The organism is Priestia sp. HNGD-A6 (assembly GCF_045784335.1).
Lineage (GTDB): Bacteria > Bacillota > Bacilli > Bacillales > Bacillaceae_H > Priestia > Priestia zanthoxyli.
Genome location: NZ_CP138621.1, coordinates 865072 through 922742, shown reverse-complemented (window position 1 = coordinate 922742; position 57671 = coordinate 865072). Strand labels below are relative to the sequence as shown.

Annotated in this window: 62 protein-coding genes and 1 riboswitch (2 of these 63 only partly in view); of the genes, 48 read left to right on the top strand and 14 right to left on the bottom strand. The window is 38.7% G+C overall.

Going from position 1 to position 57671, the window contains the following annotated elements; all coding sequences use genetic code 11:
- From SCI76_RS04780 to SCI76_RS04745, 8 genes are all read left to right on the top strand, one after another.
- On the top strand, positions 1-501 hold the end of the coding sequence (locus SCI76_RS04780; RefSeq protein WP_243494538.1) for a CoA transferase. 996 nt of this gene lie to the left of the window's left edge; the window shows 501 of its 1497 coding nt (coding positions 997-1497); its start codon lies off the left edge, out of view; the stop codon is at positions 499-501.
- A gap of 344 nt (positions 502-845) precedes the next feature.
- On the top strand, positions 846-1043 hold the full coding sequence (locus SCI76_RS04775) for an IDEAL domain-containing protein (protein WP_013082792.1): 198 nt from the start codon (positions 846-848) through the stop codon (positions 1041-1043).
- A 226-nt stretch (positions 1044-1269) separates the two neighbouring features.
- Positions 1270-1689: a universal stress protein gene (locus tag SCI76_RS04770; protein ID WP_063247249.1), complete on the top strand. Its 420-nt coding sequence runs from the start codon at positions 1270-1272 to the stop codon at positions 1687-1689.
- A 483-nt stretch (positions 1690-2172) separates the two neighbouring features.
- Complete coding sequence (locus tag SCI76_RS04765; RefSeq protein WP_407545069.1) at positions 2173-3549, top strand: ATP-binding protein; 1377 nt, start codon at positions 2173-2175, stop codon at positions 3547-3549.
- Position 3550: 1 nt separating this feature from the next.
- Complete coding sequence (locus tag SCI76_RS04760; RefSeq protein WP_047751141.1) at positions 3551-4231, top strand: response regulator transcription factor; 681 nt, start codon at positions 3551-3553, stop codon at positions 4229-4231.
- A gap of 119 nt (positions 4232-4350) precedes the next feature.
- Positions 4351-4683 (top strand): metal-sensitive transcriptional regulator, encoded by a 333-nt coding sequence (locus SCI76_RS04755; protein ID WP_014460516.1) that lies wholly within the window; start codon positions 4351-4353, stop codon positions 4681-4683.
- 14 nt (positions 4684-4697) lie between these two features.
- Positions 4698-4904, top strand: a complete 207-nt coding sequence (gene copZ, locus SCI76_RS04750; protein ID WP_033578734.1) for a copper chaperone CopZ — start codon at positions 4698-4700, stop codon at positions 4902-4904.
- Between the two features lie 85 nt (positions 4905-4989).
- A complete protein-coding gene (locus SCI76_RS04745) occupies positions 4990-7407 on the top strand; it encodes a heavy metal translocating P-type ATPase (protein WP_221833496.1) in 2418 nt (805 codons plus the stop codon).
- 137 nt (positions 7408-7544) lie between these two features.
- Here SCI76_RS04745 and SCI76_RS04740 read toward each other — a convergent pair whose 3' ends face one another.
- Positions 7545-7973 (bottom strand): hypothetical protein, encoded by a 429-nt coding sequence (locus SCI76_RS04740; protein WP_033578736.1) that lies wholly within the window; start codon positions 7971-7973, stop codon positions 7545-7547.
- Between the two features lie 225 nt (positions 7974-8198).
- On the opposite strand from SCI76_RS04740, the gene SCI76_RS04735 reads away from it, so the two are divergent.
- From SCI76_RS04735 to SCI76_RS04725, 3 genes are all read left to right on the top strand, one after another.
- Positions 8199-8756, top strand: a complete 558-nt coding sequence (locus SCI76_RS04735; protein WP_033578737.1) for a YdhK family protein — start codon at positions 8199-8201, stop codon at positions 8754-8756.
- Positions 8757-8968: 212 nt separating this feature from the next.
- Entirely contained in the window at positions 8969-10276 is a 1308-nt protein-coding gene (locus SCI76_RS04730) for an MFS transporter (RefSeq protein ID WP_034264501.1), read from the top strand.
- A gap of 596 nt (positions 10277-10872) precedes the next feature.
- Positions 10873-11193, top strand: a complete 321-nt coding sequence (locus tag SCI76_RS04725) for a 2Fe-2S iron-sulfur cluster-binding protein (RefSeq protein ID WP_048021341.1) — start codon at positions 10873-10875, stop codon at positions 11191-11193.
- Between the two features lie 224 nt (positions 11194-11417).
- Here SCI76_RS04725 and SCI76_RS04720 read toward each other — a convergent pair whose 3' ends face one another.
- The gene (locus tag SCI76_RS04720) at positions 11418-11984 is read right to left on the bottom strand and encodes a peptidoglycan-binding protein (protein WP_033578741.1); all 567 of its coding nucleotides are present in this window, start codon (positions 11982-11984) and stop codon (positions 11418-11420) included.
- A 551-nt stretch (positions 11985-12535) separates the two neighbouring features.
- Between SCI76_RS04720 and SCI76_RS04715 the strand changes: the two genes are divergently transcribed.
- Positions 12536-13528, top strand: a complete 993-nt coding sequence (locus tag SCI76_RS04715) for a YibE/F family protein (protein WP_034264529.1) — start codon at positions 12536-12538, stop codon at positions 13526-13528.
- Positions 13525-14307, top strand: a complete 783-nt coding sequence (locus tag SCI76_RS04710; protein WP_048021337.1) for a YibE/F family protein — start codon at positions 13525-13527, stop codon at positions 14305-14307. Before SCI76_RS04715 ends, SCI76_RS04710 begins: the two co-directional genes overlap by 4 nt.
- A gap of 168 nt (positions 14308-14475) precedes the next feature.
- Here SCI76_RS04710 and SCI76_RS04705 read toward each other — a convergent pair whose 3' ends face one another.
- Both SCI76_RS04705 and SCI76_RS04700 read right to left on the bottom strand, forming a co-directional pair.
- Entirely contained in the window at positions 14476-15177 is a 702-nt protein-coding gene (locus SCI76_RS04705) for a hypothetical protein (RefSeq protein WP_063247254.1), read from the bottom strand.
- A 72-nt stretch (positions 15178-15249) separates the two neighbouring features.
- On the bottom strand, positions 15250-15936 hold the full coding sequence (locus SCI76_RS04700; RefSeq protein WP_223546544.1) for a hypothetical protein: 687 nt from the start codon (positions 15934-15936) through the stop codon (positions 15250-15252).
- A 291-nt stretch (positions 15937-16227) separates the two neighbouring features.
- Here SCI76_RS04700 and SCI76_RS04695 point away from each other — a divergent pair, with 291 nt between their 5' ends.
- From SCI76_RS04695 to SCI76_RS04680, 4 genes are all read left to right on the top strand, one after another.
- Positions 16228-16578, top strand: coding sequence for a metalloregulator ArsR/SmtB family transcription factor (locus SCI76_RS04695; protein WP_013056623.1), 351 nt, complete (start codon positions 16228-16230; stop codon positions 16576-16578).
- 15 nt (positions 16579-16593) lie between these two features.
- Complete coding sequence (locus tag SCI76_RS04690) at positions 16594-17892, top strand: arsenical efflux pump membrane protein ArsB (RefSeq protein WP_063247255.1); 1299 nt, start codon at positions 16594-16596, stop codon at positions 17890-17892.
- 265 nt (positions 17893-18157) lie between these two features.
- Positions 18158-20311: a DNA topoisomerase III gene (locus SCI76_RS04685; protein WP_048021333.1), complete on the top strand. Its 2154-nt coding sequence runs from the start codon at positions 18158-18160 to the stop codon at positions 20309-20311.
- A 117-nt stretch (positions 20312-20428) separates the two neighbouring features.
- Positions 20429-20827, top strand: a complete 399-nt coding sequence (locus tag SCI76_RS04680) for a PaaI family thioesterase (RefSeq protein ID WP_048021331.1) — start codon at positions 20429-20431, stop codon at positions 20825-20827.
- Between the two features lie 4 nt (positions 20828-20831).
- Here the strand turns inward: SCI76_RS04680 and SCI76_RS04675 are convergent, their stop codons facing one another.
- Positions 20832-21458, bottom strand: coding sequence for an NUDIX hydrolase (locus SCI76_RS04675; protein WP_048021329.1), 627 nt, complete (start codon positions 21456-21458; stop codon positions 20832-20834).
- 139 nt (positions 21459-21597) lie between these two features.
- Here SCI76_RS04675 and SCI76_RS04670 point away from each other — a divergent pair, with 139 nt between their 5' ends.
- Together SCI76_RS04670 and SCI76_RS04665 are read left to right on the top strand one after the other, a co-directional pair.
- Entirely contained in the window at positions 21598-22287 is a 690-nt protein-coding gene (locus SCI76_RS04670) for a DUF421 domain-containing protein (RefSeq protein WP_228123063.1), read from the top strand.
- Between the two features lie 119 nt (positions 22288-22406).
- Positions 22407-22586 (top strand): hypothetical protein, encoded by a 180-nt coding sequence (locus SCI76_RS04665; RefSeq protein ID WP_080968667.1) that lies wholly within the window; start codon positions 22407-22409, stop codon positions 22584-22586.
- Positions 22587-22609: 23 nt separating this feature from the next.
- Here the strand turns inward: SCI76_RS04665 and SCI76_RS04660 are convergent, their stop codons facing one another.
- Positions 22610-24127: a peptide chain release factor 2 gene (locus tag SCI76_RS04660; protein ID WP_048021325.1), complete on the bottom strand. Its 1518-nt coding sequence runs from the start codon at positions 24125-24127 to the stop codon at positions 22610-22612.
- 256 nt (positions 24128-24383) lie between these two features.
- Here SCI76_RS04660 and SCI76_RS04655 point away from each other — a divergent pair, with 256 nt between their 5' ends.
- From SCI76_RS04655 to SCI76_RS04640, 4 genes are all read left to right on the top strand, one after another.
- A complete protein-coding gene (locus tag SCI76_RS04655; RefSeq protein WP_014460496.1) occupies positions 24384-25295 on the top strand; it encodes an AEC family transporter in 912 nt (303 codons plus the stop codon).
- A gap of 125 nt (positions 25296-25420) precedes the next feature.
- Entirely contained in the window at positions 25421-26920 is a 1500-nt protein-coding gene (zwf, locus tag SCI76_RS04650; RefSeq protein WP_063247256.1) for a glucose-6-phosphate dehydrogenase, read from the top strand.
- A 149-nt stretch (positions 26921-27069) separates the two neighbouring features.
- A complete protein-coding gene (locus tag SCI76_RS04645; protein ID WP_221833490.1) occupies positions 27070-28125 on the top strand; it encodes a tartrate dehydrogenase in 1056 nt (351 codons plus the stop codon).
- A 273-nt stretch (positions 28126-28398) separates the two neighbouring features.
- Entirely contained in the window at positions 28399-29610 is a 1212-nt protein-coding gene (locus SCI76_RS04640) for an MFS transporter (protein ID WP_048021319.1), read from the top strand.
- Between the two features lie 124 nt (positions 29611-29734).
- On the opposite strand, the gene SCI76_RS04635 is transcribed toward SCI76_RS04640, so the two are convergent.
- Positions 29735-30058 carry a helix-turn-helix domain-containing protein gene (locus tag SCI76_RS04635; RefSeq protein WP_014460492.1) on the bottom strand — a complete coding sequence of 108 codons (324 nt, stop codon included), beginning with the start codon at positions 30056-30058 and terminating at the stop codon, positions 29735-29737.
- 362 nt (positions 30059-30420) lie between these two features.
- Between SCI76_RS04635 and SCI76_RS04630 the strand changes: the two genes are divergently transcribed.
- The 3 genes from SCI76_RS04630 (at position 30421) to SCI76_RS04620 (ending at position 33377) form a co-directional block, all read left to right on the top strand.
- Positions 30421-31164, top strand: a complete 744-nt coding sequence (locus SCI76_RS04630) for a GTP cyclohydrolase II (RefSeq protein WP_013056667.1) — start codon at positions 30421-30423, stop codon at positions 31162-31164.
- Positions 31161-32252 (top strand): bifunctional diaminohydroxyphosphoribosylaminopyrimidine deaminase/5-amino-6-(5-phosphoribosylamino)uracil reductase RibD, encoded by a 1092-nt coding sequence (ribD, locus tag SCI76_RS04625; protein ID WP_063247257.1) that lies wholly within the window; start codon positions 31161-31163, stop codon positions 32250-32252. The genes SCI76_RS04630 and ribD overlap by 4 nt, the downstream gene beginning before the upstream one ends.
- Positions 32253-32501: 249 nt before the next feature.
- Positions 32502-33377 (top strand): helix-turn-helix domain-containing protein, encoded by an 876-nt coding sequence (locus SCI76_RS04620; protein ID WP_014460489.1) that lies wholly within the window; start codon positions 32502-32504, stop codon positions 33375-33377.
- Between the two features lie 303 nt (positions 33378-33680).
- Here SCI76_RS04620 and SCI76_RS04615 read toward each other — a convergent pair whose 3' ends face one another.
- Together SCI76_RS04615 and SCI76_RS04610 are read right to left on the bottom strand one after the other, a co-directional pair.
- The gene (locus SCI76_RS04615) at positions 33681-33827 is read right to left on the bottom strand and encodes a hypothetical protein (RefSeq protein ID WP_013056671.1); all 147 of its coding nucleotides are present in this window, start codon (positions 33825-33827) and stop codon (positions 33681-33683) included.
- A 12-nt stretch (positions 33828-33839) separates the two neighbouring features.
- Positions 33840-34064, bottom strand: a complete 225-nt coding sequence (locus tag SCI76_RS04610) for a DUF3892 domain-containing protein (protein ID WP_013056672.1) — start codon at positions 34062-34064, stop codon at positions 33840-33842.
- Positions 34065-34168: 104 nt separating this feature from the next.
- Here SCI76_RS04610 and SCI76_RS04605 point away from each other — a divergent pair, with 104 nt between their 5' ends.
- The 4 genes from SCI76_RS04605 (at position 34169) to SCI76_RS04590 (ending at position 36468) form a co-directional block, all read left to right on the top strand.
- Positions 34169-34849 (top strand): class I SAM-dependent methyltransferase, encoded by a 681-nt coding sequence (locus SCI76_RS04605; protein WP_028413664.1) that lies wholly within the window; start codon positions 34169-34171, stop codon positions 34847-34849.
- Between the two features lie 65 nt (positions 34850-34914).
- The gene (locus SCI76_RS04600; RefSeq protein WP_013056674.1) at positions 34915-35043 is read left to right on the top strand and encodes a YuzL family protein; all 129 of its coding nucleotides are present in this window, start codon (positions 34915-34917) and stop codon (positions 35041-35043) included.
- 366 nt (positions 35044-35409) lie between these two features.
- Positions 35410-35688 carry a CD3324 family protein gene (locus SCI76_RS04595; protein WP_285852074.1) on the top strand — a complete coding sequence of 93 codons (279 nt, stop codon included), beginning with the start codon at positions 35410-35412 and terminating at the stop codon, positions 35686-35688.
- A 135-nt stretch (positions 35689-35823) separates the two neighbouring features.
- Entirely contained in the window at positions 35824-36468 is a 645-nt protein-coding gene (locus tag SCI76_RS04590) for a FusB/FusC family EF-G-binding protein (RefSeq protein WP_048021315.1), read from the top strand.
- 75 nt (positions 36469-36543) lie between these two features.
- Here SCI76_RS04590 and SCI76_RS04585 read toward each other — a convergent pair whose 3' ends face one another.
- Positions 36544-37386: a sulfurtransferase gene (locus SCI76_RS04585; protein ID WP_063247259.1), complete on the bottom strand. Its 843-nt coding sequence runs from the start codon at positions 37384-37386 to the stop codon at positions 36544-36546.
- A gap of 245 nt (positions 37387-37631) precedes the next feature.
- On the opposite strand from SCI76_RS04585, the gene SCI76_RS04580 reads away from it, so the two are divergent.
- Positions 37632-38381: a Cof-type HAD-IIB family hydrolase gene (locus SCI76_RS04580; RefSeq protein WP_048021311.1), complete on the top strand. Its 750-nt coding sequence runs from the start codon at positions 37632-37634 to the stop codon at positions 38379-38381.
- A 135-nt stretch (positions 38382-38516) separates the two neighbouring features.
- Entirely contained in the window at positions 38517-39212 is a 696-nt protein-coding gene (locus SCI76_RS04575; RefSeq protein ID WP_063247261.1) for a peptidoglycan-binding protein, read from the top strand.
- Positions 39213-39335: 123 nt separating this feature from the next.
- Here SCI76_RS04575 and SCI76_RS04570 read toward each other — a convergent pair whose 3' ends face one another.
- Complete coding sequence (locus SCI76_RS04570; protein WP_013056680.1) at positions 39336-39500, bottom strand: hypothetical protein; 165 nt, start codon at positions 39498-39500, stop codon at positions 39336-39338.
- 464 nt (positions 39501-39964) lie between these two features.
- Positions 39965-40696, bottom strand: a complete 732-nt coding sequence (locus tag SCI76_RS04565) for a polysaccharide deacetylase family protein (RefSeq protein WP_063247262.1) — start codon at positions 40694-40696, stop codon at positions 39965-39967.
- 160 nt (positions 40697-40856) lie between these two features.
- Between SCI76_RS04565 and SCI76_RS04560 the strand changes: the two genes are divergently transcribed.
- Together SCI76_RS04560 and SCI76_RS04555 are read left to right on the top strand one after the other, a co-directional pair.
- On the top strand, positions 40857-41267 hold the full coding sequence (locus tag SCI76_RS04560) for a hypothetical protein (RefSeq protein ID WP_048021305.1): 411 nt from the start codon (positions 40857-40859) through the stop codon (positions 41265-41267).
- A gap of 84 nt (positions 41268-41351) precedes the next feature.
- A complete protein-coding gene (locus SCI76_RS04555) occupies positions 41352-41540 on the top strand; it encodes a hypothetical protein (protein WP_014460480.1) in 189 nt (62 codons plus the stop codon).
- Between the two features lie 172 nt (positions 41541-41712).
- Here the strand turns inward: SCI76_RS04555 and metA are convergent, their stop codons facing one another.
- Positions 41713-42624 carry a homoserine O-succinyltransferase gene (gene metA, locus SCI76_RS04550; RefSeq protein ID WP_025752026.1) on the bottom strand — a complete coding sequence of 304 codons (912 nt, stop codon included), beginning with the start codon at positions 42622-42624 and terminating at the stop codon, positions 41713-41715.
- A gap of 351 nt (positions 42625-42975) precedes the next feature.
- Here metA and SCI76_RS04545 point away from each other — a divergent pair, with 351 nt between their 5' ends.
- From SCI76_RS04545 to SCI76_RS04520, 6 genes are all read left to right on the top strand, one after another.
- On the top strand, positions 42976-44664 hold the full coding sequence (locus tag SCI76_RS04545; protein WP_048021304.1) for a formate--tetrahydrofolate ligase: 1689 nt from the start codon (positions 42976-42978) through the stop codon (positions 44662-44664).
- Between the two features lie 130 nt (positions 44665-44794).
- Positions 44795-45313, top strand: a complete 519-nt coding sequence (locus SCI76_RS04540; protein WP_063247264.1) for a hypothetical protein — start codon at positions 44795-44797, stop codon at positions 45311-45313.
- A gap of 61 nt (positions 45314-45374) precedes the next feature.
- A complete protein-coding gene (locus SCI76_RS04535; RefSeq protein ID WP_243494557.1) occupies positions 45375-45851 on the top strand; it encodes a glutathione peroxidase in 477 nt (158 codons plus the stop codon).
- Positions 45852-45975: 124 nt separating this feature from the next.
- A complete protein-coding gene (locus SCI76_RS04530; protein ID WP_033578763.1) occupies positions 45976-46629 on the top strand; it encodes an HD domain-containing protein in 654 nt (217 codons plus the stop codon).
- Positions 46610-48508 carry an ABC-F family ATP-binding cassette domain-containing protein gene (locus tag SCI76_RS04525; RefSeq protein WP_048021299.1) on the top strand — a complete coding sequence of 633 codons (1899 nt, stop codon included), beginning with the start codon at positions 46610-46612 and terminating at the stop codon, positions 48506-48508. Before SCI76_RS04530 ends, SCI76_RS04525 begins: the two co-directional genes overlap by 20 nt.
- A 63-nt stretch (positions 48509-48571) precedes the next feature.
- On the top strand, positions 48572-49696 hold the full coding sequence (locus tag SCI76_RS04520; RefSeq protein WP_034269350.1) for a conserved virulence factor C family protein: 1125 nt from the start codon (positions 48572-48574) through the stop codon (positions 49694-49696).
- Between the two features lie 30 nt (positions 49697-49726).
- Here the strand turns inward: SCI76_RS04520 and SCI76_RS04515 are convergent, their stop codons facing one another.
- Complete coding sequence (locus SCI76_RS04515; RefSeq protein ID WP_028413647.1) at positions 49727-50611, bottom strand: polysaccharide deacetylase family protein; 885 nt, start codon at positions 50609-50611, stop codon at positions 49727-49729.
- A gap of 241 nt (positions 50612-50852) precedes the next feature.
- On the opposite strand from SCI76_RS04515, the gene SCI76_RS04510 reads away from it, so the two are divergent.
- The 8 genes from SCI76_RS04510 to cobD all read left to right on the top strand — a co-directional run.
- Entirely contained in the window at positions 50853-51290 is a 438-nt protein-coding gene (locus SCI76_RS04510) for a BrxA/BrxB family bacilliredoxin (RefSeq protein ID WP_013056693.1), read from the top strand.
- Between the two features lie 128 nt (positions 51291-51418).
- Positions 51419-52204, top strand: a complete 786-nt coding sequence (locus SCI76_RS04505) for a class I SAM-dependent methyltransferase (RefSeq protein WP_221833481.1) — start codon at positions 51419-51421, stop codon at positions 52202-52204.
- Positions 52205-52584: 380 nt separating this feature from the next.
- The gene (locus SCI76_RS04500) at positions 52585-53187 is read left to right on the top strand and encodes a YpjP family protein (protein ID WP_028413645.1); all 603 of its coding nucleotides are present in this window, start codon (positions 52585-52587) and stop codon (positions 53185-53187) included.
- A 188-nt stretch (positions 53188-53375) separates the two neighbouring features.
- Complete coding sequence (locus tag SCI76_RS04495; protein WP_013056696.1) at positions 53376-53690, top strand: thioredoxin family protein; 315 nt, start codon at positions 53376-53378, stop codon at positions 53688-53690.
- Between the two features lie 90 nt (positions 53691-53780).
- Positions 53781-53914, top strand: a riboswitch (cobalamin riboswitch).
- 258 nt (positions 53915-54172) lie between these two features.
- A complete protein-coding gene (locus SCI76_RS04490) occupies positions 54173-55132 on the top strand; it encodes an ABC transporter substrate-binding protein (protein ID WP_028413644.1) in 960 nt (319 codons plus the stop codon).
- Positions 55133-55220: 88 nt separating this feature from the next.
- Positions 55221-55829: an adenosylcobinamide amidohydrolase gene (locus SCI76_RS04485; RefSeq protein ID WP_048021298.1), complete on the top strand. Its 609-nt coding sequence runs from the start codon at positions 55221-55223 to the stop codon at positions 55827-55829.
- Positions 55830-55833: 4 nt separating this feature from the next.
- Complete coding sequence (gene cbiB / locus SCI76_RS04480) at positions 55834-56820, top strand: adenosylcobinamide-phosphate synthase CbiB (protein ID WP_033578767.1); 987 nt, start codon at positions 55834-55836, stop codon at positions 56818-56820.
- A protein-coding gene (cobD, locus tag SCI76_RS04475; protein WP_028413641.1) for a threonine-phosphate decarboxylase CobD crosses the window boundary here: on the top strand, positions 56795-57671 show its 5' portion. Its footprint extends 203 nt past the window's final position; 877 of the gene's 1080 nt are visible here — the first part of the coding sequence; the start codon lies at positions 56795-56797; its stop codon lies beyond the right edge, outside the window. The genes cbiB and cobD overlap by 26 nt, the downstream gene beginning before the upstream one ends.

Sequence of the window (57671 nt, the reverse complement as noted above, 5' to 3'; positions counted from 1 at the left end):
GAGTGTGCAAAATTAAAACCTGGAATCATCCACTGCACCGTTAACCTGCACGGAACGCAAGGAGAGTGGGCAAAAAGAAATGGATTTGACCAAACAGCGGGAAGCGTAACGGGAGTCATGGCGTTAGAAGGATCGCCAGAAAATCCTAAGCTGCCTCCTATTGTAGTGGTAAATGATTATGCGGTTTCTTGGCTGCTTGAAGTTGGTGCTTTAATGGCACTAGAAAGAAGAGCAAAAGAAGGAGGCAGCTACCGCGTGCGTGTATCATTAGATCGCGTATCTTTATGGATCTTATCAATGGGCATCTATGATAAAACATATGCTCATCAAACAGCTGGTTCGTCAGAGAAGCATGAGTACATTGCACCGGATCTCTTTACAGCCCAAACACCTTTAGGATTGTACCAAGGGCTTACAGAACAAATTGAAATGTCGGAAACTCCAGGGGAATATAAGACGGTTCTCGTTCCTCGAGGTTCTTCACGCCCAGAGTGGTTGTGATAACAAGAGGCTGAGACAAAATTATTTTAGTGGAAAGAAAATCCGAACGATGAATCGAGATTCTTGATAAAGGATCCAACTCGTTCGGATTTTTTTGTTATTGTGATGAACGTAGGTTTCGTTTATGTGGGTAGATGCTTCTAGCGCTTGCACGGAAATCAACAGCGGTGTCACAAGCGGTTCAGCTCATGTATCCAATTTGTTTGTCTTTAGATTGAATTGATTTCGCTATGTCTTAATCTCGGTTTTTGGGGGTCAAATTTAAAATGAAAAATAAGAAAAAATATTTGAATAATTATATGATTTCTTATATAATAGCGAAAAGGATGAGGAGTTGACTTGTAATGGAAAACTATACGTCCCGCAAAATGACACGAGAAGAAGTAAAAGTATCAGACGCGACAGCAGCTCAACTAGTGCTAAACAAATCTCTTCGTGACTTTAAAAAAGCACAGCTTTTACTGCAAATCGATCAGTCTTTAGAAAAAAGAGATAAAGAAACTTTTTTACGTTTAACTGAAGAGTTAAAAGAAGTTTGTTAAATAACCTACCAACATAAACAATCAGCCTTTGCTTCTAGTGAGCAAAGGCTTTTCATATGGGAAAAAACGGATAAATGTTTTGTTTTTTCTGAAAGCGGTAAAAGTATAGTATGGATGATAAAGCAAAAATCAAGAAGTCTCTTACTTTATTATTTGTTGCTTTATCATCTACAGCATCTAGATGGTAATACATCACGAAAGAACAAAAAGAGAGAGGGTTCTTGATATGTATAACAAAATCTTAGTAGCCTTTGATGGTTCCGCACCTTCTATTCGTGCTCTTCAACATGCAAGTAAACTAGCTAAAAGCGTAAATGCTAATAAGCTGACAATTGTACATATTAAGGAAAGAATTCACTTGCAGCAGCCTGTTTTTAGCGTTGACTTGGACGCACTGATAGAAGAAGAAAACCGCGATATTTTATCTGAAGCTCACAATCATTTAACTCAATCAGGTATTCCATATGAGGCATACGGTGTAGAAGGCACCGCTTCAAAGAAAATTATTGAATACGCACGTGACAATCAACAAGACGTCATTGTGATAGGAAGCCGAGGAAAGGGCTTTGTTAAAGAGACCTTTCTAGGAAGTGTAAGTCACGAAGTTGCTCAATCTGCAGAATGTCCTGTTATTATTGTTAAATAAAAAGAGGCTGGGGTAAAAGTAGTTTAGTTAAAGAAAAATCCGAACGATGAATCGAGATTCTTGATGAAGAATCCAACTCGTTTGGATTTTTTTATTGGTATGGTGAACGTAGGTTTCATGTATATAGTTGCTTCTAGCAGTTGATTGGAGGGTAAGACGAAGACTCCTGCGGGGAAAGCGAAGTCTTGCACGAAAATCAACTGCGGTGTGACCAGTAATTTATACTAGCTCCCTTATCCAATTTGTTCGTCTTTAGATTAGAGTGATTTTGTTAGGTCTCAATTTCTTTTTGCTTTTGGATTATGTATTGCTGTACGCTTCGTAAGTTCGAAATTTGCTGTATGATAAACTTACTTCATACGCTAAGCTGTCAGATACCCGTGGTAAAATGTCAAAGAATAATCGTTATTTAATTAGGTATGTTTTATTCTGCACAGTTTCTTCATTTATTACTTTTATAATGAAAGCAAGGGATGTGAATAAATGAATCGTATTTCTATTAAGCTTGGACTCTTGTTTTTAATGTTCATTTTACTAATTGAAGCCGCTCTCTTTTTCTATTTATATAGCGGTCTTGCCAATACACGAATTTCAGAGGAGCTGCAAAGCTTGCGTTTAAGAGGAAACAGTCACCGGGAAGTATTAGAGAAGCATCATGATTCTGCTACGCTTGACCATGTTGCACTGATGGAATCAGAAGCAGAAACTGATGTTATCATAACGGATAAAACAGGAAAAATTATCAGTTCGTCTAGGCCTTTAATTCAAGGTGCAAGAAAAGCAGTAGAGAAATGGAAAGGAAAGTCTCTTACATATAAAGGTGAAATTATGCAAGGCGACTGGAAAAGCAAACCTTATATCGCCACGGCATCACCTATTAAAGAAGGCCATCAACAGTTCGGAACGGTTTATATGTTCAAAAACACAAAGGATATTCACGAAATGATTGCGAGACTACAGCATCATTTTTACGTAGCGGGAGCTGTGTCCGTTTTATTTTCCATTGTGACTATTTTTGCTCTGTCTAAATTTATAACCGCTCCTTTAATCAAAATGAAAAAAGCAACTGAGAAGCTGAGTCAAGGAGATTTGTCTGTGAAACTTGGCGCTCATTCAAGAGATGAACTTGGACAATTAGGAATGTCCATTCAGTCGTTAGCGAATGAGCTGCAGCGGTTACGAAAAGAGAGAAATGAATTTTTAAGCAGCATTTCACATGAACTTCAAACGCCTTTGATGTATTTAAAGGGCTATGCAGACGTAGCAAGAAGGCCTTCTAATACACCGCAAGAACGTGATAAGTATCTTGCTATTGTGGAAGAAGAAGCAGGAAGAATTTCACAGTTAGTCAAAGATTTGTTTCAGCTGGCGCAGCTGGATCAGCATACATTTTTTATTCAAAAACAAAAAGTAGAGCTAGCTACGTATTTGCACACCGTATGCGCGCATTTTCATTTAGCTTTAAAAGAAAAGGAGATGGAGCTGGAGATAAGCTGCCCTCAAGGTCTTTACGTTTCACTAGATCCTGAAAGATTTCAGCAAGTGATTATCAATTTACTTGATAACGCAATGAACTATTCAAAAGAAGGGACTAAAATTGATTTAAGCGTAAAAAAATCAGCTGAATCATTGACAATAACTCTTAAAGATCAAGGAATAGGCATTCCAGAAAAAGATCTACCTTACGTATTTGACAAGCTGTATCGAGTGGAAAAATCCCGCTCGAGAAAAAGCGGAGGCTACGGATTAGGCTTATCAATTGTAAAGGAGATTGTAGAAGCTCATGGAGGAGAAATAACAATCACAAGCGAGACGGGAAAAGGTACGACTGTAGAGATTGTATTAAGAGAGGATGGATAGGATGGCAACTATTTTATTAGTAGATGATGAAGCAAGGATGCTGGATTTACTAGAACTTTATCTGCTGCCAAACGGATTTACATGTATAAAATTTGAAAAAGGCACAGAAGCGCTGCGCTATCTTTATGAAGGTAACAAAGCAGATTTGATGTTATTAGATATTATGATGCCAAGCGAAGATGGGTGGGAGATTTGTCAAAAAGTAAGAAAAATGTCTGATCTACCGGTCATTATGCTCACAGCTCGCAGTCAAACGTTAGATGTAGTAAAAGGATTAAATATAGGGGCAGACGACTATATTACCAAACCGTTTAGCGAAGAAGAATTGGTTGCACGCATCGGTGCGGTTCTTAGACGTTCGTTAAAGGAAAAACATGAAATCACCTACAAAGGGTTAGTATGGAGCAAGGAAAATCACGTATTACAATATAAAGATCAGCAGATTCAAGTAACGCCTAAAGAGTTTGAATTGGTGGGGTTACTTCTTCAGCATTTAAATCGTGTGTTCAGCCGAGACGACTTGCTTGTGTTAGTGTGGGGATATGAGGCGGAGATTGGAGACCGTACTATTGACTCTCATGTGCGAAATGTTCGGGATAAGCTTAGAAAAGCGGGCTTTCCCGTAGACGAATACTTGCAAACTGTATGGGGAATAGGCTATAAGTGGGTTGATGTTAGTTGAAAATGATATGAGCATAGCTACTGAAATTGGTGAAAAGATAAAGTGAGCAGAAGCCAGCTTTTCGCTTTACATAGGGTAGGGGGGTATAGTATCATGAAGTTATGAAGGGAGGATGTTAGATGGTCGAAGCGAATCACATGAATAGTGAAGAAAAATGTTGTACGATAAATAGTGAAAGAAAAAGTCACCATTCTCCAGAAGTGAAAAAAAACCTAACAAGCCGATTAAATCGAATTGAAGGACAAATTCGAGGAATTAAAGGATTAATTGAAAAAGATACGTATTGTGACGACGTGATTACTCAAATCGCAGCTGCGCAGTCTGCTTTGAATAGTGTAAGTAAAATTTTGCTTGAAGGTCACTTGAAGCATTGCATTGTAGAACGTGTGCAAGCTGGTGATGAAGAAGTAGTGGATGAATTATTAACAACCATTAAACGATTAATGAAATAAAGGAGATGCTAGAAATGGAAAACGTAACATTATCAGTACAAGGAATGTCTTGCGGTCATTGTGTCAAAGCTGTTGAAGGCGGCGTAGGCGAACTTAATGGCGTTAAAAGCGTAGAAGTAAGCTTAGAAGATGCAAAAGTAACGGTTGCATTTGATCCAAGTCAAGTAACGGTCGAAGATATTAAAGAAGCTATTGATGACCAAGGTTATGAAGTAGCATAAACAGCATCGCGTGCGAATACCTTCGCACGCTTGATTTAAGAGAAAAATATACCCCTTGTAGGTATATAACAGGAGGCGAAACGCGGTGAGTGACAAACAAAAAGAAGCCACCTTGCAAGTTACGGGTATGACATGCGCAGCGTGTTCTAACCGGATTGAAAAAGGGTTAAAAAAAATAGAAGGTGTAAAAGAAGCAAACGTGAATTTGGCTTTGGAAAGATCTACTATCATATTTGATCCGTCTAAAACAAGTCCACAGGCCTTTGAAGAAAAAATCGAAAAGCTTGGGTACGGAGTTGTAAGTGAAAAAGCCGAATTTGCTATTACGGGCATGACGTGCGCCGCTTGTTCGACTCGTATTGAAAAAGGGTTAAACAAATTAGAAGGCGTGACAAAGGCAAGTGTTAACCTTGCTTTAGAAACGGCTTCTGTTGAATACAGCCCTTCTCAAATAGATCCGCAAGACATAACGCAGCGAGTTGAAAAGCTTGGATACGGAGCCAAGCTAAAGTCAGAAGAAAAAGAAGAAGAGCAAAGCTACAGAGAAAAAGAAGTGAGTAAACAAAAAGGAAAGTTTTGGTTTTCATTTATTTTAAGCGTACCGTTATTATGGGCAATGGTTAGTCATTTTACGTTTACGTCGTTTATTCCTTTGCCTCATATGCTGATGAATCCATGGGTTCAGCTCGCTTTAGCTACGCCTGTTCAATTCGTCGTAGGGAAGCAATTTTATATAGGTGCATTTAAAGCTCTTCGTAACAAAAGTGCCAACATGGATGTTTTAGTAGCACTAGGTACAAGCGCAGCTTATTTCTATAGTTTATACTCTTCTCTTAAATCGCTTGGCTCATCTGCTCATACTACTCAGCTTTACTATGAAACGAGTGCTATATTAATTACGCTGATTCTTTTAGGGAAATTATTTGAAGCCAATGCCAAAGGCCGTTCTTCAGAAGCAATTAAAAAGATGATGGGTTTACAAGCTAAAACGGCCGTTGTAGTAAGAGACGGAGCGGAAATTGAAATTCCAGTGGAAGAAGTGCAAAAAGGCGAAGTTATTTTTATTAAACCCGGTGAAAAAGTACCTGTAGACGGAGAGATTATTGAAGGACAATCGGCTTTAGATGAGTCCATGCTGACAGGGGAAAGCGTACCGGTAGATAAAAGCATTGGAGATAAAGTAATTGGAGCCACACTCAATAAAAATGGTTTTCTAAAAATAAAAGCTACAAACGTTGGAAAAGAGACGGCGCTTGCGCAAATTATTAAAGTAGTAGAAGAAGCGCAGGGGTCTAAAGCCCCTATTCAGAGATTAGCTGATTATATTTCAGGTATATTCGTGCCAATTGTGGTTGGAATTGCTCTTCTTACGTTCTTTGTCTGGTACATTTGGATTGTGCCTGGCGAATTTGCACCGGCTTTAGAAAAGCTTATCGCCGTATTAGTGATCGCATGTCCATGCGCATTAGGTTTAGCTACTCCAACTTCCATTATGGCGGGGTCGGGCCGCGCAGCAGAATTTGGTATTTTGTTTAAAGGCGGCGAGCATTTAGAAGCGACGCATAAAATCGATACGATTCTTTTAGATAAAACGGGAACTGTTACAAATGGAACGCCTGAGCTAACCGATGTACGTATTGCACAGGGCTACGAAGAAAATGAGCTATTACAGTTAGTTGCATCAGCTGAGCGTTTATCGGAGCATCCTCTAGCTCAAGCACTCGTAGCAGGTATAAAAAATAAAGGTATAGAAATTCAAGATCCGTTATCTTTTGAAGCGATTCCAGGGCATGGAGTAAGGGCAACTGTACAAGAACGAGAGCTGTTAGTAGGAACAAGAAAGCTTATGAACCAACATAAAGTGAATATTGATGCAGCTTTAGAAGAAATGACAAATTTAGAACGAGAAGGAAAAACGGCCATGCTCGTTGCTCTTGACGGAAAATATGCCGGCATGCTTGCTGTTGCAGACACTATTAAAGAGACTTCTAAAGAAGCAGTTTCTAGGTTAAAAGAGATGGGCTTAGAAGTGATGATGATTACCGGAGATAATCGTCAAACAGCTCAGGCTATTGCGATGCAAGCGGGTATTGAGCACGTTATAGCAGAAGTGTTGCCAGAAGGCAAAGCAGAAGAAGTGAAAAAGCTTCAGCAGCAAGGTAAAAAAGTCGCAATGGTAGGAGACGGTATTAACGATGCTCCTGCACTTGCGTTAGCTGATATTGGAATGGCCATCGGAACAGGAACGGATGTAGCGATGGAAGCCGCTGATATTACGCTGATGCGAGGAGACTTGATGAGCATTGCAGATGCGATTGAAATGAGTAGAAAAACGATTTCTAATATCAAGCAAAATCTATTCTGGGCGATGGGTTATAACACGCTCGGTATTCCAATTGCAGCAGTTGGGCTGTTAGCTCCTTGGGTTGCTGGTGCCGCGATGGCTTTTAGCTCTGTATCGGTTGTATTAAATGCACTGCGATTGCAGAGAGTGAGGCTATAAGGTATGAAAAAGTGGATCATCTCAGCTATTTTGTACGTGCTTGCCGTTATAGCAGTATATGCTGTGTGGGAAATATAAAGTGAAAAATATTTGGGTCACCAAGCCATTTTCGGTGAAAGTGATGTAAAACAAAGCTGCTAAAGAATATTCTTTAGCAGCTTTGTCAGGTGCAAGGAATTTTTTTGATTCAATTCATACCCTTTAAGATGAAGGTCTTCTGGATGCTTTTGCTGAGCAATTAACACATCACGTCCATCATCCATAATCCAAATGAAATAATGACGGCTAGAACCATCTCCATAGGTAATGGTCATTTTGCAATCGATGCTCCCAGCAGACTCTTCATCTAAGAGAAGTTTCATGCGCTCAGCCTTTTTTATACTATTGGTGAATGTATTCATATCTTGTTCATCGATAAACGTTTTGAGCGTTTTCATTTTAATGGACGTTACTTCTATCTTTTGTACGCTAGGTGAGAGCGTGGACTGTGCGGAAAAAGAGGGGACTCCCATCACCAAGCTAACTACAAGTAAGAGTGAGGATAGAGCAAAGCGTATTTTTAGCATGTTTCTTTCCTCCTTTTATTTTTATACTTTTTCCTAGTGGTAAGTGTTTCATACGAAGGCCTTTTTTAGGCACAGGAAATTTTCGTACCTAATTACCTTCATCTTCACAAAATCTGCACAAAGTCTGGCTACAATAAAGAAAAGAAGAGTATGCAAAGATAAGTTGTTTCTAAGGATTAAAGGATTTTTATTTTAAAATTTATTAGGTGGAAAAGAGGGACTGTCATGAAAAAACAGCTATTTATTCTTGGTGCATCTGTCATTATTGGACTAAGCGGATGCGGAAACGATTCTAGTCATGAAAAACCTTCAGCTGACAAAAATGAATCCATGCACGATCACTCAGAGATGAATCACTCTAGTTCAGGAGAGGTTCCAAAAGGATTAAAGCAAGCTGAAAATCCAACATATAAAGTTGGAGATAAAGCCATTATGAAAGCTGATCATATGAAAGGCATGAACGGTGCTGAAGCAACGATTGTTGGTGCTTACGATACTACGGCCTATACCGTTTCGTATACGCCAAAGACTGGCGGGGAAAAAGTAAAAAATCATAAGTGGGTTATTCAAGAAGAAATAAAAGATGCGGGTAACGAGCAGTTAAAGCCAGGCAGCGAAGTGACGCTTGAAGCAGATCATATGAAAGGTATGAAAGGGGCAAAAGCAACGATTGATTCAGCCGAAAAAACAACGGTATATATGGTAGACTACACACCGACTACAGGCGGAGAGAAAGTGAAAAATCATAAGTGGGTAACGGAAGATGAGCTTTCAGCAAAATAGACTGTTAGCGAGAAAAAAGGCTGGACAGAAGTATTTTGGGTGAAAGAAGATCCGAACAATGAATCAAGATTCTTGATTGAGAATCTCGATTCATCGTTCGGATTTTTTATGGGTAGGGTGAGCGTAGGTCTTATGTAGTGTCTTCTAGCTGCGGTATTAAGTAGAATGCTACGGTAATAAAACGAACAAACTACTGATGAAAGGAGCTAGCTATGAGTGAACATACAGTAAAGCGAACAGGACGCACACGATGGTTCATTTCATCTTTGTTAAGCAGTATGATTATTTTAAACTATTTTGATCGTGTAGCGGTGTCAGTGGCCGCTCCTGCAATACAAGATGCATTTCACTTAACGGGAACAGAGCTTGGAATTGTCTTTTCTATTTATACGTATTCTTATACGATCATGCAAATACCTGCGGGAAGCTTGCTTGATCGGTTCGGAGTAGCATGGGTGACAAGAGTCGGTATGGTGATTTGGAGTTTATTAACGATGTCGATGGCCTTTTTGCAAGGAAAACTTCTTCTCTATATTGTCCGATTTTTAATAGGAATAATGAGTGCTTCTGCATTTCCGGCAGCATCAAAAGCTACGTCGCTATGGTTTCCTCCAAATGAAAGAAGCTTACCAAATTCTTTGTTTGATTCAGCGGCCAAATTTTCGAATGTACTTGGCGCGCCTCTTGTAGCGTTTCTCATCACCAAATTTGATTGGCGCACAGCATTCTTATCTATTGGAATTATAAACGTACTGTTTACGCTGCTGTTTTGGTTTTATTACGAAAAGCCAGAAAAGCATAGACGCATATCAGATGATGAGCTGAAGTATATTCAAGAAAATAATTTAAATGCAAACGATGAGCAAACATCAAAATTTTTACATACCTTGAAAGTATTATTTACGAATCGAAAAGTTTGGGGGCTAATGATTGGGTTTACAGGCTATGGATATACGTTTAATTTACTGTTAACGTGGCTGCCAACTTTTTTAAAAGAAAAATACGGTATGGATATCATGTCATCGGGCCTGCTTACGGCAGTACCTTGGCTAATTGCTACATTTGCTGGCATTTTAGTAGGCGGGTGGCTTGTTGATTACCTCATAAAAAAAGGTTATGACAGTCAAAAAGTATATCGCACCATCATTGTTATAGGATTATGCTTAGGGTTTGTTTTTTTAGGCTCTATTTTCACTAATAGTGTCGTCTTAGCGATGATTTGTATCTCGATTGGACTGGCAGGTATATCTGCAACCGCACCAATCGGCTGGTCTATTTCTGCAGAAATTGCACCTGCAGGCTCTATTTCCCTTCTTAGTTCTATTGTTAATTTAGCTAATAATTTGTTTGGAGGAATTATAGCTACAGCTTTAACAGGGTACCTTTTAGATAAAACAGGTTCTTTTAACCTAAGCTTTATGGTAGCGGGAATTGTATTGTTGCTAGGCTTAATTTTTTATATTTATGTGCTAGGAGATATTAAACAAATTAAAATTCCAAAAAATCAACGTACGAAGTAAAACCCCATGACTCGTTATGGGGTTTTACTTTTGATTATAAATAACGACCTTGCTTGTGCGTTTAGCGATGTGAGAAACGCTATTAAGAAGGGAAATAAGGTAAATTTGTTTGTTTAAAACATATGATAGAGACTTATTTTAAAACAGAATTGTTAGTATAGCATGTTCTTAAAAAGGTTAAGATGGTTTTTATGAAGAAACCTTGTGTCTAGTTTTGTTATTTCAGCAGAAGTAGATACGAACCGCACTATAAAAAAATAGAAAGGCAGAGGAACATGAATCATAAAGAAAGTGAAAGCAATACTGAGTTAAATCAAAGTCATTTGTTAAAGGAGCCTCAGCGCATAGAATTATCTAAGTACCAAATTTTAAAGGCACTGATACCTGTTATTATACTTGGGCTTGTCGTTTTAGTGGCCGTATTACAAAACGATGGTCTTCTTAATTGGATCTAGGCATGTAAAAGGGGTCTGTAACGTACAAACAGACGTCGCAATCAGTAGAAATAATGGATTGCAACTTAGGCATGCAACAAAAAAACTGCATAGAGTGTAATTCAAATCGCTTGGATACAGTAGAGGGAAAGAGGGAGATATATGCCAAGAGTAACCGTTTTAGGATACGGCAGTTTTGAAGTGGCAAAAGGAAAAAAGCTTGTCTTGGCACTCGAAGACAACGGTATAAATATTCTTCATCGGTGCGGTGGGAAAGCTAAATGCACGACTTGCAGGGTAGAAGTGCTCGAAGGTGAATATTGTGATTTAACACACGCGGAGAAAAATGCATACTCAGAAAGTTCAATTGAAGATCATTTGCGCTTATCGTGCCAAATTCGTGTAAATGAAGATGTCACCGTTCGGCCAATACTAACGGTAGAAAGCTCAGGACGAGAAGCAGGACCTCGACCCACAGAGTAGTCATGTAATTGCAAAAAGCAGCGTGTGGAATGTTTACATGCTGCTTTTTGTATGTTTACTTAAAAAAATAACAAGAACAGCTAAGGGGAGTAGCAGCTGTTCTTGTTCAAGTAAAATACCTACGGAATGATTCCTTTAAATTTTAGCATTCTGTAAGGCGGGCAGTAAATCACTCAAAAGAGTGATTATAAAGGCTTTTTTCGAACGGTTATCTGCAAATAGATTTAATTGGATTCTTCAATCACATCTCCACTTTTGTAAATATGATACCAGCCTATGGTACCTGATCCCCCTTGATCCATCCAGTCTTTATTTTTTGCTACGAATCTATAGTAAGCTTTATCGTTGTTATCTTTCCGTAAGCGGTCGTCTGTACTGAAGACAATGTTGTCACCGAGTTCTTTTTTACCGAATGCAATAGCCGTGCTGACAGGAAATTGCTTTCTTTCTACCTTGTTCTCATCTAAAGCTGCCCATGTTAAGGGGCCAACAATACCATCTGGAGACAAGCGGTGATCGGTTTGAAATTCTTTTACTACATTTTGCGTTCGCGTACCGAAAATGCCATCAACTGATGTGTTATACTTCACATCCTTTAAGCTTTGCTGTAAGTCTCTTACGTAGCTAGAGTGGGAACCTTTACGAAGCGTAGGCCTCGTTTCTGCTTTAGCTTCAATTTTTTGTGAGTAGGCATCTTTAGCAGCTGCTTCAGTAGTTGGAGTGCTGAATGCTACGCATGTTGTTGCAAGCGTAAGAGTAGAAAGCATGACAAGTGTTTTTTTCGTTAACATGAAATAACCTCCTTGTTTTTAGCAACTATTTGTCGCTTTTCATGAGCTTTATAACTAATTAGTAGCTATAAAGTCAACTTATTATAGCGCAGCCAGTTTTCTATTTGTTTTTATATTCCTATGATTATATAAGATAGTCATAAAAAACTAGTGAAGTAGATAAATCGTTCTATGTTTTCACTATAATTTCATTTTTCTCTGATACAGTACGGAAGGGAAAAAACAGTAGGTTTAAGCGTCTTGTGTACTTGGAGTATGTCTTGCTCTATAACGCTCATAATAAACGAATGAAAAGACTGCAAAGGGAATTTGGATCTCTTTGCAGTCTCTTCATGTTCAAAAGCTCTGCGTTCAACTGATAACCAGAAAGGAAAGTATTTATGTCTACTTTGTATGCTCAGCACATAAGGAACCTTTTTTCGAAAATAAAGTCCAATAAATCATCACGGAAACAAATTTTTCTCTACATATTAGGGATTTGCTGTTTGTGTATAGCGCTCATTGTAACAAACCACAATTATTCTCTTTATAAAAAACCAATAGCTGAGGTAGTGAAGACGAATGTTGTAGAAAAAAACAAATCTGCTGATTTAAATCATAACAAAGATACCGTATACTCTCAGGAAATTGTTGCTAAAATAATGAACGGAAAATATAAAGGAAGGCTTATCCATTTAGAGAATACGTACTCATATTCAGGTGCTTATGATCAAAAGTATACTGTCGGAACAGATCTTTTTGTCTCCTTAGAAAAGAATTCACAGCATGCTCTAAATGGAACAATTGAAGGAGTGAAGCGGGACAAGCAGGTTACCGCTGTCGCTGGTTTATTTATATTAATTTTGCTGGCTATTGGAAGAAAACAAGGTTTTTATTCAATCATTAGCTTATTTATTAATATTGTTCTTTTAATCGGGGCCCTCAATGTATATTTAGCACTAGGAAATGTGAGCTTGCTAGCTGTATGTATTGTTGCGGTCGTTCTTTTTACGGTTATTTCTTTGTTATTAGTAAGCGGTAATAAAGAAAAAACGCATGTAGCAATTATTTCAACTTTAATAGGTACATTTGTTTCTCTTTTAATCGCGTATGGTGTCATGCAACTAACAGATTCTAATGGCCTTCATTATGAAGGAATGGAGTTTGTGACGATTCCTCCTCAAAAAATATTTATGAGTGAGGTATTAATAGGATCTTTAGGAGCTGTTATGGATGTAGCGATTACGATTACTTCTTCTGTCTATGAACTATATGAAAAAAATAAAGAGATTGCGCGCAAAGATTTACTGAAATCAGGCAAAGAAATTGGTGGAGACATCATGGGAGCTATGACGAATATTTTATTTTTTTCATATATAAGCGGAACAATCCCAATGGTTCTTCTTTATTTAAAGAATGGCTCTCCTTTAGGATATACGTTTTCGATGAATTTCTCCTTGGAGTTAATCCGTGCTCTTACTGGCAGCATTGGCATTGTTTTAACGATTCCCATTACACTCTATCTTTCGATTCTTTTTATTTTTAGAAAGGGGAACAGAAAGTGAACGTTTTACTATTGCTTGCTCTTATTTTATTTATTCTGATGAGTGTTGTGGGCGGAAAAAAAGGAATCCGGTCTTTCCTTGCGCTGTTCTTGAATTTTGGCGTTATTTTTCTCACCATTCTCTTTATGCTGTCTATAAAAAATACGATTGTTGTTACGTTAATCGCTTGTACAATCATTAGCTGCATTAATTTATTTTATATTAATAAATTCAATCATAAAACGCTTGCTGCGTTTGTTTCAACGATTATTACCTTAGCTGTTTTAGTACTCTTTATTTTTATTATTGAACATCATGCAATGATTCAAGGATTTGGAGAAGAACAGGAAGAAGAAATTAACGCTTTTTCACTTTATGTTGGAATTGACTTTGCTAAAATAGCCATTTGTACAATTATTATGGGTGCCATAGGAGCGATCATTGATATTTCGCTATCTATTTCGTCTTCTATGAATGAATTATTTGTTCATGATCCGTCCGTAACTAAAAAGAATCTCTTCAATTCTGGTTTGAAAATCGGAAGAGATATTTTGGGCACCACAACCAATACACTGTATTTTGCCTTTGTAGGCGGATATTTGACGTTAATTATCTGGTTTAAGAGATTGTCGTATTCGTTTGGAGACATTATCAATTCAAAAACCTTTTGTGCAGAAGTCATTTCTATTTTAAGCGGGGGCATTGGTGTAGCCATTATTATTCCGATTACCTCTTGGATTAGTGCCTCTATTTTCTTACAAAAAAGAGAAAAAGGGAAGCAGTACAAGGAAATAAAGTAGAGAAGCGTATGGACAAATAAAAACAGAAAGTCATAAGAAACTGCCCCTCCAATGGTTAACCATTGGAGGGGCAGTTCAAATTAACCTCGGCCTATTTGTGGGATTTTGAGAGGAAACTAGGTGGAGGATGGGAGTTGTAATAGCATTAAGGATTACAATCTGTTTTTCTTACTGATAGATAATACGAAAAGGCCAAGAAGCAGAATTTACAGGAGAAGCAGCTTTTACAAGGACCGTCTCACCATTAGCTGGAAGCAGATTCTTAAAAGCATAAATTCTACGTTCACCTCTTGGAGATCCAGGCCCTCTGGAGGTCTTTTGAGGTATAATATTTCGTTCGTTTTTTGGGTCAAGTATCCAGTGTACGTACCAAATCTGACGTAAAAATTGTCTATTTGTACTTTGTGGACGTTCATCAAATATACAGTGATTCACTTGGCCTGTCCAATATAGATATCGCCCGTTTCCTATATGCCATTCATCTTCTGACCGATATCTGATTCCTACACATTCACCGGGATAGATAATATCAGGGATGTTGTAATGACTTTCTCTTTGACAGCTAGGGTCACTATATTGTGTATAAGGTGTGACTTCTACCTTTTCCAATTGATTTTTTCTAAAATACAAATATTGCTGCGTGACTTGCCCTGTCGTTCGATTTACGGCTCGGTGACTTAGAAGAATACCATTATAGGTCTGTAACTTTGTGTTATCGATGCTTCTTGTAACCGTTAAGGTACCGGCATTTGAGCTTATGACACCGCCTACTAATCTTCCATTATGAACACAGTACCCGTTTCTGCATGATGCACCGGCATTAGCTCGATATAGAACTCCTACGCATGTCCCACTAGTAATTAGAGTCAATTATATTCACCTCACATTTCAACGTTGTTTATAGAAATAGCTTTCGAAAGTACTCTTCGTTTGAAGTGATTTCTATAGATCATCTGGGCCATATCGATAGGAAGGCTGTGTTTGAATAAAATAGCCATTTCGTACTTGAGCTACCCAGTTTTGAAATATTTCTCTCCATTCAACACGGTTAAAAAACTCATCAAGCGGCTTTGAAGAATCCCATTCAATGATAAAGAACGGAACTACTGATGGATTCCATACGCCTATACTATTGACACCTGCTTCTTTGATAAGAAGTAAAGGCAGGCCTCGTTGGTAACCCATGCTTGGCTCTATTTGTAAAAATGGAGCACCTTCCCATGATGGTGGCGGAGGTGTACCGCCGGGAATATTCGTCATGGTATAATTGGCGAAGACTTGCTGCATATTCACCGCAATCAATCCATAGCTAGAGAGGATCATTCGGCGAACGCTTGTAATCGTTTTATTAGGATATTGCTCCGTATCAGGCAGTGTACGAGGGAAAAGAAGAGCACGTTCAATTTCATCAATTAAACGATTAAGAAATCTTGTTTGAGTAGCATTAAGCATAGAAGGGTGGCTGAGGAATACAGGAATTTTATAAGCTCTGTCGGCTGTATTTTTTAAAGGGATTTTAGGGGCAGCAGAGGGAGATACTTTATCGTCTCTAAGAGAGTAAGGCTTGTCTACATAATATTTACCATCTTGCGGATTATAATAGGAATAATGTTTTTTAATCGTAATCATCCTTTCTTATTTTTCTCTATATTTTATTCAGATAGACAAAATAAGTATGTATGTTTGTCCAAGGACATTAGGAGCATTTTTACGAGAAAACATATCTATATTATCGTATGTTAGATTTGACTTAAATTAGTAGGGAAAAATAATTTCTTAAATCCAATCCTTAAACAACTACTAAATCACTCTTAGTTCACTAAAAAATTGTAAATCAGTTAAAAATCAATTATAGTAATGAAGCATTAATACATAAGCCCATTTATACATCAGCTGAAAGGGAGTAGGAGGTGTTCATTAATGAGTACAAAATCTATAGATAGTATTGAAAAGGCGGCTCAAATCTTAAAATTATTGGGAGATAAAACAAGGCTTTCGATGGTGAAATTAATAGAGAACAATGAATGTTGTGTGTGTGAGTTCGTGGATATCTATCAAGCTAGCCAACCTTCAATTAGTCAGCATTTGCGAAAATTAAGAGATGCTGAGCTTGTGAAGGAAAGAAGAAAAGGGCAATGGGTTTTTTATTCTCTTAATAAAGAAAGCCAGTACTATGAGTTTGTTCTAGGTATACTTGAATCTGTACCAAGTCAGGACGAACGTTTAAAAGAGCTAGAAAAACAAGGACTGCGTATTAGTTGTTGTGAATAATTGGAGGTTTAAAAAGTGGCATCAGTTGTACTAGCATCATTGATTTTTTTAGTAACACTAATTTTTGTCATTTGGCAGCCGAAGAATTTGTCAATCGGCTGGTCGGCTTGCGTGGGAGCTATCCTTGCTTTACTGGCAGGCGTTGTTGATTTTCAAGACGTTCTTGAGGTAACCAGCATTGTGTGGAATGCGACTCTTACGTTTATTGCTATTATTATTATTTCTTTAATTTTAGATGAAATTGGTTTCTTTGAATGGGCAGCGCTTCATATGGCTAGAGCTGCAGGAGGGAACGGCGTGCGTATGTTTGTCTACGTATCTCTTCTTGGAGCCGTTGTAGCAGCGCTATTTGCTAATGACGGAGCAGCTTTGATTTTAACACCCATTGTTTTAGCCATGGTTCGGGCATTAAAGTTCGACGACAAAATGGTTTTTCCGTTTATTATCGCAAGTGGATTTATTGCGGATACAACTTCGCTGCCGCTTGTTGTTAGTAACTTAGTGAATATCGTATCAGCCGACTTCTTTGGCATTAGCTTTTCTGAATTTGCATCACGCATGATTGTTCCAGATTTAGTTTCTCTGTTTGCAAGTATTATGGTCTTGTATCTGTATTTCCGCAAAAGAATTCCTAAGAAATACAATGTAGCAGATTTGCAGAAGCCAGTGGATGCCATCAAAGATGAAAAGATGTTCCGACTATCTGGAATTGTCTTAGTTTTGCTAGTGCTAGGCTATTTAATTGGAGAATTCTTTAGCGTCCCTGTTTCAATCATCGCAGGTATTATTGCTATTCTGTTTTTGATGATGGCAAAAAAAAGCCGAGCGGTTCATACAAAAAAAGTGCTAAAGGGAGCTCCATGGGCCATTGTCTTTTTTTCTATCGGCATGTATGTCGTTGTATACGGCTTGCGTAATGCTGGTTTAACAGAAATTCTGGCTGATGTGATCCAAGCAACGGCTAGTCATGGACTGTTTGCGGCAACAATTGGCATGGGATTCACTGCCGCTATTCTTTCATCAATTATGAACAATATGCCAACCGTTATGATTGATGCACTAGCAATCGATGCAACACACGCAGCTGGCACAATCAAGGAAGCGCTCGTTTATGCAAACGTCATTGGATCGGATTTAGGTCCGAAAATTACCCCGATTGGTTCTTTAGCAACGCTTTTATGGCTTCATGTTCTGTCAACAAAAGGCGTGAAAATTTCCTGGGGAACGTATCTTAAAACGGGTATTATTTTAACGATTCCGACATTGTTTATTACGCTTGTTGGTTTGTATATTTGGCTATTAATTATTTCATAACATGTCCTAAAAGAGACGTGTTTCAGTCAATAGGATAATCGCTGTTATTAGAAAATTTTAGATGTGTATCGAAGCTGTAGAAAATAATCTACAGCTTTTTTATTGAAAAAGTATAACGGACACTGACACGCTTTTAAAATGGGATATGTATTTCTCATTGAAACTACTTTTCTCCCCATTCATACTCCAACAGCTCTTTCTATGATAAAATAATAAAACTGAATAAGTTTCACATGGAAATTTGAAATGTAAGGTGATTAAATACATGAAGTTAATTATTGCAGAAAAGCCGGATCAAGGATCGACGCTCGCTTCACAGTTCAAGCCGAAGCGTCACGACGGCTATTTAGAGATTCCACCGAATGAAGTGTTTACAGACGGAGCATATGTAACGTGGGCAGTGGGGCATTTATGTCAGCTTGTGAGCCCGGAAGATTATAAGCCGGAGTGGAAAAAGTGGTCAATTGACACGCTGCCGATGATTCCAGACCGTTTTCAATATGAAGTGACGCGCTCAAAAGCAAAGCAGTTTCAAGTGGTAAAAAAATTGCTTAAAAAGCCGACGGTCACAGAAATTATACATGCGGGAGATGCGGGGCGCGAAGGAGAATTAATCGTTCGTAATATCATTCAGCTGTCAGGTGTGCATAAGCCGATGAAGCGATTGTGGATTTCTTCGTTAACGCCAAAAGCCATTTATGATGGGTTTCAACAGTTAAAAGACGAAAGCGACACGCGCAACCTTTATTATGAAGCCTATACAAGAGCATGCGCGGATTGGGTCGTTGGGATGAATGCTTCACGCGTGTATAGTATCTTATTGAAAAAGCATGGGATGTCAGATGTTTTTTCAGCAGGGCGCGTGCAGACACCAACGCTTGCTTTAATTGTAAAGCGTGAAAAGGAAATTGATAATTTTAAATCAGAGCCTTTTTGGGAAGTGCTTGCTAAGTTTGATATTGAAGGAAAAAAGTATGAAGGCAAATGGTATCAAGACGGAGAGTCGCGTCTTAAAGAAAAAGAAATGGCGTATAAAATTGCTCAGTTTTGCGAAGGAAAAGACGCACAAGTTCATGAACTCGTAACGGAGCGAAAAGAGTTCCAGCCGCCTTTATTATTTAACTTATCATCACTTCAAGCAACGGCGAATAAAGCGTTTAAGTTTTCACCTAAAAAGACGCTTGATGTGCTGCAAGGGCTGTACCAGAAAGGAATTGTTTCTTATCCACGATCAGACTCAAACTACGTAACAGAAGGCGAAGCGGAAACGTTTCCTGAGATTTTAGAAAAGCTGAGCGCTTTTTCTGAATACGAACATTTATTTCCGCTTCCGTACTCTTCAATTCTAGGAAATAAACGCTACGTAAATGCAAAAAAAGTGAGCGATCACTATGCGATTATCCCAACGGAACAAGTGAAGGACCCTAGCAAACTGTCAGGAGACGAACAGAAAATTTATGACTTAGTCGTAAGACGGCTAATTGCAGCACACTACGAAAAAGCGATTTTCGACTACACAACGATTACGACACTTGTGGAAAAGCGAGCAGCTTTTATTTCAAAAGGAAAGCAGCAAATTCAAGAAGGCTGGCGCAAGGTAATTTTTCAAAATGAGAAAGACGACGATGTCATTCTTCCGAATGTTCAAGAAGGCGAAGAAGGTAAAGTTATTAAGGTAGACGTAAAAGAAGGCAAAACACAGCCTCCAAAACGCTACACCGAAGGTCAGTTGATTACACTGATGAAGACAGCGGGTAAGCATTTAGATAACGATGAGCTGGAGAAAATTCTAGCAAAGTCAGAAGGCTTAGGAACAGAAGCAACGCGTGCTGGAATCATTACAATGCTTAAAGATCGTAAATATATTGATGTGAAAAAAAACCAAGTGTTTGCGACTGATAAAGGAAAGGTATTGATTGACGCGATTGGAGATAAAATTTTAGCTTCACCAGAAATGACGGCTAAGTGGGAGCAGCGTCTAGCTGAAATTGGAGAAGGAGCAGCATCGGCCGCTGCCTTTATGGAACAAACAAAGAAACTGTCAGCTAAAATTATTGAAGACGCTGTCGAAGCAGAAAGCAAGTGGAACTTCAGCGGATATGACACTGAATCCATTCAGCGAAAAGGCAAGGGAAAAGGTAAAAGTTTTTCCTCTAAATCGTTTGGTCCATGTAAGCTTTGCGACGGAAAAGTAGTCGATAAAGGTTCCTTTTACGGATGCTCAAACTATGCAAAAACAAAATGTACATTTACCGTATCAAAAAAGATTTTAGGTAAAACAGTTACTCAAGCTAATTTAAAAAAGCTGTTAAGCGAAGGACAGACAGATTTGATTGAAGGTTTTAAAAAAGGCGACAAGACTTTTAACGCTAAGTTAGAATGGAAAGAAAACAAAGTACAGTTTTTATTTGAAAAATAGAGAAATAAAAAGTGCTTGCTAAAGATAAAGAGCAGGCGCTTTTTGTATGTAAAAACAGGAGTTTTCCAGCCTTTCTAGAATTTCCTACATAGCTTATTTATGTAAAGGATGAGATTAATGAAACGAACGAGTAAAGGGATGATTCCGTTTTGGGATTATATTGGCATTGAAGAAACGCTGCTTGAAAAAGGATATGCAGAGTTGAAAATTACGATTCAACCACAGCTTCTGCAAGGAAGAGGAACGGTTCATGGAGGCGTTATTGCCACGCTTATCGACGCGGCTGTTGGTTCGGCTGTGCGTTCTTCTCTTTCTGAGGAGGAAAGTGCCAGTACAGTTGAGTTAAAAGTAAATTACACAAGGCCGGGTATAGGTGATTATTTAGTTGCAAAGTCTACATTGTCTCACCGCGGCAAAACGCTTGCTGTTGGAGAAGTGAAAATTGAAGACAGCAGCGGCAAGCTTGTTGCGCTTGGCAGTGCAACATATATGATTTTTTCAGCAAAAAAAGCTTAGGATTCTAAGCTTTTTCTGCTGAATTCAGCTGCTGACTAATACATGCAATAATTGTTTTATAGTAAGCTTTGGGATGGGGAGCAAATTCACTTTTATGTGCTGTACGGTGAATTGGCTCTTTTTCATTTGTTATCCCTTCAATGATCAGTTCTGTTTGATTTCCAAGCCACAGTTCGCAAAAGTGAGAAAACGGAGCTTTTACAAGTCCTGATACTTCTTCTTGCTGCAACGTAAACGCACTAAGAGGGTGAGAGCTGTAGTATAAAAATACATGCGCAAATTCTTTATCAACATAGTGCGGCTGAGATACTTCGTATTTAAAGACATCTAAAGGAAGCAATTCATCAAATGAAATGTTGACGCCGAGCTCTTCGTGAATTTCTCTTACACCGTCCTTAGCGGTTTCTGTATGAAGCAAATGTCCGGCAGCTGTGATATCGAGTGCACCGGGGTAATCTTGCTTTTGCTCGCTGCGAATTTGGAAATAAATATAGTCTATATCATTTTCGCGGCTGACAAACCAGCAGTGAAACGCTTCGTGCCAATAGCCTTTTTCGTGAACTTCTTTGCGAGACGCGGTTCCTATGCGCTCCTGTTGGTTGTTAAATATGGTTAACACTTCATCGTTCATCGTAAGTCCCCCAATTTTTTTCCTACTTCTTTCTACTCTAACCTGCCGTGAAAGGTATGTAAATAATGGAAGATGAAAATCTGCTTTGATACATACAAATATGCACAAAATAAAGGACACATCAATTTTAGTAAAGAAGGTGCATGCGTTGAATCATTGGATGGAAGTAGTACTTCGTTCAGTGCTGATTTTACTTGGCTTGTTTTTTATTACAAAGCTGTTAGGAAAAAAACAGTTATCTAAACTTTCTTTTTTTGAATATATCGTTGGCATTACGATTGGTGATATTGCGGGAACCATTTCAATGGACGTAGATTTACAGGCAAGTCATGGGGTAGTCGCGATTTTAGTGTGGGCATCGTTTCTTATTTTTGTCTCAAACGTATCGTTAAAAAGTATAAGCTTTCGAAAAGCGGTGGAAGGGACGACGACGATCCTCATTAAAGAAGGAAAAATCCTTGAGGAAAATGTAAAAAAAGAAAAATATACCGTAGATGAGCTCATGGAACAGCTTCGCAAAAAAGACATCTTTTATGTGGAAGACGTCGCTTTTGCCATGCTCGAAACAAACGGCGAATTAAGCGTGCTGTTAAAAAAAGAAAAGCAGAACGTTACGCGTGAAGATTTAGTACTGAAAGAAGAACATACAAGATTACCTCAAACGATTATCATGGATGGAAATATAATGAAAGAAGCGGTTCATGAGCTGGGGTATAGCGTAGCGTGGGTTAAAGAACAGCTCAAAGAGAAAGGTGCTGCAGTCGACAAAGTATTTTTAGGGCAAGCAGACTCAGCGGGTCATCTCTATCTTGATTATTATGAAGACTGAGGCTAGGACAAACGTATTTTAGCCCAAGTGAAAAACGAACCACTAATCAACATGTTGAATAGTGGTTCGTTTTTTTGTGATGGTACATATCGTTTTATCTGTTTCGTTCCCTCTAGCAGTTGATTGGAGGGCAAGGTAAAGACTCCTGCGGAAAAAGCGGATCAGGTGAGACCCCGCAGGAGCGCAAGCGACGAGGAGGCTCAGCGGCCGCCCGCAGAAAGCGAAGTCTTGCACGGAAATCAACTTCGGTGTCACAAGCAGTCCAGCTCATGTATCTCATTTGTTCGCCTTTAGGCTGAATTCATTTCGTTATGTCTCAGCCTCAGCGGGGATCTACTTCTCGTCCAGATTTTATGTCGATGACTTTAAGGCTGTCTTTTGGTGCTTTAATATCTTTACTTGCAGGCGCTGCTTTTTTATTTTCTACCCAGTCTACTAACAAATCAAAAGATTGATGAGCATATGGGAGCAGGGGCTGAAGCTCTTGATTTGGATCCGTTTGTTTATTCCACACTAAGCTATCAACGTGATTTCCGTTTTTCACAGTATAAAGGCGATGAAGATTTGCCTTGCCAGCTTTTTTAACGAGTTTTTCATAGCCTTCGGCGTGAATAGACGGGAAGATAAGTGAATCGAGAGAGCCAGTCATACTGATAAGAGGCACATCGATATCGCCCGTATTTTCTACTTTTGCTACATTTTCTTTTACGCTTTTTGGACGGGTTTGATAGCGATAGTTTTCAAAGATGTAGTCCCATGAACGGTCGCGCAGGCCTGATGAAGTAAAGTTTAAATAGTTGTGCCAGTTTGTTCTTCCTGGAGCTGTCGGATCAAAGTGGTCACGGTAAATGTTTAAAGTGACCGCCCAGTACACTTGATCATGATAACTCCACAGTTTTTCTGATCCTTTCGGAAGGCCGGCTTTATACATTTGTTTAATAGCTTTTTTCTGCTCTTTTCCGGTTCCGTACAGCGCTTCTTCCGCGTTGTTTACAACCGGTGTTAGTGAGCTGATTAAATTTGGCGCTTTTGCACTCCACAATACGCCTTCCCAATCGACGCCTCCATCAAATAAACGAGGCTCTTTGGTTTGTTTTGGATCGTCGTGTTCAAGTGCGTATCTGACAACGTATCCGCCGTTTGAAATGCCAATTGCATACGTGGGTACTTTATGATCGTTGCGAATCAAATCGCTTGCAGGGTTTTTTCGATTAGCCGGATTGATTAGTTTGTCCGAGTAATGAGTAGTCAAGTATTGCTGAGCTGCTTTTGTCATTTGACGATAGCGCATATTCCATTCTGCTACGCTGTCGTCATCGTTAGCAAGCGCATTTTTTACTTTAGCAAAAGGATCGTTAGGGTCACTTTCTCCTTGCGTTCCTTTATCAATCGCGGCAAACGCATAGCCTTTTTTAAGAACGTAATCGCTGAATAATAAATCGGTGGACGTTTCGTTGCGCGTAGCAGGAATGCCGGCTACCACAAGTTTTCCATTCCAGTTATCAGGAACACGGATGACGAACTGAGCGTCTTCAAAAATTCCATTTACTTGCGTTCCTTTAACCGCAGCGGGCTGATTGATTCGATACCAGCCTGATTCATCTTCAGCTTTTCCCCAGTTATAAGGAGTAAGCCCGATGTTTCCATAGAGCGTAGCCAGCTGATATTGAGCGGGGTTTTTAGTCGTCAGCCAATTCCCGTTCGCTCCGTCAAAATAGGTTTCTGCTGACTGATCAGCATTTGGAATGACATCTGTTTTGTTAGCAGCTTCAGCAAGAGATCCTGAAGCGGAAAAACAAAGAGCAGCAGAAAAAGTAAGCGCTATCATTTTTCGTTTCACGTTTCTTCCTCCTCATGAAAATACTCACACCTTTTAAGTAAATTCCATAAAAAAGAAAAATATCCTGTTTTAAAATCAATTTAGAAGAAAGTTTTTGCGTTTGTTTCTAAGCTGTTTTTGTCTGACAAATAGGTAAACTGCATCCAATTCTCTAGTTTCTTTTTAGGCTGCTTATATTATAATGAAACAAGGATTAAAAAAGACAGGGTAAAACAATCGATTAAATAAGTATAAAAGAAGGTAAGGGAGTAGGTCTATGAGTAGCTTTAACAGTCAGTTTTTGTATTCCATTACAATTATTCTATTAGGATACATACTAAAACGAACAAACCTCCTTCAGCAAAAAGACGGGGAAGCTTTAGCAAGAATTATTTTTAATATTACAATGCCTTGCTTGATTATTGTTACATTCAGCAGTATTAAAATTGATGGATCGCTTATTTTACTATTAGTTATTGGGATTGTCTATGGCTTGCTGTTAGCTGCAGTCGGAATTTTTGTTTTTCGAAAAGATGAGCGAAAGGTGAAAGGCATGCTGACGATGATGATTCCAGGGTTTAATATTGGAATGTTTGCTTATCCGTTAGTAGAAGGCATTTGGGGAAAAGAAGGGCTTAAATACTTTGGTATGTTTGATGTCGGAAATGCTTTTGTTATTTTTGTTTTATGCTATGTAATTGGCAGCTACTACTCAGGGGATGATATTGACATTGAATTTAAAAAGATTTTATACAAAGTATTAAAATCGATGCCGCTTCTGACCTATGTAATCATTTGTCTTCTTGCGATTATAGGCATTCATTTACCATCATATGTATTAGACGTCTCAGGTATTATCTCTAAAGCGAATATGCCGCTTTCTCTTTTGCTTTTAGGCGTATATTTAAATTTTTCGTTCCAAAAAAGCTACTTAAAAAAAATTATCATGTTTTTAAGCATTCGCTACGTGATCGGACTTGGCGTAGGAATTGCGCTGTTTTTCTTGCTTCCATTTGAAGATATGTTCCGGTATACAATTTTAGTTTGTTTCATTCTACCCGTAGCGGGATCCGTTTTACCTTACGCAGTAGAATTCAAATACGATCAGAAATTTGTCGGGACCGTTTCAAATATGACCATTCTGCTTAGCTTTTTGCTGCTGTGGGGAATGACAAATATTTTAATGTGAATAACAAAGGACGCTCGCACTTGTGAGCGTCCTTTTTGATGAAAAAAGGATATTCCCAAATAAACAGAGGTAAGCTAGGAGAAGAGAAAATCCATCATACATACAACCTGACGGGAGGAAAAAAAGTGGAGTCCTTAACTTTTGTTTTATTTGGCGCAACGGGTGATTTAGCAAAAAGAAAAATCTTTCCTGCTCTTTATAATTTATTTACAGACAAAAAGCTCCCTGATGCTATTTCTATTATTGGATCAGGATACGAGAAGCTATCTCATGAGGATTTTAAAGAACGTGTAAAGCAATCTATAAACGATTTTTCAAGACGGAAAATGGAAAGTAACGAGGAAGATTTTTTGTCGCTGTTTCATTACCAAGCAGTAGACGCAAGCAAAACAGAAGATTACAAACAGCTGCTAAAGCTTGTGAATGAGCAAGAAACAACTCATAGAAGTAAAGGAAATCGTTTGTTTTATTTGTCCGTAGCACCAGAATACTTTGATGTAATTGCGCTGCATATAAAAAAAAGCGGCTTAGACCAAACGAGCGGCTGGAAGCGTCTTATGATTGAAAAGCCATTTGGACATGATCTTGCTTCTGCAAGAAAGCTTAATGAAAAGCTAAGCAGTACGTTTAAAGAAGAAGAAATTTATCGAATTGATCATTATTTAGGTAAACCGATGGTGCAAAATTTAGAAGCGCTTGAATTTACGAACCCTGTACTGCAATCATTGTGGAATAACAAACACATTGCGAATGTCCAAATTACAGCAAGTGAAACAGTCGGTGTTGAAAATCGTGCAGGGTATTATGATCATACGGGAGCCATACGCGACATGATTCAAAATCATATGCTGCAGGTTCTCATGATGACAGCCATGCATCTTCCAAAACGAATTTGCTCAGAAAACATTTTAGAAGAAAAGCAAAAAGTAATGGAGTCACTGAGGAAAATTCCAGCACAAGAAGTAGCTCGCGATGTTGTACGAGGACAATACGGAAGCGGAGAAATTGATCACAAATCTGTTAAAGGATACAAAGAAGAGCCCGGCGTAGAAGCAAACTCTAAAAATGACACGTTTGTAGCCGCTCGCTTATGGATTGATAATCCATTTTGGAAAGGTGTTCCTTTTTATATTCGAACGGGTAAACGAATGAAAGAAAAATCAACTCGTATCGTCATTGAATTTAAAGATTCGTTAAAAGGTCTGTATGAAACTCCTTATGATAAAGTAGCGCCAAACTTATTTATTATTGAAATTAGCCCAAGCGAAAACGTCGCTTTGCAGCTTAATAGCAAAAATCCATTAAAAAATGGTGTGATTGAGCCGGTTCGTATTACGTTTTCAAGAGAAGAAGAAAGTGTGCCGGAGGCATATGAACGAATTATTTACGACGCATTAATCGGCGACTCCACATTTTTTGCCCATTGGAAAGAAGTAGAGCTATCTTGGCAGTGGGTACAGCCAGTATTAGATGCATTTGAAGCTGATATGCTGCCGCTTTATGAATATCCATCTGGTTCACAAGGCCCTGAAGAAGCACAAAAATTAGTTGCACAGGAAGGCTTTAAATGGTGGCTCGATGACGATGAACATGGGGAAGCACCTGGAGTGTTTTTGCCGATTTGAAAAAGACATCTCTTTGAGGGATGTCTTTTTTACGGTTTGTATATTCTGAATTTTCTTGAGATGATTATTTTCCCTGCGTATAATCAAAAGAGTATAATCCATGAGGTATTGTGTATAGATCTATATAAAAAGAAGCAGGGGGACTTTTGATGAAAACGTTAAAAATAGCGAATATACCAGGAGATGGAGTAGGGAAAGAAGTTGTTCCAGAGGCAGTTAGAGTTCTTCATACGATTGCAGAGCTTCACGGGGGATTAAAATTTGAATTTACAGAATTTCCTTGGAGCTGTGATTATTATTTGAAGTACGGACAAATGATGCCGGAAGATGGGCTACAGCAGCTTCAAGACTTTGACGGAATTTTTTTAGGAGCCGTAGGAAATTTAAATCTTGTGCCAGACCACGTGTCGTTATGGGGTCTGCTTATTAAGATTCGTCGAGAATTTCAGCAGGTAATTAATATTCGTCCGGCCAAGAGGCTAAAAGGCATCGCATCTCCACTAACGAACCCAAAAGACTTTGATTTAATTGTTGTTCGTGAAAATAGCGAAGGGGAATACAGTGAAGTAGGAGGCCGGATATATCAAGGAGAAGATCAAATTTCGATTCAAAATGCGGTTTTTTCTCGAAAAGGAACAGAACGAGCGATGCGCTATGCCTTTGAATTAGCTTCTAAAAGAAAAGCCAAAGTTACAAGCGCCACGAAGTCAAACGGAATTGTTCATTCCATGCCGTTTTGGGACGAAGTGTTTCAAGATGTTGCAAAGAGTTATCCTCATATTGAAACAGATTCCCAGCACATCGATGCGCTGGCGGCTTTCTTCGTAACAAATCCAAGTCGTTTTGATGTCATTGTGGCAAGCAATTTATTTGGAGATATTTTAACAGATATAGGAGCTGCTATTATGGGGAGTATTGGCGTTGCTCCTGCTGCAAATATTAATGTGAACGGAAAATATCCTTCGATGTTTGAACCGGTGCACGGGTCTGCTCCTGATATTGTCGGAAAAGGAATTGCAAATCCAATCGGACAGATTTGGACGGCTAAAATGATGTTGGATCATTTTGGTGAACAAGAAGTAGGCAGTCATTTGTTAGAGGTTATTGAGCAAGTGACGGAATCGGGTATCATTACACCAGATGTTGGAGGCAGCGCAACTACTAGTGAAGTAACGGATCAAATTATTTCTCATTTAAAAAAGTGACGCTTCTAAAAGAGGCTGGGATAAAAGTAATGTAGTTGAAGGGAAATCCGAACGATTAATCGTTCGGATTTTTTCATTGTGATGTTGAATGTAGGTTTCATTTATTGATTTGTTTCTATAGAAAAATGAAATCGATAAATACATGTTGACACTTACATATATGAACCCTATAATAGTTTGAGTTGAGATAATTCGTATACATATTATTTATGGACTATGCTTTAGTTTGTTTTAATAAATAGGTACGAATGAAAAGATAAAAGGAGGAAAATCATGCAGAAATCGAAATTATGGACAAAAGATTTTTTAGCGGTCTCACTGACTAGCTTTTTTGTTTTTGTCATTTTTTATATGTTAACTGTCACATTGCCGCTGTTTGCAACGGATGAACTTCATGCAAGTAAGCAAAGCTTAGGGTTAATTGTGACAATTTTTTTAGTCTCCGGCATTGTGTTCAGACCGCTAGCCGGTAAGTGGATGACAACATTAGGACAAAAGAAAGTCCTATTAATAGGTGTCTTCATCTTTTTAATTGGTTCTATTTTATATATGAATATTCACTCATTATCAGCGCTGCTGCTGCTGCGTGTGCTTCATGGTATTGGTTTTGGAATGAGCACAACTGCTACAGGAGCAATTGTTGCAAATGTAATCCCTGAACAGAGAAAAGGAGAAGGGATGGGATACTATGCGACGTTCATGAATTTAGCGATGGTAGTGGGTCCGTTTGTAGGCTTAACGTTAACAAATACTTTGGGTCATGCAGCGGTCTTTACCGTTGCGATTGTATCTTCTGTTTTAGCAGCATTATGCAGTTTAGTACTTCGTGTACCTGAGGTGGAGCCAGCTTCTTCTGCAACAAATAAAATACAGCCAGCTAAAGGTCTTGCGGCGTTTTTTGAATACCGTTCGCTGCCTATTTCTGTTGCTGGCCTTGTGGTAGCTTTTTCATATGCAAGTGTTATTTCGTTTGTGTCTATGTATGCAAAAGAAATGGGCTTTACGCAAGCTTCAAGCTTTTTCTTTGTTGTATACGCGGTGTGCTTATTAGCTTCTAGACCTTTTACTGGAAAATGGTTTGATCAATACGGAGAAAACAGCGTGGTATATCCGTCCATTTTATCTCTAGCTATCGGTATCTTTTTGCTTAGCCAAGCGACAACAAGCTGGGTGTTTTTATTAGCTGGAGCATTGATTGGATTAGGATTTGGAACGATTACATCAAGTTTTCAATCCATTGCTGTAAAAAAAGCTTCTCCTCATCGCCGAGGTGTCGCCACCGCTACGTTTTTTGTGTTTTTTGACTCTGGAATGGGTTTAGGGTCCTTTTTATTAGGCATTTTATCTACAGCAGCCGGGTATAAAGGAATGTATGTCTTCTGTTCCATTGTTGCTCTTTTAGCTATAGCAGTATACCTTGTATTGCACGGCCGAAAAAGCCAGAAACAGCGCATTATTTCTCAAAATGAATCATTAGGAAAATAACATAAATAAAAAAAGGCGTGCTCAAAGGGAGCATGCCTTTTTTATTTATGGAGCTCTAAAGAAAACGAAAACGGCTGCGAGTATATCGATATAGAAGCCCTCCAGATTTCTTTAGAGATTTCTTTTATTCCACTTCTTCTTTTGTAATCCACTCACTGGACCATGTCTGAATTTCCTGAATTACCGGCGCCAGTGCTAATCCTTTGTCGGATAGCGAATACTCGATTCGAACAGGAGTTTCCGGAATAACCGTACGAATGACGATTCCTTCATGCTCTAATTCTTTTAAGCGCTCGGATAAGAGCCTTCCGCTTACTGGAAGTGCTTCTTGCATTTGAGAAAACCGCTGTGAGCCGGAAAGTAGCTGAAAAATGATCAAACTCGTCCAACGTTTCGTTAGTATAGTAACAGCCTTTTCAAAACGCGGGCAGAGTGCTAAACCGTCCATGTTATTACCTCCATTCTCTTCCTATATTATAAAACAAAGTCAGCATTTTATCTAGTGTTGTGTAATTTAATTACTTAAAGAACATAAATTACTTTACGTTTTTATGTTTTAATTATATAATTTATATAATTAAAGAAGTTAATTACTAAAAGTAACAAAGAGAACATAAAAGCTTTACAAGATAAATGTATCGTCATATAATACTTTAAGCAAGTAAAGTTACTTACTTTTAGTAAGCTAATACATCAATTAAAAAAGATAAATGTAGTGAAGTGCTAGAAAAAATATTTGTTCATGTGAGAGATTGAGCACAATGTGAAAAGAGTAGATAAGTGAAAGACACATAAGAGGAGGAAATGACTGTGATTAACGAAAAAGTTGTTTCAATTTTAAAAGATAAAATTAATGTAGTAAAAAATGATGATCATTTTATTTATATAGTAGGACCTATCACGCTTCCGGTGAATCTAGATGGAGAGACACAAGTATTTAGTTGGTATTCATGGTTGCGTTCTGATAATGTAAAAGAAGGATCTTTAAGTACGGAAGAGCTTATTGAAAAAATGCAAGGAGCTAATTTAGCTGACATGCAGCAATCGAGTGTTCTTGTGTACGGAGATTTTCAAGAATCGCATGAGGCACTCATTCGTATGCACAGTATCTGCCATACGGGAGACATATTCGGAAGCAAACGCTGCGACTGTGGTTTTCAATTAAAACAATCGATGAAAATGATTGTCGAAAATGGAAGCGGAGCGCTATTTTATTTAGCAAATCATGAAGGACGCGGCATTGGCCTATTCAGCAAAGCAATGGCATACGTTCTTCAAGAAAACGGATTTGATACGGTAGAGGCGAATGAAGGGTTAGGATTTGAAGATGATACTCGCAGCTATAGTGATGCCATCAGCGTGTTAAAAGTGCTGCGCCAAAAACCGGTTACGCTGATTACCAATAATCCGAAAAAGCTAATCGCACTTGAGAAAAACGGCGCACTTTTATCAGGGCGCGTTCCACTTTGGGGAGATGTATCTCAGTTTAATGAAAAGTATCTAGACACCAAAGTTAAACGTTCAGGACACTTAAAAGAGGAGGTTCTTCTTTGATCAATCACGAATTTTATATGAATATAGCTTTACAAAACGCAAAAGCAACAAAAGGACAAACAGATCCAAATCCGCTTGTAGGATCTGTCATTGTAAACGATAATCGAATCGTTGGAATCGGTACGCATTTAAAAGCGGGAGAGCCTCACGCTGAAATTCATGCGCTGCGAATGGCTGGCGAACAAGCACAAGGAGCGACTGCTTATGTAACGTTAGAGCCTTGTTCACACCATGGACGTACAGGTCCTTGTGCTGAAGCGCTGGTTGAAGCCGGTGTAAAAAAAGTGGTCATAGCAACTTTAGACCCCAACCCTTTAGTAGCAGGTAATGGAGTTGAAATTTTAGAAAAAGCAGGCATTGAGGTCATAACAGGTGTATGTGAAGAAGAGTCACGTCAAATGAACGAAGTCTTCAATAAGTATATTGTAACGAAGAAGCCGTTTGTTTCGTTAAAGTCAGCGATTACGTTAGACGGTAAAATAGCTACTGCTTTTTCTCACAGCAAGTGGATTACGTCTGAGGCAGCTCGTTTGGATGTACATCAGCTTCGTCATGAAACGGCGGGTATCTTAGTAGGGGTGAACACGGTCATTAAGGACAACCCCGAGCTGACAACTCGCATCGAAGGCGGCCGAAGCCCGATTCGTATTGTGATGGATTCGAAGTTGCGTATGCCCCTTGATTCCAAGCTAGCAACGGATTCTTTAGCCCCAACATGGGTATTTACAAGTCAGGGCTATTCAAAAGGAAAAAAAGAACAGCTTGAGAAACAAGGCGTCGAAGTATTTGTCACAAGCGGTGAGGACAAAGTAAATCTTGAAGATATGCTTTCTATACTAGGTGAGAAATTTGTGTCGTCTCTTTTAATTGAAGGAGGCGGCGAAGTGAATGCCGCATTTCTAGAAAATCGTTTAATTGATAAATTGGTGCTGTATATGGCTCCAAAGCTGTCAGGAGGAAAAGAAGCTCCTACTTTTCTAGAAGGAAAAGGCGTAGAAAAGATGTGGGATGCAGTGGACGTGGAGCGTCTTTCTGTTATTTCAATCGGTAAAGACTTTAAATTTGTTGGATATCCTGTTTATAAATGAAAAATGTAAATGAGGCTGGAACAAAAATATGTTAGTTGAAGGAAAATCCGAACGATTTATCGTTCGGATTTTTTAGAGAAGAAAAATAATACACTATTTTACTCTTATAGATTAATTTGCTATTATAGGGAATGGTCAATTTCGAAACATTGCATAAATTTTTAACGTGTTTACAGTTGACTATCTAAATAAAAGCACTATATGTTTATAGAGAGAATATATTATGTGAAAGTAAGGGTGAGAAAAGAGATGAGAGAGTATAGAATTGGGAGTGTTATGAGAGACCTTCGCAAAATGGCAGGGTTGACACAACAAGAATTATCAAGAGACATTTGTACACAAGCGCAAATCAGCAAAATTGAAAATGGTGAAGAATATCCATCAAGCATTACCCTCTATAAAATTTCTAAGCGCCTTGGCGTAGATGTTAACTACTTTTTTGATAGTGTAGAATCACCTCGACTTGATTACGTAGATGCGGTTCAATCGTTAATTCGTCAATATATTCGTCAGAGAGATTATGATGCTATTCATAATATCATTGTAAAAGAAAAAGAAAGTCCCCTGTTTCAAAATCCGCTGAACAAGCAATTTTTAATGTGGCACGAGGGTATTTGCGTGTATTACATTCATCATAATAAAGAAGATGCGCTGTCTAAAATGTACCAAGCGATCGAGCTTACTAAGCAATCGGCAACGTTTTATAAAGAAAGAGAAATTGAAATTTTAAATAGCATTGGGATTATTCTTTATGAAGAGAAAGAGTATGAACAGGCTCTAGATACATATCAAACAGCACTCAAAAGCTTAAATGAGCTGCCCCAAACAAAAGACGAAAATATAAAAATTAGAATTTTAAATGCACTTGCCAAAACGCTTGGAGATATGAGTAACTATGATGAATCATTGATATATAGCAACCGAGGAATCGATTTGTGCATTAGTAATGAATCAATGTATTTATTTGGAGAACTTCATTACCAAGCAGGAGAGAGCTTAATCAAATTAGGTAAAATTGAACAAGGTAAAGAATATATGGAAAAGTCTATGACCATTTTCACCTTGCAGCGAAACGAGCGATTCGTCAAGCTAGTAGAAAAAGAACTTGAAGCTCTATTTGTTTAAAATATTCCTATCATTATAATTTTTGAGAAATTTCTATCAAAATGGAGGAAATCCATGGTTTTAAGGTGATAAATGCTGATAGAAAGGAATTCATCTACTTTTATCCTGTGATACACTAGAGTCAAATCAAAGAAAGAGGAGGAAATAATTATGAAAAAAGTATTAGTCGGTATGGCATTAGCGTTTACATTAGTAGCAGGTGTTGCTTCAGTTGGAACAAGCGTAGCAACAGGAGATTTTTCAACATTAGGTCTTCCAAGCCAACATTAATAAAAAAAGCCGTGCTAAAAAGCACGGCTTTTTTTATTGTGTTTTACTAGACTGATCTTTGTTGCGTTTGTTTCCCTTTGAATTATCCCCGCTTGAAATTTCTTCACCCATTTCAACAAGGTGGTGCTGCGTTTTTGGATTACTTTGATTAGCGCTTCCTTTGTTATTCTTTTTTGTCATATCCATTCTCCTTTAAAACGATGGCAATGCATCGAGATTATTTGTTTTGTCATGGTCAGGAATGCTGCGAATATACGTACCGCCGTCTTTCCCTACAAAGGTACTCACATGCTCAACGTCCCCAGCTTCTACTTTCTTTAACGCTTCTTCATAGGTTAAAACGTCTCCTGAAGCCGTTTGGAATTCTAAGAGGTCACCGTCTGCATTTTTACGTACTGCAACGAAACGTTCTTTCATACAAATAAACACCTTCCTTTACATCTATATGGTTGCTGAAATAGTCGTTTTTATTCATTATAAAAAGTGATAAGGTAAAGAAAAGAGTGCAAAGGGGATAAAAAATGACAACATTTAATTGGCATGATCAAGCTCAAGACGAGTGGAACCAAAAAGTATCATTTTGGAATAGTCGAAGTGAAGAAATGTGGAAAAACGGAAGTCGGAAAACAGTGATTCCATTTGTTCAAAAACATCTTAAATCAGGTGGTATAGTGGCAGACGTGGGCTGCGGTGATGGGTTTGGGACATCTCTTCTAGCTGCTTCTGGATACAAAACAATCGGTCTTGATTTATCGGAAGAAATGATTCAAAAAGCATCGCAGCTGCATAAAAGTGAAAATTTGTCGTTCGCTCAAGCTGATATTATGAAGCTCCCGCTGTCTTCTGAATCAGTAGAAGGGGTTATGGTAATCAATGCGTTAGAATGGACTGAGCATCCTCGATTAGCTTTGAAGGAATTGTACCGAGTTGTAAAACCAGGAGGATATGCATGCGTAGGTATTCTTGGGCCAACTGCTCAGCCTCGTACCAACAGTTATCAAAGACTATATGGGGAAGACGTTATTTGCAATACGATGATGCCGTGGGAGTTTGAACAGCTTGCAAAAGAAAATGGATGGGAAGTAATCGATGGCGAAGGTGTATATAAGCGAAATGTTACTGATAAGCTGATTGGACAGCTCCCAAATGAATTAAAGCAAGCCTTAACGTTTCTATGGCTATTTATGCTCAAGAAACAATAAAAACAGCACGCGTCTCCTTATATGTAGCTGTACAAAGGGTACACTACAAACTGGAGGTGAGTGACATGAGTAAAATTAAAAAAGACCGCTCAAAATCAGAGCTAGGTTCACCAAATGTAGAAGGACAAGGGACGACCACTTCTGAACAAGGTGTTCAAAGCAGTTCAGCTAACAAAAAGCAGAAGCGTTCATAACAAAAATAAAACGAACTTGCAGGGAGAACAACGAGCTCACTGCAAGTTCGTTTTATTTACGGTGTCATCTTTATAAGTAAGAAAGTATTGTCTGCAAGATTGCAGATAGCTTATAATAAAATCTGAGCCAATAATTGTAATTTTCTACAAGCTTGGTTTCCATTCGATGTAAAGCGGAGGTGTAATAAATGGTGAATAAAAGATATTTACCGGATACTGCAGCGTCTCATGCAAAGCCTGATATTAGAGAGGCGATACTTTGCATGGGGTGGACGGTTTAGTAATAGACATCGCCTAACCGAGCATATCTCATTTCTAATATATACGGCTTTGCCCCTTATTGTATAAGCAAAATCACATAAGGAGCTGGCAGAAATGACGTATGTAAAAGCAACAAATATTTTACCTGAAGAGCTGATTAGTGAAATTCAAAAATATATTCAAGGAGAAACCATTTATATTCCGAAGCCGCAGAAGGCAAGGAAGAAATGGGGCACTTGCTCTGGTGGAAGAAAGTTGATTGACGAGCGAAACGAACAGATTAAGACGTTGTTCAAAAAAGGAGCTTCAATCGAGGAGCTAGCCCGTGAATACTTCTTATCAACCGAAACCATCAAAAAAATTGTATATAAAAAGCAACGGTAAAAATCAAGCGCGGGCGACTGAATGCCCGCGCTTTTTTAGGTATAGTTTATTTCTGATTTATTTTTTACATTTCGTAAAAGGAATCCATACGGTAAAGTAAAAAGTAGCTGATTACCTGAAGAAGGAGTGAAGAACGTGGAAGCGTTTATAAGAAATGATCAATATAACTTTATCAAAAGCCAAACGCAAATTCTTATCAATGGGTATGGAACAGTGAACAATTCCGATGTGCTGCAGGCTTTAAAAGCTCTTGCAAAAGAAAAAGTATTAAACGCGTTTGGAGTTCTTACTGAGGAACAGGAAGAGTTATTGCTACCGGTTGCTGAAGTTAAAAATAAAGAACAAGCAGAGGTGTTTTTAGAAACGATAAAGCCTTACGTGATTTCATTTAAATCGTTTACAGAAGCTGGCGTGAAAAAATTGTTTCCGAAAGTGAAAAAGTTAAAGATTCCTTCAGTTGATACCATTGATCTAGGGAGCATTTCATATGTTAGCTGGGTCGATAAAGGCTCAAACAAAAAGTTTATCGTAGCGCAGGATCTCTATACTCAGAAGCTAAAAGGTATTCAAGGAACATTTAAGCCTATCAACCAGAAGGGAATATGCACACTTTGCCACAGCTACGAGGAAGTCGGTATGTTCACTGCTGAAATCAAAGGAACTGTTCAAGGAACATTTACCCAACGAGGAAATTATATTTGTCAAGATAGCGAAGCGTGTAATCAAAACTTGCTTACCTTAGATCGGCTTCATGATTTTATGTTGAGGCTCAGTAAATAGCATGCGGCTAATAAGAAAAATACAAAAAAAGAAGGTTCAGTCTCTATACTTTTGGTGAGACTGAGCCTTCTTTATCTATCTGTTTTTCTCGATTGGATTGTCACGATAGCTAATCCAATCGCTCCAGCTGCCGGCATATAATTTTACATTTGGAAAACCGGCTGATTTTAAAGCCAAAACGTTAGGGCAAGCAGATACACCCGATCCGCAGTATACAATGATTTCAGCGTGAGAATCAATAGCTGAAAACATCTCCTTCCACTCTTTATCTGTTTTCCATAAACCTTCTGAAGTTAACACATCTTGCCAAAAAGAATGAATGGCGCCTGGAATATGTCCTGCTACAAAATCAATGGGTTCTTCTAAGCCGAGATATCTCTTTTTTTCACGAGAGTCGACAAGAACAACATTAGGATTATGAAGATTCTCTTTTACGTATTCAACTCCTGCAACTCCCCAATCTTGTTGAACGAAAGGTACAAAAGTTTGAGGAGAAGATGCTGGAACGCTCTTAGTTGTTTCATATCCCGATTGTTTCCAGTTATTAAAACCTCCATTTAAAATTTGTACGTATTCAATTCCTATATATCGCAGTAGCCACCATGCTCTTGAAGCCATCATTCCGTTTTGTTCATCATAAACGACGACTCTGGAATCAGCATTAATTCCTAAGTTGCCGAGCTTCTGAGCGAGCTTTTGAACATCGGGCAGCGGGTGTCTGCCTCCGTGAGAAGTAGCCACAGAGGACAAATCTTTTTCTAAATCCAAATAATGAGCATCCGGGAGGTGCTCATTTTGATAAGCATCTGCTCCTGCCTCAGGCTTTCCAAGGGTAAATCGGCAGTCAAGCAACACAATGGAGTGTTGGGGTTGCTGTAATGCAGTATGTAAGTCAGCCGGTGAAATAATAGTGTTCATAACATTCACATCCTTTTACCAAAATTCTAGTTGAAATAAATAAAAATGAAAAGCTTTAAATATAAATTACGGCAAAGGTATGCTGCTTTCCTTCAATTATTCCCCAGAGAATAATTGACCATTTTAGCGCTTATCTGATGCAGAGTGAAATGTTCCTGTGCTACAGTTATAGTAAGAGTTACATAGTATAAGTTAAATACTCAGCGTAATGTCATACTTACTATTGATGAGAAGGAGAGAGAAAGATGCAAACAAATGAAAAGAAAGAATTTAAACTGATTGCACTAGATATGGATGGAACCCTGCTGAACAATCAGCAAGAAGTTTCTGAAGAAAATCGTGCGGCCATTGCTAAAGCTCAAGAACAAGGTGTTCATGTGGTATTAAGCACGGGGCGATCTCTTTTAACATGCCGTGAATACGCGCAGTCTCTTCAGCTGTCTTCTTACCTTATTACAGTAAACGGAAGTGAAATTTGGGATGAATCTGGACAGCTTGTAGAACGAAAGTTAATTGATGCTTCACACATTGAGAAAATGTGGAATTTAACGCAAGAGCATAAGCTTAACTTCTGGGCTGTGACGACGGATAAAGTATGGAGAGATGAATTTCCAGAAGATATTGCTTCACAGGAATGGCTGAAGTTTGGCTACGATATTCCAGATGATGCTTTACGAGAAGAAGTGCTGAAACAAATAGCAGGCATTTCAGATTTTGAAATCAGCAACTCTAGTTTAACGAATCTAGAAATTAATGCACTTGGTATTAACAAAGCAAAAGGGATCATGACTGTATGTGAACGTTTGGGCATTTCAATGGATGAAGTCATTGCAATGGGAGACAGCTTAAATGATATGGCTATGATTGAAGCGGCAGGTTGTGGAATCGCCATGGGAAATGCTCAGGAAGCTGTAAAAGAAGCAGCGGACTGGGTGACAGATACAAATGTCAATAACGGAGTAGCGAAGGCTATCAGCCACTGGGTACTGAAATAACAGCAGCTCTACACAGCAGGCGGCACTGTTGCACCACTTAACTACTTTCCGCATAAACTGATACTGGATGCCTCCCTTAGAGTTCGTCTTATACGTATATATAAGGAGAAGCCATCTAGTTAAGGAGTGGGGAGTATGAGCGATTTATCATTAGACAAGCTGTTAAAAAAAGCAGAAAATAAGCTGCAGAATGTACATGAAATAGTGCAAGAAAAAGCGTACGAACTCATTAGGCAAGCATATAAAGAAAGTATATTTATTGTGATCACTGAAGGATTTAGATCGATAGAGCAGCAGGATAAACTATATTCACAAGGCCGAACAACACCAGGAAGTATCGTGACTAATGCCAAAGGCGGCTATTCTTATCATAATTATGGACTAGCTATTGATATTGCGCTGCTTGATAACAACGGAGAAGTTGACTGGACCATTGATCGAAGATGGAACAAAGCGGGAGAGGTAGGAAAAAGGATCGGGTTGGAATGGGGAGGAGATTGGAAAAGCTTAAAAGATTATCCTCATTTTCAATATACATTCGGTTTATCTTTGTCGCAGCTTCGAAGTGGAAAAAAACCTGAGAAACAGACGGAAAAGGTTTCAAGAGTGCTAATTGAATACGGAGATCGAGGAAATCAAGTACAGTTAATTCAACGTATGCTTATTCACTTAGGCTATTCTCTTTTTGGAGGAGCAGACGGTATATTCGGGTCTTCCACTCTCAAAGCGGTAAAAGCTTTTCAACAAGCACTTTATCTGCAGGTAGATGGAATAGTTGGACCGAAGACACTCGAAAAACTCTATAGCAATTTTAATAAAACTATGTTCTAAATAACCATAAAAATATGAGAACGAGAAAAGGAAGAAAAGAGATGGATGGAAATCGTCTCTTTTCTTCCTTTTCTGTAGTTATGGTAGAAAAACTGAAATTTATAAAGAAATAAAAAGGATTTTCTAAGCGTAAGAAACGTTCACGTGATCTAACTGGATAACATTGCTCAACAACACGATATCTTTATATATTTCACTTTTTACAGAGGCGTTTGAACAGTTTTGATAGTCTTTCAACAAGCGGCCAAGTTCTTTAATAAATAACAACGTCTCTTGTTCATTAATCATAGTCAAAACTCCTTGTTTAGAAATGAATCCAGGTCATTATATAGGAATTCTATCATATCTATACGCACCTGTTGACAAAAAAAGTTCGTCAATTTTTTTGTGAGAAGAAGAAATTTAGGGATATGTGGAATGCGTTCGACTCTCTCATTTTATACATATGCAGCTTGTCTAAAAATATGAGAGTAGTTATAGTAATATTTACTCCTAATTATGCAACTTAAAACCTATTTTAGAGGTTATCCTTAAATTCCCTTTATTGTAGAGCGATGGAACAAAAAAAGAATGCCTCATTTTGTATCTTTAGTATGATAACGTTTTGAAGAAATAGGGCATATCTTTGAGTTTTAAGATGGATTTGAATTAGATCTTTTGACACGCACTTTTTGTAGGAGAGGCATATTTACTTTCTATTAAGGTAAATCGTAAAGCTCCAACGAGTTTCTATATCAGAAACTCGTTGGAGCTTAATTTTTTGGATAAGGGATGTGCAATAGTTCTGGGACGGTCACAAAATGATATCCTTCTTGTTTAAGTCTAGGAATGATGGTATCCAGCGACTTTGGGGTGTTGGAAAGGTCCATGGTCCAATGGCCACCGTCGTGCATCAAAACAATTGTTCCAGCGTGCATGTTCTTAAATACATTCTTGGTGATTTCTGCTTCTGGGATTTGCTTCCAGTCTAATGAATCAGAAGACCAGTTAATCGCATAGACATTTTCATTTGGCAGCTCGCTGATCATTTCTTGCGTTAAATTTCCATAGGGAGGACGAAACAGCTGTGTTTCAAACCCGGTAATATTTTTAATAATAGCCTGAGTTTTGGCAATTTCCCAGTGAAACTTTTCAGTCGATTCTTTTAGTAAGTTGGGGTGCCAATAGGTATGAATCCCAACAGCATGACCTTCAGCTACCATTCTCTTCACCAGCTCAGGATGTTCATGAGCTTTTGCCCCGATAAGAAAAAAGGTTGCTTTAATACCATACTTTTTCAATTGATCCAATACATGTGGAGTAAAGCGCGGATCCGGTCCATCATCAAATGTTAGGGCGGTTTGCTTTAGGTGGTTATTACCTTGATAAAGCAAACGGTCACGCACAGCTACACTTTTTACTTGTTCCGCTTTACATAGTGCAGGAAGGGCTCCATTAAATAAGAAGCACAGTGTGAACAGCAGTATACTAATTCTCCGTATCATGTACATGCACGCTCCTCTCTAGGGCAAAGTATAACGTTATGATACCCGATTAAAAACTTTGTATGAAGCTGAATTTCCCTTTTGTGTCAAAACGTATGATATGCATGAAACAGCGCACTATAATAAACAGTTACTATTAGGTGAAGAAAGGAAAAAGCAGATGAAAAAAATAATGATTGCCGTAGCATTGATTTTTTCGCTAAGTTTATCTCCCTTAGCTGAATATATTTCCTATCAAGACGACTATAACGTAAGTGCAAGGTCGTATCGTTCGGGGAAGCGGTCGTTTAATAGACAGCCAAGCGTTAGACAAAATGAGCCGAGATCTAATTTTTCAAATCGCAGAAATGGAACTGTAAATCGAGGCGTTACCCGTTCAAAACGAGGAGGATTCGCTCGTGGACTGCTGTACGGCGGTCTGGCAGGGATGTTATTTGGCGGTTTGCTTGGTCATATGGGTGCACTGGGCGGGATTTTTGGGTTATTAATTAACATTTTGGCTATTGTACTTGTAATTAATTTAATTCTGCGTTTATTCCGCCCTTCTCGTCGCGACAATAATTGGAGATAGACCGTAATTGCTGTCATAAACTAGTAAGAAAGCTCCATATAAATAAGAAAACGCTTTCTATAGTTAATCGAAAGGATGAAACGTATGTCAGCAAACAGACAGCGCAGCAAATACCTGGCGTTTTGCACAGAATGCGGTCTCCCAAATAGGTTAACATTGTTTCTTTTAAGGCAATACGTTGCGACAGACGAATATAGCGGATTTTATTGTGGGAATTGCGGAATTCGAAACGAATTTCCAGATTCGGTCATTGAATATATTAAAGAGCTGTAAAACACAATCTCTTAGAAGATTGTGTTTTATTTATTTGATAAAACTATGTTCTAAATAATAATCGAAAAGAAAGCTAGCTGCTTACAAAAGAGAAATATAATCAATGCAAAAACGACAAATCCATATAAGGACTTGTCATTTTTTATGTTTGATATACGGCCACTCGGTTCTTTCATTCCCACAGATATGGAGTCTCTTGGTAAACATAATAGTTTAGCCAATTCATAAACAGCAGGTTGGCATGAGAACGCCATGTTTTTAAAGGGTTTTTGTCAGGATCATTGTTTGGGAAATAGTGTTCCGGAAGCTTTGGTTCTAGTCCTCTTTCTGTATCTCGAAGAAATTCTTCTTGCAATGTTTGAACGTCGTACTCTGGGTGGCCTGTCACGAAAACAAACTTTTCGTCTTTAGACATCGCCATATAAACACCAGCTTCTTCAGAGTAGGAAAGAAGCTCAAGGTCAGGATGATTTTTCACTTCATTCATGTCTACATCAGTGTGACGGGAATGAGGAGAATAAAAGACATCATCAAATCCTCGCAGGAGCTTAATCGGTTCTTCACTCGATACAACATGTGTAAATACACCCGTGCATTTATCAGAAAGAGGTCGCTTGTCAATGCCAAAGTGATGATAAAGTCCGGCTTGGGCTCCCCAACAGATATGAAGGGTAGAAGTCACATTTGTTTTACACCAATCCATAATTTCTTGAAGTTCTTTCCAGTAGTTTACTTCTTCAAATGGTATATGTTCTACAGGTGCTCCTGTAATAATCATTCCGTCATATTTTCGTTCTTTAATTTGTTCAAACGTTTTATAAAACTGATCTAGGTGATTTTTACTCGTTGTTTTTGCTTTATGGCTTGCCGTGTAAAGAAGTGTAATATGCACTTGCAGCGGTGAGTTCCCGAGTAAACGTAATAATTGCGTTTCAGCTTTTTCTTTTTCCGGCATTAAGTTTAGGATAACAATATTAAGCGGGCGAATTTCTTGGTTAACCGCGCGCACGTCGTCCATGATGAAAATTCTCTCTTTTTCTAAAATTTCTTTTGCCGGAAGATCACGTGGAATATTAATAGGCAATAAAATTCCTCCTATTCGATTTCGAAGTAATGACGCGTATAAATGTTCTTTCTCACGTGAAGATGAGGTTCAACATTTATGTACAATATACTATTATAGGAATATACAGAATATTAAGCAATTGAATTTTGAAAAAAAAGAGCATTAATATGCGTAATGGTTAAAATGAAATGGTACAATAAGGTTAAATTGGAGCGTTGCTATGCTTTTTTAGCATGACTGAAACTCAGTAAAATTTATAGAGTAGTCGTTCCTGTATTTATTAAACTTCATATCTCCCCCAGAAAACGGATTTTATCCTTTTTTGATGAAGTGTTTAAAAAGAATTCTCAGCAGAAAAGGGGTTTTTATATGACAACTAAGAAGCAAATAAAAAGTGATTTGCAAATTGCACAAGAGGCAACGATTAAACCGATTAAAGAGATTGCCGAGCAGCTCGATATTTCAGAGGCCGAGCTAGAGCCGTACGGACATTATAAAGCCAAGCTTTCTTTGTCCGTTATGGAACGTTTACACACAAAACAAGATGGAAAAGTGATTTTAGTTACAGCTATTAATCCAACTCCAGCAGGAGAAGGGAAGTCGACAGTGACGGTTGGCTTAGCTCAGGCATTACATAGATTAGGTAAAAAAGCGATTGTCGCCATGCGTGAACCTTCTCTTGGTCCGGTAATGGGAATTAAAGGAGGTGCCGCTGGAGGTGGCTATGCTCAAGTGCTACCAATGGAGGATATTAATTTACACTTTACTGGAGACCTGCATGCCATCACAACAACTAACAACGCGCTGGCAGCCATTTTAGATAACCATATACATCAAGGTAATGAACTGCGTATTGATACACGTAAAATTACGTGGAAACGAGTGGTGGATTTAAACGACCGTGCGCTGCGTCAGGTTGTCGTTGGATTAGGTGGTCCGATGCAAGGTGTTCCTCGAGAAGATGGATTTGATATTACCGTTGCATCAGAAATTATGGCTATTTTCTGCTTAGCGTCAGATTTACAAGACTTAAAGCGTCGCTTAGCGTCTATTGTGGTAGCTTATAACATAGACAATGAGCCTGTAACGGTTGCAGACTTAGGTGCACAAGGAGCGCTTACCCTTCTTTTAAAAGATGCGATTAAACCAAACCTTGTACAGACGTTGGAACATACTCCAGCCCTCATTCACGGAGGTCCTTTTGCTAACATTGCCCACGGCTGCAATAGCGTCATTGCAACAAAAATGGCTGCAAAACTAGGCGACTATGTAGTAACAGAAGCGGGATTTGGGGCAGATTTAGGCGCAGAAAAATTCCTGAACATTAAAGCTCGTATGGCAGATATTAAACCAGAAACGGTAGTAATCGTTGCCACAATTCGCGCTCTGAAAATGCATGGGGGTGTTCCTAAAGAGCGTTTAAATGAAGAAAACATTGAGGCTTTAGAAGCGGGAATTGAAAATCTTGAAAAACATATTGAAACGATTCAGGCATTCGGCGTTCCTTATGTGGTAGCCGTGAACCGTTTTGTAACAGATTCAAAAGGTGAAGTAGAAGCGCTTATGAATTGGTGCGCTTCAAAGAATGTTCCAGTTGCTTTAACAGAAGTATGGGAAAAAGGTGGAGAAGGCGGCGTCATGCTTGCTGAAAAAATTCTTGAAGTCATGAACGAGACAGAAAGTCAGTTTTCTCCTCTTTATGATGTGTCAGCTTCGATTCCAGAAAAAGTAGAAGCTATTGCTAAAACCGTATACGGAGCACAAGGCGTAGATTTTGCTCCAAAAGCGTTAAAGCAAATACAGCAATTTGAAGCAAACGGATGGGATCACCTGCCGATCTGTATGGCCAAAACGCAGTATTCGTTAAGTGACGATCAGACGAAGCTTGGACGACCAACAGATTTTAAGATTACGGTAAGGGAATTCCGTCCTTCACTCGGAGCTGGGTTTCTCGTTGCGCTAACAGGTTCAATTATGACAATGCCTGGACTTCCAAAAAAACCTGCTGCGCTCAATATGGATATTGACGAGAATGGACATGCACTAGGTATTTTTTAAGAGAAAAGCGATGCCTTGGCATCGCTTTTCTTATGAGATAAAACAAAATAACAGGTATGTTATGAATTAATTTGGCAAGAAAGAAGAAGAGCTGACTGTTCGTATTTTATAAAAAAAGGAAGTAGTTGAAATGTTTGATCCAATTGTATTTGATAATTTAAAAGTGGTTGTAGAAGGAGAGATCTATGATCTTGACTTATCTGGGCAAGTATCTGTTACAAATCGCGAAGATTTTGTAGACTTAGCTCAGTTTACTCGAACGTACCGCATTTCTTTTCAACAGCATTTTTGCTGTACCGCGTCGCTAACTTTATCAACCGACTTAGATAATATTCATGCGGAATTAACGCCTTCCCGTGTAGAAAAACCAGGTTGTACAGTTTATATTCATTTTCAGCTGAAAAAACAAAAACCGTTTGAAGAAGCTGAGTTTCAAAACATACAGGAAATGTGTGAAAGGATCTGGGGAACAACAAGAGTGGTTAAGCAGCGTATTACTCATGAAGTTGGAGGAAACGAATATGAAAACAATATTGCGGTAACCTTTAACCGATTCATTTACGAAGATCAAGTAGGAGATTTAATCGAAATGATTGATTATATGCTGCAAACGACTGATCAGCTAAAGGTTCTTTACGACAAATCATAAGAGCGTTTCAGTTGTACTTCAGAAATAAAGTGAATTACAATAGGGAAAAGGAGGCGTTTTAATGAGCGTGTATGAATACTCTGCAAAAACAATTAAAGACGAAGACGTATCACTATCTAACTATCAAGGTGACGTACTGTTGATTGTGAATACAGCTAGCAAATGCGGCTTCACCCCTCAATATAAAGATTTACAGGCGCTGTATGAAGAAGAAAAAGAAAACGGTCTAACGGTTCTAGGTTTTCCTTGCAATCAATTTGGTGGTCAAGAGCCAGGAAGTTCAAATGATATTGAACAATTTTGCGAGTTAAACTACGGCGTTTCGTTTCCAATGTTTGCAAAAGTAGATGTAAAAGGTGAGTATGCACATCCGTTATTTGCATACTTAACAGAACAAGCACCTGGCCTGCTAGGTTCTAAAGCGATAAAGTGGAATTTCACAAAGTTTTTAGTGAATCGTCAAGGTGAAGTCGTGAAGCGATACGCACCTCAAACTGCACCAAAAGATATTCAAAAAGATATAAAAGAATTGCTGTAAAAGCAGGTGGATCTCCATCTGTTTTTTATTTTTCAGCCAGGGTTTTCAAAGGGTGCTCAGCTGTCAGTGAGACGAGCGCCTTACTTTGTGCTAAAATAATGGTGGATATAATTGAGGTGAGCAAATGAACAAAATAGAAAAGACGGAAAAGTGGGTTCAAGCAAAGCTTGCGCATGACACGACGGGACATGACTGGCAGCATATCGATCGCGTGCGTCGAAATGCAGTGCTTTTATATAAAAAAGAAGGCGGCAACCGGGAAGTTATTGAACTAGCCGCGCTTTTACACGATGTGGTAGATGATAAGCTAGTGGAAGATGTTGAAAAAGCGTATGAAGAAGTGCGGGAGTGGCTGAAGAGTCAGCGCGTAGAAGAAGAGAACTGCAAGCATATCGTTCATATTTTACAAACGATGTCATTTAAAGGCGGAAACCGTCCGGCTATGGCCACGCTTGAAGGTCAAGTTGTTCAAGATGCAGATCGCTTAGATGCAATTGGTGCGATTGGTATCGCACGTACGTTTATGTATGCAGGTTCTAAAGGCACGGCTCTGTATGACGAAAACATTGCTGTACGAAGTGAGATGACAGAGGAAGAATACAGACACGGAAAATCAACGGCTATTGCTCATTTTTATGAAAAGTTGTTAAAGCTGACTGCGTTAATGAATACTCAAACAGCACGGTCTCTAGCGCAAGAGCGACATACATATATGAAAGAATTTTTAGTTCAATTTAAGAAAGAGTGGAATTATCATTATGAAAATGCTGACTGTTGAAAACTTAACAAAAACATATGGAGAAAAAGAGCTGTTTCATCAGCTAACGTTTACAATTACGGAAAATGAGCGAATCGGCTTAATTGGTGTAAACGGAACAGGAAAATCGACGCTTCTTAAAATTATCGCAGGTCTAGAGCTGGGAGATGAAGGGGATATTGTTCATGCTAAAGACTACAGCGTGACATATTTACCTCAGCATCCCGATTTTGATGAAGACTTAACGGTTTTAGAGCAAGTTTTCAGCGGAGATACGCCCCTTCTTAATTTATTAAAAAACTATGAGCTAGCTCTATATGCGTTAGAGCAAGATTCTGCAAACGAGAAGAACCAGCAGACACTGTATGATTTACAGCAGAAAATGGATGCGGTGAACGCGTGGGAAGCCAATTCTAACGCACAGTCGATCTTAACGAAGCTGGGAATTTCAAATATGAGTGCAAAAATCGGCGAACTTTCAGGTGGACAGAAAAAGCGCGTGTCAATTGCCCAAAGCCTAATTCAAACACCTGATTTATTAATTTTAGATGAGCCCACTAACCACTTGGATTATGAGACGGTTAAATGGCTCGAAGAATATTTATCCAAATATCAAGGAGCCGTATTGCTTGTTACTCATGATCGCTATTTCTTGGATGCTGTTACAAACCGAATTTTTGAATTAGACGGTGGAAATTTATATAGCTATAAAGGAAACTATGCTGCTTTTCTAGAAGGAAAAGCGATTCGAGAAGAGCAGGAAAAAGCAACTCAAGCAAAATTAAGCAACTTATATCGCAATGAATTGGCTTGGATTCGCCGAGGAGCAAAAGCGCGTACGACTAAACAAAAAGCGCGTATTCAGCGATTTGATGAATTAGAAGGAAAACTCGATTCTTCTGAAAAAGAATCATTGGATTTAAGTTTAGCAGGCAGCCGCCTTGGGAAAAAAGTGTTTGAATTAAAAGATGTGTCTAAGACGTATGAAAATAAAATCATTCTTTCAGACTTTACGCACATCGTGAAAAAACAAGACCGAATTGGAATTGTCGGTAAGAACGGAAGCGGAAAGTCTACCCTATTGAATATGATTGCAGGACGCATTGAGCCGGACAGCGGTGAAATTGACAGAGGACAAACGGTTAAAATTGCTTACTATACTCAAGAAAGCGATGATATGGACTTGAATCAACGCATGCTTGATTATATTAAAGAATCGGCAGAAGTTGTTCATACGACGGATGGGAAAATGATCTCTGCATCGCAAATGCTTGAGAGATTTCTATTTCCTTCACATACGCACGGAACACCGATTCAAAAGTTGTCCGGAGGAGAGCGCCGTCGTTTATATTTATTGAAATTGTTGATGACATCCCCAAATGTTTTACTGCTAGATGAGCCGACTAATGATTTGGATACTCAAACGCTAACGGTGCTTGAAGACTACCTCGAAGAATTTCCAGGTGTTGTTATCACGGTATCACATGATCGCTATTTCTTAGATAAAGTAGCAGATTACTTACTTGTCTTTGAAGGAGAAGGAAACATTTCGACTTATTTTGGCGCTTATACAGATCAATTAGAAGAAGCGGTGAAAAAGAAGCAGGCAATGGCTCAGCAGGCTAAAGTGAAAGAAGAAAAGCCAAAACAGCCGGAGAAAACGAAAAAGCGTCGCTTAACGTATAAAGAACAAAAAGAATGGGAAGAAATCGAAGATCATATTGCAGCAAAAGAAGAAGAAATTGAACGCTTAACAAGTGAAATTGAACAGGTGGGCAGCGATTATACAAAAGCGCATAACCTATCGTTAGAACAAGAAAAAGCAAATGAAGAATTAAATGCATTGCTTGATCGCTGGGCAGAGCTTTCAGAGCTGATTGAAGAAATTGAAAACGCGTAAACAAGTCGTTAGACTGAGTATAAGCCACATGCTACAATTTTAACGAGAGGAGTACGATACGATATGAACATTAAATCAATTGAGCCAACGCCAAGTCCGAATACAATGAAAATTAATTTAGACGAAGTGCTATCAGGCGGAAAAAGCAATAACTATACGGAAAAAAATGCTGAAGCAGCGCCTGAAGTTGTTCAAGACATCTTGAAAGTAGAAGGGGTAAAAGGAGTCTATCACGTAGCGGACTTCTTAGCAGTAGAGCGAAATGCTAAATATGACTGGAAGCAAATTTTGCCGCAAGTTCGTGCAGCGTTTGGTGAAGATTTGCAAAGCAGCAGCGAACAGCACAAAATGAATGAGCATTTTGGTGAGGTCAATGTGTCCGTTCAAATGTTCAAAAACGTACCAATGCAAGTTAAGCTAACGGATGGAAATGAAGAAAAGCGATTTGGTCTGCCTGAACGATTCGCAAAAGCGGTAGCAGAGCTTCAAAGCTTTTCAGATAATGTAGTGCTAGAACGGAAATGGAAAGAACAAGGCGTTCGTTACGGAGAGTTAGCGGCTATCGGAGACGAAGTAGTGGAAGAATTAGCAGCAGCATATCCGCAAGAAAGATTAACTCGCCTTGTAGCCAATGCACAAGAAGAAAAAGAAGGCGGAAAAACGGTACAGCCGCGTAAAACCTATAAAGTTACAGAAGAGATGCTAGAAGACAACGATTGGTCAGTGCGCTATGCCCATTTAGAACAAATGGATCCAACAGAAGCTGATTTAGACGTTTTAAATAAAGCGCTTGATGATGAAAAAGCATCTATTCGCCGCTTAGCTACGGTCTACTTAGGAATGATTGAATCAAAAGCGGTACTGCCTTATTTATACAAAGCATTAAAAGATAAATCAGTCACTGTGCGCCGTACTGCTGGAGACTGCATGTCGGATTTAGGTTTTGAAGAAGGTATTCCGGCAATGTGTGAAGCCCTTGGTGATAAAAATAAGCTTGTGCGCTGGCGTGCAGCGATGTATTTATACGAGGTAGGGGATGAGACGGCTCTTCCTGCATTAAAAGCAGCAGAGAATGACAAAGAATTTGAGGTAGATTTACAAATCAAGCTAGCGATTGAACGTATCGAAGGCGGAGAAGAAGCAAAAGGTTCTGTTTGGAAACAAATGACGGAAAGCAGAAAAGCATAAAAAAAGATCATTCACTTGAATGATCTTTTTTTATGACTGTTTTGCAGCGGGAGTTGGAAACTGCATAGGCTGCATCGTGTTATCAATTTTAATAGGCTGATAACCGGACTGTTTTAAGTAAGTCAAAATAGTCGGCAGAGACTGTGCCGTAAAGGATTTGTCATGAAATAAAATGACGGGTGTTCTTCCGTTGGAGTTAACCCCTTGAATATGAGGTTCAAGGCCCTGAATAATTCTAGGTGCAGAACGAAGTGCCCAGTCTTCACTGTCTACATTCCAGTCCCATAATTTAAAGTGGCTTAGCAACTCTGTACGGTGCGGCTCTTTTAAATAAGGAACGCTGCCGTAAGGAACGCGGATTAACTTACTGTCAACACCGGTTACTTTCTTAACTGTCGCTTGACACTCCTGCATTTCTTTTAACGCGGCGCCGTCTTCACTATACATGACATGAATATCATGAGAGACGCCGTGACAGCCGATGGCATGTCCTTCCTGTGCTACTTTTTTAGCAATTTCAGGGTGAGCGTCAATTTGATACTTTAACATAAAGAAAGTTGCTTTTACGTTATATTGACGCAAAGCATCTAAAATGTGAAGGGTATCAGGCGTTGGGCCATCGTCAAACGTAAGGTAAACAGGCTGTGTAAGAGCTTGATTTTGATCGTTCACGGTATTTCCTACATACATATTATGGTGAAGTGTATTAAGCAGCTTCTCAGGTTGTGCTGAAGATGCAGCTTCTTTCAGCGGCAATGCAGTAGATGCTAAGACTTGCTGAGATGCAGCGGATTCACTTCCTTTGGCTTCTGTAATAAAAAATAAAGAAGCGACGATCACTAACACTAAAGACAAAAATGCATAAAATCGTTTGTTTGGCTTAAATCGTTTGTTCGGTTTAAATCGCTGGTTCAATTTGAAAATCCTTTCTACTAAACTACTATTTACTACTATAGTACAAAAAATGGAATATTAATAGTAAAAATCGACATTTTTATGGAAAAAAATTAGATGATATGACCCGGTTTTAATCTTTTTTTGTCAAATGAAAAAGGAGAACGAGACAGCGATAAGGATTTGAAGAGTGAGTAGCTAGATTTTTCCTGGTTTTTATAGTATGCTTTTAGCGTGAATGATTGTTAGGAGGAATGTTAATATGTCAATGGCATATGAAGAATATATGCGTCAGTTAGTTAAACCAATGCGTCAAGAATTAACTCAAGCTGGTTATGAAGAATTAACAACAGAGGAAGCCGTAGTTGATTTTATGGAAAACGTAGAAGGAACAACTTTTGTTGTCGTTAATTCAGTTTGTGGATGCGCTGCTGGTTTAGCACGTCCTGCAGCAACGCAAGCGTACTTACAGTCTGAGCAAAAACCAGATCAAGTGGTAACTGTTTTTGCCGGTCAAGATAAGGAAGCAACAGCTAAAATGCGTGAATATTTTGGGGACATTGAGCCTTCATCACCGTCTATGGCACTTTTAAAAGGAAAAGAAGTTGTTCATTTTATTCCTCGACATGAAATTGAAGGTCAGCCGTTAGAAGTTATTTTTGAAAACATTTTAAATGGCTTTAAGCAGCACTGTTCATAAAATGTCCTGCTTTTGTCACATCTAGTATATAGATTTTTAAAGAAAAATCGCATATACTTTATAAGAAAAAGGATGTCTATCGGCATCCTTTTTCTTTATGTAAATAGCCAAACAGTGTAGGGGGAGTTATGAAAGTGATTGTTACGACTGCTGGTCGAACAAATGAACAGATGATTGTAAAAGCCAAACAAGTAGCCGCTGATTTAAGTATACCTTTTGTAACAAGAGAGAAGAAATCTGTTGCAGATCTTCAAAATCTTGAAGCGGCAGACGTGCTGGTTGTCGGTAAAAATAGAGTAGAGTTGCACGTCCAAAATGAAGAGGAACCTATTTTTTTTCATCCAAACTCCGCTATGTTTAGAGTGAAGAGATGGCTGCGGGGAGAACGTGATCCGTTTATTGAAGCTGCTGGTTTAGAAAAAGGAATGAGCATGCTTGACTGTACACTTGGTCTTGCATCGGATAGTATGATGGCGAGCGTAGCGGTAGGGAAAAGTGGGAAAGTTGTCGGACTAGAAGGCAACCGCTATGTAGCTTATTTAGTCAAACAAGGACTTTTAAATTGGGAAAGTGACGTACGAGAGTTGAATGATGCAATGAAGCGTATAAACGTGGTTCATCAAAATTTTGAATCGTTTTTGGCGTGTTGTGAAGATAATTCTTTTGATGTTGTCTACTTTGATCCGATGTTTCAAGAACAAATTGAGGAATCGAATGGAATTAATGGTATTAAAGCAATAGCACTGTATACCACGCTGACGCCAATGGCTATACAAGAAGCAAAAAGAGTAGCCAAACAAAAGGTCGTGCTAAAAGATCATTGGAAAAGCAGTCGTTTTAAAGAGCATGGATTTACTGTGCAAAAACGAAAAACATCAAAATTTCATTACGGGACAATTTATATACAAAAATAACCAAAAAAGTAAAATTAATTACGCTCATTGAAAAGACTTCCAAAACCTTTTAGGAATTAAAAAGTTTTGGAAGTTTTTTTTATGAATTTCATCTAAAGTTCATAAAAGTATGATATATTTTTGAACATAAAAATACTTTTGTGTTTAAGCATCCAGCAAAAAAGGAATATCTTGTATAGGTTTCCGCTCGGTGTGACAACCTCAAACAGAAGAAGGAAGGTGGTAACTGAAAAGTCGTCAAATGCCCGTAGACAGCATAAATGAATAAGCAAATATAGGTAAAAAATTAATAAGTATGTTACAATACCTAGTGAGTTATGATAATGAATTTTACAATATGAAAAGACCATATGGGAAAAGATGAGAAAGGAAAGATACGAATGCCTAGATGGATAAAAAGAATGCTAATTGTATTTATTACAGTATTTACATTTGGGCTTGTCACTCCACCAGAATATTTATACGTTGATGATGCAAAAGCGGACAAGCAACATAAAGCAGGGTATGTAAGAGAAACAACTCCTGTCACAGCTGTTATAGAAGATATTCATTTGCCATATGAAGAACCAAAATATGAAGACGTTTCATCATTTGTTACGTATGCAATGGAATCAGCTGAAAAACAGTCAGTGGAAAAATTCGGAACAAAAATTGGTCCTGTCATTGAAGATGAATTTCGTCAAGCAGTGTTACCTAAAATTGAAGAAGTGCTGACCGACATTGGCACTGAACGTGAACAGTCAATTCAGAATCTCGAGATAAGCGAGCACCCTGCTGCTGGCTACGGTGAAAAGATTTTCCATGTATATGACCGGGAAACCGGTCAGGACTTAATACGGTTTCATGTACGGCGTGAAAATCCTCCAAAAGATGGATACTGGTTTAATTTTCACTATCATGCGGCCGCAGATAATTTTCAAAAGCATTATGATTTAGGGAAAATTTATTGGAACCGAAACATGCCGCCTAAGTGGTTCAGCTGATAATAGACACAACATTCTACAATTTCGAAATGTTAGCTTTTTTAAGCTAGCATTTTTTTACGTCTAAAACCGTTATGGTCTAAATAAGCTGAAACATTAGCACAACGATAAAAAAATCGTTTATAATGAAGTCAGACTTCTTACTATAGAGTTGTAGGAAGGAACGAATAGACGCTGGAGGTAACACAATGAAACAATTTACGGAAGAAAAACAATTTCGCGAACAAATTAAGAATGAAACACTAAGCGTTGGGATTTTTACGACAACGTGGTGTCCTGATTGCAAACGTTTGGATATGTTTATTGATGAAATCGTTGACGAAAATACAGATAAAGCATGGTTTAAAATTGACAAGGATGAGTTTGAAGAACTTTCTGCTGAAAACAATGTAATGGGTATTCCCTCTCTTCTTGTATATAAAAACGGTGAAAAAATTGCGCACCTGCACAGTGCAAATGCTAAAACGCCTGAAGCGGTCCGTGAATTTTTAGCAACTCTTTAATTCCCTAAGCTGCGAGAGCATTCTCGCAGCTTTTTTTGTGAGAATGGCTATTTCCATTTTTCGATGAGTGGGGTATACTAGGACAAGTGAATAATCGTAAAGCAATAAGGTCTCAATTTAAAGATTGAGTGAAAAGGGAAGTCTGGTGAAAAACCAGCGCGGTCCCGCCACTGTAAGCGCTTTGTGCGTAAGTCAGGAGACCTGCCTTATTGTTAGCTGTGAAACCTTCGAGGAAGGGTGAAGCAGGGTAATGAACATACATATCAAGTATAGTGAACGGATTCTTTTCCTGCTTATCTTGACGTTACCTGCTTTGCTTTCAATTGAAAGTAAAGCTTTTTTATTTTGAAGCTGCTGCCGAGCAGTATACATAGTCAAAGCGGAAAAAACGGGATAGCGCTGCTTTTTGCATGATCATTTGCTTTTTCTTTAACGTGGAGGTTTCGTATTCACAATGAACAATATATAGGGGGAGTATTTAGATGAAAAAATGGCTTTCGTATTCCATTATTGCGCTGTTAGTCATCGTACTTGCTGCATGCGGTGCAGGCAGCCAAAGCAACAGTGATAAAAAAACGAAGCAAGATACAGAACAAACGTCACAAGCTGCATTTCCAGTGAAGGTAAAAGACGCGCGTGATAAAGAAATTACGTTGAAAAAACAGCCTAAGAAAATTGTTTCATTAATGCCAAGTAATACGGAGATTGTATATGCCCTTGGCCTTGAGAAAGAATTAGTCGGTGTCACAAGCAACGATGATTATCCTAAAAGCGTAAAGAAAAAAGCGCAGGTGGGAGATATGAACGTTAATGCAGAAAAAGTTATTGCTTTAAATCCTGATTTAGTGCTGGCACACGCTTCAAGTATGGGCGTTTCAGATGAAGTATTTAAACAAATTGAAAGTGCGGGTATTCCGGTATTTGTTGTAAAAGATTCAACAACGTTTGATACGGTTTATGATTCTATTACGCAAATTGGTAAATTAACGGGTAAAACAAAAGAAGCTAATCAAACAATTAAAGACATGAAAGAAAAAGTAGCTTCAATTGAGAAAAAAGCAAAAACGATTTCAAAAGAAGATCGTAAAAAAGTATGGATAGAGGTATCGGGAGCTCCTGAGATTTATACAACAGGAAAAGGTACGTTCATGAACGAAATGCTTACTATGATCGGTGCTGATAACGTAGCGGCTAGTGAAAAGGGTTGGGTTAAGTTTTCTGAAGAGCAAGTTGTTAAGTTAAACCCTGACGTTATTATCGCAACGTATGATGCAGACAAAAATGAGATTATGAAGCGTCCCGCTTGGAGCAGCATGACTGCTGTAAAAGAGGGGAACATCGAAAAGGTTGATCAAAACAAAATCAACCGCTTAGGACCTCGTATTGTAGATGGCTTAGAGGACTTAGCAAAAGCAGTATACCCTGAGGTGTACAATAAATAAAAAGAGGGACCATATTCCAGTTCGAATTGAAAAGGGGATTGGTCCCTTTTCACATCTTAAAATTGAAGAACGGCCTGAGCTTTTAATCATGAAAACCGAGACTTCTTATAAAACATACAGCTCAGGCGTTTTAGGAACAGGCATCATGGAAACGGACACCTTTTACAATCGATTTGTTCATAAAGACTATTATTCAGATACTCCTTCTTTAGAGTATGAGCAATATTTGATGAAAGAAAATGTGCGCCATGAGCAAATCGTAGGGTTGATGACAGCGGTTTGGTTAAAAGAAAGAGCGGTTTACTGTTACGAAGGCTACGGAGTAAGAGTAGCTTCCGTGATAACGGCTGGAGTAGGAAACGCAGTAGATATTACAGCTGACGAAGCTGTTCCATTTTATTCCTCTCCCGGTACAATTAATATGTTTTTTTTCGTGGAAGGCACGCTTACGGATGCAGCGTTTTTACAGCTTTTTATTGCCGCTACAGAAGCCAAAACAAAAACGCTGTCACAGCTGGGTGTCATAGATCCAGCTACAAAGACGATTGCTACGGGAACATCTACGGACAGTATCTCAGTTGCAGCGTCTCAGCAAGGACCATTATATGAATATGCAGGCTCTATGACCGCTTTAGGTCAAGCGGTAGCCAAGCTGGTAAAAATAAGCTTAGAGCAGGCACTTAAGGAAAAGAGGTGAAGAAATGAGTATTGCACAAGCGATGATTGCACACCTGACAGCCATGACGATTGCTCTACTCATTGACCGAATCATAGGCGACCCAGAAAATTGGCCGCATCCCGTTCGCTGGTTTGGCAAGTGGATTTATTGGATGGATTCCAGATTAAATAAAGGCGCAGGAAAACGATTCAAAGGATTGCTTCTTGTGATAAGTATGGTGGTGCTCGCAGGAGTTATTCCTTTTTTATTCCTTCATGCTTTGTACGGAGTTCATTTTATACTAGGTGTTTTAGTAGAGGGGGTAATGATTGCGACTACTATATCCACTCGTTCCTTAAGCGAAGCTGCTTATAAGGTGCAAAAGCCGCTTCAGCTAGGAGATATGGAGAAAGCTAGATATGAAGTAAGCATGATTGTGGGACGAGATACGGATCGTTTATCAGAAGGAGAAATTGCCAGAGCGACGGTAGAGACCGTGGCTGAAAATACAAGTGATGGTATTACAGCTCCGCTTTTTTATGCATTTATAGGAGGAGGAGCCCTAGCCTTTTTTTACCGAGCTATTAACACATGCGATTCAATGGTTGGGTATAAAAATGACCGCTACTTTCTGTTCGGCTATTTTAGTGCAAAAACCGATGACGTATTAAACTATATTCCAAGTCGGTTAACTGCAGTGGTGATGACCGCTGTTAATGTAGCAAAAAGCCAATATTCTCTTTGGCATGTAACGAGTTTGATTAAGCGCGATGCTAAGAAGCATCCAAGTCCAAATAGCGGATACGGGGAAAGTGCAGTGGCTGCCCTTTTAGGTATTCAACTCGGCGGGCTTAATACATATAAAGGCATAGAATCTAATCGTGCAAAAATGGGCGAACCACTCATTCCCCTGCAAGCCGGTCATATTGAACAAGCTGTTTTCATTATGAAAAGGACGGTCTATGCTACGTGGTTATTCTATCTTTTGTTAGGAGGAGTTATTAGTGCTATTACCTACACATGGAGCTAACCCCAATGTCTTTTTAAAAGCAATAGGGGCCGAGAATTTGTCGCATCTAAAAGACTTTAGCGTAAACACAAATCCTTTAGGGGCTCCCCTTGTTCTTCACGAAAAGTGGAACGAATTCAAGGAAGCTGCGTTTAGTTACCCTGATCCTGAAGTAACAGAACTAAAAAATAAACTTGCAGCTCATCATCATGTTTCCGCTGCTCAAGTGCTGCCCACAAATGGAGCCGCTGAAGCGTTTTTCCTTATTGCTTCTTTATTTTCAGGAGAGAAAGCGGGGATTGTACAGCCGACGTTTGTCGAATACGAACAGGCAAGTAAAGCGTATGGATGTGAAGTGACATACGTTCCTTTAGCTGAAGAAAATGGCTGGAGCTGGGATATAGAGTTGATTATGAGTATTCTTCCGGATATAAAAGTACTATGGATTTGTCACCCAAATAATCCAACGGGCGTTATGTATAGTCACGAGGAATGGATGAAAGTAGTAAAAGCTGCTGCTCATCATGGTACATACTTAATAATTGATGAAGCATTTATTGATTTTGTCGAACATCAGCCTTCATTTGATTCTCTTATTCTAAACTATGAACATCTCATTGTTGTGCGTTCGATGACAAAGATGTTTAATATTGCGGGGCTTCGCCTTGGCTATATTTTGGCAAATGAAAAAATCATTAGCAAGATGTCTAAAAAACAACCTCCTTGGAGTGTAAACGGATTGTCGCAGCAAGTAGGGATGATATGTGTAGATGAAAAAGATTTTGTGAAAAAAACCGTACATTATATTAAACAAGAACGAAAACGGATCTTGAGTCAATTAGAAGAATGGGGGCTTTTGGTTTCTCCGTCTC

Bases quoted from the DNA above. Each gene is read 5' to 3' on its own strand.
- SCI76_RS04775 (WP_013082792.1), top strand. From the start codon at position 846: ATGGAAAACTATACGTCCCGCAAAATGACACGAGAAGAAGTAAAAGTA.
- SCI76_RS04770 (WP_063247249.1), top strand. From the start codon at position 1,270: ATGTATAACAAAATCTTAGTAGCCTTTGATGGTTCCGCACCTTCTATT.
- SCI76_RS04765 (WP_407545069.1), top strand. From the start codon at position 2,173: ATGAATCGTATTTCTATTAAGCTTGGACTCTTGTTTTTAATGTTCATT.
- SCI76_RS04760 (WP_047751141.1), top strand. From the start codon at position 3,551: ATGGCAACTATTTTATTAGTAGATGATGAAGCAAGGATGCTGGATTTA.
- SCI76_RS04755 (WP_014460516.1), top strand. From the start codon at position 4,351: ATGGTCGAAGCGAATCACATGAATAGTGAAGAAAAATGTTGTACGATA.
- copZ (WP_033578734.1), top strand. From the start codon at position 4,698: ATGGAAAACGTAACATTATCAGTACAAGGAATGTCTTGCGGTCATTGT.
- SCI76_RS04740 (WP_033578736.1), bottom strand. From the start codon at position 7,973: ATGCTAAAAATACGCTTTGCTCTATCCTCACTCTTACTTGTAGTTAGC.
- SCI76_RS04735 (WP_033578737.1), top strand. From the start codon at position 8,199: ATGAAAAAACAGCTATTTATTCTTGGTGCATCTGTCATTATTGGACTA.
- SCI76_RS04730 (WP_034264501.1), top strand. From the start codon at position 8,969: ATGAGTGAACATACAGTAAAGCGAACAGGACGCACACGATGGTTCATT.
- SCI76_RS04725 (WP_048021341.1), top strand. From the start codon at position 10,873: ATGCCAAGAGTAACCGTTTTAGGATACGGCAGTTTTGAAGTGGCAAAA.
- SCI76_RS04720 (WP_033578741.1), bottom strand. From the start codon at position 11,984: ATGTTAACGAAAAAAACACTTGTCATGCTTTCTACTCTTACGCTTGCA.
- SCI76_RS04700 (WP_223546544.1), bottom strand. From the start codon at position 15,936: ATGATTACGATTAAAAAACATTATTCCTATTATAATCCGCAAGATGGT.
- SCI76_RS04695 (WP_013056623.1), top strand. From the start codon at position 16,228: ATGAGTACAAAATCTATAGATAGTATTGAAAAGGCGGCTCAAATCTTA.
- SCI76_RS04685 (WP_048021333.1), top strand. From the start codon at position 18,158: ATGAAGTTAATTATTGCAGAAAAGCCGGATCAAGGATCGACGCTCGCT.
- SCI76_RS04680 (WP_048021331.1), top strand. From the start codon at position 20,429: ATGAAACGAACGAGTAAAGGGATGATTCCGTTTTGGGATTATATTGGC.
- SCI76_RS04675 (WP_048021329.1), bottom strand. From the start codon at position 21,458: ATGAACGATGAAGTGTTAACCATATTTAACAACCAACAGGAGCGCATA.
- SCI76_RS04655 (WP_014460496.1), top strand. From the start codon at position 24,384: ATGAGTAGCTTTAACAGTCAGTTTTTGTATTCCATTACAATTATTCTA.
- SCI76_RS04645 (WP_221833490.1), top strand. From the start codon at position 27,070: ATGAAAACGTTAAAAATAGCGAATATACCAGGAGATGGAGTAGGGAAA.
- SCI76_RS04640 (WP_048021319.1), top strand. From the start codon at position 28,399: ATGCAGAAATCGAAATTATGGACAAAAGATTTTTTAGCGGTCTCACTG.
- SCI76_RS04635 (WP_014460492.1), bottom strand. From the start codon at position 30,058: ATGGACGGTTTAGCACTCTGCCCGCGTTTTGAAAAGGCTGTTACTATA.
- SCI76_RS04620 (WP_014460489.1), top strand. From the start codon at position 32,502: ATGAGAGAGTATAGAATTGGGAGTGTTATGAGAGACCTTCGCAAAATG.
- SCI76_RS04615 (WP_013056671.1), bottom strand. From the start codon at position 33,827: ATGACAAAAAAGAATAACAAAGGAAGCGCTAATCAAAGTAATCCAAAA.
- SCI76_RS04610 (WP_013056672.1), bottom strand. From the start codon at position 34,064: ATGAAAGAACGTTTCGTTGCAGTACGTAAAAATGCAGACGGTGACCTC.
- SCI76_RS04605 (WP_028413664.1), top strand. From the start codon at position 34,169: ATGACAACATTTAATTGGCATGATCAAGCTCAAGACGAGTGGAACCAA.
- SCI76_RS04600 (WP_013056674.1), top strand. From the start codon at position 34,915: ATGAGTAAAATTAAAAAAGACCGCTCAAAATCAGAGCTAGGTTCACCA.
- SCI76_RS04585 (WP_063247259.1), bottom strand. From the start codon at position 37,386: ATGAACACTATTATTTCACCGGCTGACTTACATACTGCATTACAGCAA.
- SCI76_RS04580 (WP_048021311.1), top strand. From the start codon at position 37,632: ATGCAAACAAATGAAAAGAAAGAATTTAAACTGATTGCACTAGATATG.
- SCI76_RS04575 (WP_063247261.1), top strand. From the start codon at position 38,517: ATGAGCGATTTATCATTAGACAAGCTGTTAAAAAAAGCAGAAAATAAG.
- SCI76_RS04570 (WP_013056680.1), bottom strand. From the start codon at position 39,500: ATGATTAATGAACAAGAGACGTTGTTATTTATTAAAGAACTTGGCCGC.
- SCI76_RS04565 (WP_063247262.1), bottom strand. From the start codon at position 40,696: ATGATACGGAGAATTAGTATACTGCTGTTCACACTGTGCTTCTTATTT.
- SCI76_RS04560 (WP_048021305.1), top strand. From the start codon at position 40,857: ATGAAAAAAATAATGATTGCCGTAGCATTGATTTTTTCGCTAAGTTTA.
- SCI76_RS04555 (WP_014460480.1), top strand. From the start codon at position 41,352: ATGTCAGCAAACAGACAGCGCAGCAAATACCTGGCGTTTTGCACAGAA.
- SCI76_RS04545 (WP_048021304.1), top strand. From the start codon at position 42,976: ATGACAACTAAGAAGCAAATAAAAAGTGATTTGCAAATTGCACAAGAG.
- SCI76_RS04540 (WP_063247264.1), top strand. From the start codon at position 44,795: ATGTTTGATCCAATTGTATTTGATAATTTAAAAGTGGTTGTAGAAGGA.
- SCI76_RS04535 (WP_243494557.1), top strand. From the start codon at position 45,375: ATGAGCGTGTATGAATACTCTGCAAAAACAATTAAAGACGAAGACGTA.
- SCI76_RS04530 (WP_033578763.1), top strand. From the start codon at position 45,976: ATGAACAAAATAGAAAAGACGGAAAAGTGGGTTCAAGCAAAGCTTGCG.
- SCI76_RS04525 (WP_048021299.1), top strand. From the start codon at position 46,610: ATGAAAATGCTGACTGTTGAAAACTTAACAAAAACATATGGAGAAAAA.
- SCI76_RS04520 (WP_034269350.1), top strand. From the start codon at position 48,572: ATGAACATTAAATCAATTGAGCCAACGCCAAGTCCGAATACAATGAAA.
- SCI76_RS04510 (WP_013056693.1), top strand. From the start codon at position 50,853: ATGTCAATGGCATATGAAGAATATATGCGTCAGTTAGTTAAACCAATG.
- SCI76_RS04505 (WP_221833481.1), top strand. From the start codon at position 51,419: ATGAAAGTGATTGTTACGACTGCTGGTCGAACAAATGAACAGATGATT.
- SCI76_RS04500 (WP_028413645.1), top strand. From the start codon at position 52,585: ATGCCTAGATGGATAAAAAGAATGCTAATTGTATTTATTACAGTATTT.
- SCI76_RS04495 (WP_013056696.1), top strand. From the start codon at position 53,376: ATGAAACAATTTACGGAAGAAAAACAATTTCGCGAACAAATTAAGAAT.
- SCI76_RS04490 (WP_028413644.1), top strand. From the start codon at position 54,173: ATGAAAAAATGGCTTTCGTATTCCATTATTGCGCTGTTAGTCATCGTA.
- SCI76_RS04485 (WP_048021298.1), top strand. From the start codon at position 55,221: ATGAAAACCGAGACTTCTTATAAAACATACAGCTCAGGCGTTTTAGGA.
- cbiB (WP_033578767.1), top strand. From the start codon at position 55,834: ATGAGTATTGCACAAGCGATGATTGCACACCTGACAGCCATGACGATT.